This is a genomic window from Flaviflexus salsibiostraticola (assembly GCF_003952265.1).
GTDB classification, from domain to species: Bacteria; Actinomycetota; Actinomycetes; order Actinomycetales; family Actinomycetaceae; genus Flaviflexus; species Flaviflexus salsibiostraticola.
The window spans coordinates 803,338-859,689 of record NZ_CP034438.1; the positions used below are offsets into that span (position 1 = coordinate 803,338).

A 56,352-nucleotide genomic window follows, 5' to 3' on the forward strand; every position below is an offset into this window, starting at 1 on the left:
CGTCGATCGGATCGACGTAGAAGGTGACAGGGCCATCTCCCGGCCGTTCGCCCTGCTCCTCGCCGACAATCCGGCAGTCGGGCAGGGCGCTGCGGAGCGCCTCGACGGCGATCTCCTCGCTCTGCCTGTCATGCTCGGTCACCACGTCGTATTGGTCACGCTTGAGATCCCGCTCGACGTGCGTGCGGGCCACGCTCTTCAAGTAGTCTGCGACCCGATCTCCCGCACGGCGCATGGCGAGTAGAACGGTCATCGGGTCAGCGGCTTGGATGTCTGTCATGTCGCCTCCTCAGCGCCCAACCTAGCGAGAGAACCTGAATACTCGGTGGGCGCGCTTCACGCCAAGCGGAGGAACAGCTCCTCGAGCTCCTCGGGATCCTCGGTGCCATCGGGATTCATCAGGCATTCGGTCAGGGCTCGCGAGATGACGAGGTAACCCGCCCGGTCCAGAGCCTTCGACACCGCCGCGAGCTGGTGGACGGTCTCGCGGCAGGGAATATCCTGATCGAAGGCCTCGATCATTGCCCCGAGCTGACCGTGGGCGCGTCGAAGGCGATTGAGGATTTTTCGCTTCGCCTCTGCCCTACTCTCCTCACTGCTCTCCATCTGCGACATGGTTTCCTCCCCTTCACTTGACAGACAACATACCCCCGAGGGTATCCTGATCCGGACGCAGATAATACCCCCCGGAGTATTTCGGGCTAACACTGAAGGATAGAAGAATGTGCAGTGCAACCACCTGCCGCACCTGCGGGAAGACGACATGGACCGGCTGCGGCCAGCACGTGGCCCAGGTAAAGAGAACGGTCCCCGCCTCCCAGTGGTGCAACGGGAAGCACACCCAGGCTGAGATCGACGCCGCCAAAGCCGAGCGCGGAGGATTCTTCGCCCGGATGTTCAGCCGGTAGAAGGAAAAAGGAGAGAACCATGGCAACAGTGAATCTCACCGCGAACACCTTTGCGGACACCGTCGGCGGCGACGGCATGGTCTTCGTCGACTTCTGGGCAGCCTGGTGCGGCCCATGCCGCTCCTTCGCACCGACCTACGAGAAGGCCTCCGATGCCAACCCCGACATCGTCTTCGGCAAGGTCGATACGGAGGCTGAGCAGCAGCTCGCCGCCCAGTACCGGATCCAATCGATCCCGACCCTCATGGTCTTCCGGGACGGCATCCTCGTCTACGCCCAGCCGGGCGCGCTTCGCGCTCCTCAGCTCGACCAGCTCATCCAGGGCGCTCGCGATCTCGACATGGACGATGTCCGCCGGCAGCTTGCCGAAAAGCAGAGTGCCGCAGCCGACGCGTAGCCCCCCCACTATTCAACGATTCACCCTTCGAAAGGAAACCCCTATGTGTGCACGAACCACCTGCTCGAACTGCGGCAGGCCGACCTGGACCGGATGCGGTCAGCACGTCGACCAGGCCCTCCAGGGCGTCCCCGAGCACGATCGCTGCTCATGCAGGTAGACCACCTGCTCCACCGCTGAACCTCGAAAGGCATCACCATGCTCCTCGAACGCATCTACGATGAAGACCTCGCGCAGGCCAGCTACTTCGTCGGCTGCCAGGCCAAGGGCACCGCAATCGTGGTCGACCCGCGCCGCGACCTCGACGTCTACCTCAACCTTGCCAGGAAGAACGGCATGACGATCGTCGCCGTCACCGAGACCCACATCCACGCCGACTACCTCTCCGGAACCCGTGAGCTCGCCGCCGCGACAGGCGCGACCATGTACGTCTCCGACGAGGGAGGTCCCGACTGGACGTATTCCGACGCCTTCGACGCGGCGGTCCGCATGAAGGACGGCCACCGGATCACGCTGGGCAACATCACCCTCGAGGCGGTCCACACCCCCGGTCACACACCCGAACACATGTCCTTCCTCATCACCGACGGCGCGCAGTCTGACAAGCCCGGCTTCATGCTGACCGGGGACTTCGTCTTCGTCGGCGACCTCGGCCGGCCTGACCTCCTCGACGAGGCGGCCGGAGGCATCGATACCCGCTTCCAGGGGGCGAAGGACCTGTTCCGCAGCCTGCGCGACCGGTTCCTCACACTTCCTGACTACATTCAGGTCCTTCCCGCGCACGGCTCCGGCTCTGCCTGCGGCAAGGCACTCGGCGCGGTTCCGTCATCGACGATCGGCTACGAGAAGAACTTCTCCTGGTGGGGCAGATACCTGAAGAACGATGACGAGCAGGGCTTCATCGACGAACTTCTGAGCGGTCAGCCCGATGCCCACGCCTACTTCGCGCGGATGAAGACGGAGAACCGCGAGGGCCCCGCCGTTCTCGGCGACCTGCCCGAGCTCGTCGAGTACAGCGCGGAGGATCTGTCGTCCGCACTCGCCGACGACAGCGTCATCCTCATCGACACCCGGCACCACCGGGCCGTCCACGGAGGCACCGTCCCCCGGTCACTCAACGTGCCCGGTGTCGGCAAGGCGGCCAGCTACGGCGCGTGGGTCGTCGACCCGCAGCGCGAGAAGCGTCCACTCGTTGTTCTCGCAGATGATCGTGAGACTGCCGAGGAGCTGAGGGATCACCTCATCCGAGTCGGCATCGATTCCGTCCACGGTTACATCACCGCATTGGATGGTCTCGACCTCGTCACCCCGACCGTCATCTCCCCGGATGACATCGACGACTTCCCGCACGTCCTCCTGCTCGATGTGCGAAACAAGTCGGAGTTCTCCGACGGGCATGTGCCCGGCGCTGTGCAGCTCTCAGGCGGCCGCCTCATGTGGCACCTCGACGAGCTTCCCGAACCGGACGCAGGAACCGTCCTCACCTACTGCCAGAGCGGGGTGCGCAACAGCGTCGCCGCGAGCGCACTGCGCCGTGAGGGCTACGAGGTCGCGGAGATGGACGGCAGCTACGCCGCCTGGGTGTCGCGCCCCGGCAACGTGCCCGTCCTCGAGTCGGTCTGAGCCTGGAGTCTGAGTGGACCCCCTCCTCATCATCGCGTCTCTCCTCCTGGCCGGGCTGGTCGGGGTCTCACTCGGACTCCTCGGAGGCGGCGGTTCGATCCTCACCGTCCCCATCCTCACGTACGTGCTCGGCATGGAGCCGCGTGAGGCGATCGCCGCCTCCCTCTTCATCGTCGGTGCCACGAGCGCTGTCGGCATGATTGGTCACGGGCGGGCGGGCCGTGTCCGCTGGCGCATCGGGCTCCTCTTCGGAGCGGCCGGGATGGCCGGCGCCTTCACGGGCGGTCTGATCGGCGGTCGGATACCGGGCGGGATCCTCATGGTCCTCTTCGCCCTCATGATGATCGCCACCGCCGCCGCGATGTTTCGCGGCAGGCGGGACGCGAAGGCGGATGCCCCCGCTGGAGGGCCGCCCCTCGTCCGGATCCTGGTCGATGGCTTCGCCGTCGGCATCGCCACCGGCCTCGTCGGTGCGGGCGGCGGGTTCCTCATCGTTCCCGCGCTCAACCTCCTTGGCGGGCTGCCCATGGCGGTCGCGGTCGGCACCTCACTCCTCGTGATCACGATGAAGTCCTTCGCGGGGCTGGGCGGCTACCTGCTCTCGGTGTCCCTCAACTGGCCGATCGTCCTCGCCTTCACCGGGGCTGCCATCGCGGGCTCCTTCGCGGGTGTCGCCGTGGCCGGGAAGATTCCGGAGCGGGCCCTGCGCAGAGGATTCGGCGTCTTCGTCCTCATCATGGGCGTCTTCGTCCTCATCCAGGAAGTCCCCGCACTCCTCGGCTGACCGGCCTCGCGTCGGCCTCGCCCCACCCTCTGACTGACCTGCAGGAGGTCACCTATGGCGTCGTCCGCCCTCCCCCGCATCGGCACACATGTACCCGGATACCTCGTCCCCGTCATCGACGAGCGCGCCGTGCGCGCCGCAGCCGGCATCCTGCTCCTTGTCGGTGGGATCGCGTTCGGTGCCGCGCTCTCCGCCGGCTCGAGCGCCCCACTCACACCGTTCGGCATGCTCTTCATGGTCGACATGCTGGCCCGCATCGGGCTCGGCGACCGCTGGTCGCCCAGCCTTGCCCTCGGCCGTCTGGCGGTGCGCGGCCAGAGGCCCGAATGGGTCGGCGCTCCCCAGAAGGAGTTCGCGTGGATGCTGGGGTTCGGCCTCGCGTTCGTATCCTGCTCGACGATGGGGCTGGTGGCGGCGCCGCTCTGGGTCACGCTCGCGCTCTGTGCCACGTGCCTCACCCTGCTCTTCCTGGAGTCGGCATTCGGCATCTGTGTCGGCTGTGCACTCCAGCGGCACGTCGGCAGAGCCACACCCATGTACTGCCCGGGCGGTGTCTGCGAGACAGACGGCCCGGCACGCTCAACCACCGTTCTCCGGAAGGATTGACAGATGAGGCGAGTTCTCACGGCGGTGTTTGCCGCTGCCGCAGTAATATTTGGTCTCGGAGCCTGCTCCGACGACGGACAGGAGATACCAATGTCAGACAACGCCATCATTCTCGATGTGCGCACGCCGGGCGAATTCGCAGCAGGCCACCTCGATGGCGCACAGCTCATCGACTACAACGCCGGAGAGGTGCCGGCCGCGATCCCGACACTCGATCCGGATGCTGAGTACCTTGTGTACTGCCGCTCGGGAAACCGCGCGAGCCAGGCCATCGCCCTCATGGAGGCGGCGGGGTTCACCCAGGTCACCAACCTGGGCTCGCTGGAGAACGCGGCCGAGGCGACCGGCATTGAGGTCGTGCGGTAGCAGCGGTCCGTTCACGGGTCGTGACAGTGACAGCCCCGCCCGGCTTCACCCCGACGTTCCGTCAGGCCAACGTCAGCACGCTGACCAGCTCGGCGCGAGAAGCGGTGCCGGTCTTGCTGAGGAGCGCTTTCACGTGATCCCTCACCGTGTGTTCGGAGATGTGGAGCCGCCGTGCGATCTGCGCAGTCGAGGAGCCATGGAGCAGCGCGCCGACGACATCGCGCTCACGCGCGGAGAGTCCGTAGGCCAGGGCTCGTATCGGCAGGATCTCGCTCGGGATCGATTCCCCGATGATGAGAACGATCTCGGATACGTCGCCGCCCTCCGTCACCGTGCAGTCGCCACGCAGGGTCAGCCACCGGCCGGACCGCCCGACGAGCCGGGTCGATGCCGGGATGCGGCGTCTGTCCTGTGCCCGCGCTCGGGCCATCATCACGACCATGTACGCCTCACCGGGAAGCGACCATGCGCCGCCGTGATCGTTGAACGGGCACAACCACAGGTCCGAGAGAAACCGTTCCGCCTCAGGGGTCATGGCGATGGGAGCACCCATCTCGTCCGCGGTGACAATTCCCGGCCCTGTTCCCTCATGTCCCCCGACGCCGTTCCGCGCCGTGCGCCGCAGGCCCAGCGCAACGTCTGAGCGAACCGCGTCGAGAAGACGGAGATCCTCATTCGTGAAGTCCTCATCGTGCGCCTCCCTCACCAGATTCGCGACACCGAAGCATGCGGAACGTAGACGTCGTGAAAGCGCGGACTCAGATCCGGTTGCCCCTGCAGGGTCCGGTGGAGGGTCGCAGGTTTTCCGCCACTCATGTGCAGCGCTTCGAAATTGTTGACATCGGAGGTGAGCTACTCGTTCTGCATCCACGGAACAGCCATGACCTCCGGCAGGTTCTCCACCGTTGTTCCGGTGCCCAGCGCAGTCGTCTCGGGATCTGTTGCGCTCACCAGAGAGCCGGCGAAACCGAGAGCCGCCTCGAGATGGTCTCGCACCCCGGTGAGAAGCTCCGCCGTCGTGGCGGCCTCTGCGCACAGCCCGCGCACACGATCCGCGACACGGTCGGTCTTCGACATGGGCACCCCCGGTGACCTGGCCCCTGCACGCCTGTAGTCCGATACCAGTCGCGGCGGCTGAGGCGTCGGGCCTCCTCTGATTGCCTCAGATTATCGTCGCCTCACTGCGCATCGTCAATGTTCCTGCGGCCATCCCCGCAATACCCCCCTCATCTGAGGGGGTGATCCACCAGGATTTCGGTTGAACGGGAGTAGTGCCCCTTAGAGTGGATGCTCCTATTGTTGTCAAGCTGCTTTTTCCAATGTGAGTTGGTTGATGGTGGCGGTGGCGAGAGCTTCGAGTTCTCGGTCGGCGCGGGTGCCGATCTCGAGCCGTTGGAGACGCTGCCGGGGAACACCGAGGGTGTCGGCGAGAACAGTCAGCGGGATGCCGGCTTCTCGTCGTAGCTGGCGAAGCTCTTGGCCTACCGGGTTGTCGAGGCCGGGGCTCATGAGCACCTTGTAGATCTCGTTGGCGATGTGTCGTTTCAGGCAGCGCATGATGTCGCGGTCTGAGAGTCCTTCGGCGCGGCGTCTGGTGAAGTAGGCGACGGTGCGTGGTTCCCGGTGTCGCATGCGGAGGAGAACGATGCGGTGCAGGGCATTATTCGCATTCCTGTTTCCGCCGCGAGAGAGCCTGTGCCTGGTGCGCTGTCCGGAGGAAGCGGGAATCGGGGCGACGCCGGCTAGTTGTACTGACCGGACAGGTTGGTTGAGGCAGTGCGATGACACGCGCTGACTTGTGACGTGAAGAGAGGGCCTTCCGCGAGAGCCTGTCAAGTTTTTTGTGTAAGTGTGGTGGCTGGGGCTTAGAGGTAGGGCTGGATTCGGTCGGGGTAGGCGAGTGCGAGTTGGCCGAGTGCTTGTTTCCAGTTCGTGACGACGAGTCCTTCAACCAGACGTCCCTCGGCAAGTCGTTTGGATCCTCTGGGCAATCCGCGTTCTTTTGCTCGGTCACGAGCCCGTCTGTCTTCGATATTGCAGATCGCCAGCCACAGGAGCTTCACGGCTGCGTCATCGGAAGGGAAATGGCCGCGGTTCTTGGTGACTTTACGCAGCTGGTAGTTCAATGATTCGATGCTGTTAGTGGTGTAGATGACCCGGCGCAGCATCGGTGGGAAAGCCAGGAAGGGTGTGAACCGTTCCCAGGCTTCGTCGAAAACGCGCACGGAGTGGGGATTGGCCTGTCCCAGCTCGCTGGCTGCGAACTGATCCAAGGCCGCACGAGCCGCCGTGGCGTCGGGGGCCTCATAGATGGTCTTGAGAGCCGCGGCAACGGCTTTGCGTGACGTGTAGCTGACAAACCTCATCGCAGCGCGGATCAGGTGGACCACACAGGTCTGGACGGTGGCCTTGGGCCAGGTCGCCTCGATCGCCTCGGGGAAGCCGGTCAGCCCGTCACAGCACACGATCAGCACGTCGTGGAGCCCGCGGTTGGCGAGCTGGGCACAGACCCCGGCCCAGAATTTCGCTCCTTCTGTGGCTTGGATCCAGATCCCCAGCACGTGCTTGATTCCGTCCATATCCACGCCCACCGCGATGTGGGCGGCCTTGTTGCGCACATGGGCACCATCTCGGATCTTGATGATCAGCGCATCGAGATAGATCACCGGATAGAAGGCCTCCAGGGGGCGCTGCTGCCAGGCGAGCATCTCATCAAGGACCGCGTCGGTGATCTTGCTGATCGTCTCCCGGCTGAGCTCCACTCCCACAGTGGAGGCCAGGTGATGTTCGATATCGCGGATCGTCATCCCGCCCGCGTACAGGCTGATGATCATCTCATCGAGCTGATCCAGGCGCCTGGAGCCTTTAGGCACGAGCATCGGGGTGAAGGTCCCATCGCGATCACGCGGTATCGCCAACTCGATGTCCCCGACGCTGGTGGCCACCGTCTTGGAATACGAGCCGTTACGCGAATTTGGGTACAAGCCGGCGTCCGGGTCGCCCTTGTCATAGCCGATATGGTCGCTCAGCTCGGCTTGGAGGCCACGCTCCAGGCCAGCCTTGATGATCTGCTGGATCAGGCCGTCCTTGCCCTCCAGCTCAATGTGGCCAGCATCGATAGCGGCATACAGGTCATCGAGAACACCTGCCGCTTCCAAGGCCTGAACGCCCTCACGCTGGAAATGACGACGCTCCGAGCGGTCCTGCTTATCAATCATGGACATCAGTATCACTGCTTTCGTGTCGGACACCACCCCTTACACAAACAATCTGACACCTTCGTCCGCGATTGAGTGGGAGTTGCGAAACCAGCACTCCGAGGAAGGCCCTCCGTATGTCCCACGCTAATGCAGCCCTGACCCCTCGCGCCCGTTTGACCGTCGCCCGGCTCGTCGTCGACCAGCAGGTGCCGATTGCCGAGGTCGCGGCTCGGTTCCAATGCTCCTGGCCGACGGTCAAACGCTGGGCCGACCGCTACAGGTCTGGTGAGTCCATGCAGGACCGTTCCTCTCGCCCGAAGACCTCGCCCCACCAGACCCCGTTGAAGATCAGAAGACGAATCGTGAGCCTGCGGCTGCGGCTACGGGAAGGACCGGTCCAGCTGGCCGTCCGGGTCGGGCTGGCACCCTCGACCGTTCATCAGATCCTGCGCCACTGCCGACTGAACAGACTCGCTCACGTAGACCGCGCCACCGGGGAGCCGGTGCGCCGCTATGAACACCCCCACCCCGGCTCGATGATTCACGTCGATGTGAAAAAGCTCGGCAACATCCCCGACGGCGGCGGCTGGCGCTTCGTCGGTCGCCAACAGGGAGGCCGCAACCGCATAGCAACGCCGGACAAGGCCCGCAACCACCACCACAACCCGAAGATGGGCCACGCCTTCGTCCACACCGTCATCGATGACTACTCCCGCGTCGCCTACGCCGAAGTCCACAATGATGAAACCGCTCTCACTGCCGTCGGGGTGTTGGAGCGGGCCACAGCCTGGTTCAACACCCGAGGCGTCACCGTCGAAAGAGTGCTCTCCGACAACGGTCCGGCCTACCGCTCGATACTATGGCGCGAAACCTGCGCCAGGCTGAAGATCACAGCAAAACGGACCCGCCCGTACCGACCCCAGACCAACGGGAAGATCGAGCGCTTCCACCGCACCCTGGCAGACGGGTGGGGCTACGCCCGCTGCTACACCTCAGAAACCGAGCGACGAGACGCCCTACCAGGATGGCTGCATCACTATAATCATCACCGACCCCACACAGCCTGCGACAGGCTCGCCCCAATCACCCGCTTAACCAACCTCCCCGGACAGTACAGCTAGTGCCGCGAACGAGGCGCTACTGGTGAGGCGTTCGGGATTGTCGCCTGCCGCGACCAGCAGCGTTGCAGCGGTCACTGGTCCGACACCGCTGGAGGCGTAGAGGGCAGGATTCACCGCTCGGATCAGTGGCACCATTTCCCGTTCGATGATGGCGATCTCCTGGCTCAACGCCGAATGCCGGACGGCAAGACGTTTCAACACGCGGCGGGCCGTGTGTTCAGGGCTTGTCCCAGAGCCCGGCCGGGTTCGACATAGCGTGGCGACCAAGGCGATGGTGCCAAGCCTGCGGTAGTCGTCTCGGACAGTGTCAGGGGCGGTGATCAGCAGCGCATGGATCTGGTTCATCACCTGGGATCTCGCTTTGGAAGCAGACCTGCGTTCTGTCAGGAGCATGCGCAGCGCCTCGACCTGGCCGTCGCCGGCCTTGGGAATTGCCGTGTCGATACCGGCCAAGACGGTCAGCGCGGCCTGTCGCGCATCGAGTGGGTCTGATTTGCCGCGCATGCGCCTGACCCGCCGGTTCGGGCGAGCCACCTCGGCGACGTCGAACCCGGCAGCGGTAAGTATCCGCGCAATTCCTGCGCCGTAGGATCCGGTCCCCTCCACCCCAACTCGGCTGACCGTTCCCGCAGTCCGCAGAAACTCAATGATCTGCTGGTAGCCGTCGGCGGTGGCCGCAAACTGCTGGTCGCTGATCGGTCGGCCGAGCTGGTCGACGACGGCGACATGGTGCGTGTTCTTATGCGTATCGATGCCCGCCACCAGCTCGTTTGGCGCCGTATCCCATGTTGCAGCTAGAGGCTGCAGTGTCATGCTTGTCATAGACGGGTTCCCTTTCCATCGCAGTTTTCGTCGTCGCGGGTCGGGGTGGGCAGACAGCACAAAGGCGAGACGACTTCCCGGTCAAGCTCCTATCAAGTCATGTCCCTCCCGCCACCGCGGGTTGGTCCCGATGTCGATGGACAGATCCACTAAAAGACAACCCTCACGGGTGTCGGTGTAATTGAGAGTCACACCGACACCGGGAACATGTCCATCATCTCTGTGGAGCCGCATGGTGGTCGTGTGCGTCGTTGCTGACATGAGCGCGGTCACAATGGTCGACAACCACAGGAGGATGACATGAAAGCGACCAGACCCGTGACGACCCAGGCATCCGTGCTTCGCCCCGGTGAGAGCGGCTACGAGGAGCTGTGCGCCGGCTGGAACCTTGCGTGGACCCAGAGGCCCGCCGTGGTCATCGGTGTCGAGACCGAGAGCGATGTCGTGGCCGCTATCCGGCTCGCGGCGGATGAAGATCTTGCCGTCGCAGTCCAGAACACTGGACATGGCATCGCAGTTCCGGCGGATGGCGACACAGCGCTCATCGTCATCTCACACCGGGATGACGTCACCATCGATCCACGTGCTCGTACAGCGACAGTCGGCGGCGGCGCCTCGTGGCAGCCAGTCCTCACCGCGGCACAGCACCACGGGCTTTCACCGCTTCTCGGATCCGCCCCACATGTCGGCGTCGTCGGCAACACGTTGGGAGGAGGGTTCGGATGGCTGGCGCGCAGGTACGGGCTTGCCGTCGACTCGGTCCGTGCCCTCCGTGTCGCGCTGGCCGATGGTCGGATCGTCACCACGAGTCCCACTGAGGAGGCTGAGCTCTACTGGGCCATGTGCGGCTCGGGCGGCAGCTCACTCGGCGTCGTCACTGAGATCACTCTCGACCTCACCCCCGTCGCGACGGTGGTGGCCGGCAACCTCTTCTTCCCACTGGAGGACGCACATGCTCTCTTCGAGCACTACCTCGACTGGACGGCATCGGCGCCGGAGGAGCTGACGAGCGCCTTCAATATCACCGCCTTCCCACCCCTCGAGATCGTGCCCGAGCAGCTCCGCGGCCAGACGTTCGCCATTGTCCGCGGATGCTGGTGCGGCGACCCGCGTGAGGGAGACCGCCTGCTCGACCACTGGCGCTCATGGCGAACGCCGCTCATGGACACGTGGGGACCCATGGAGTTCTCACGATCGGCGGAGATCTCCATGGACCCAATTGACCCACTCCCCGCGGCGTCGAGCGGGAAGTGGCTGACGGAGATCAACACATCTGTACTCGAGGCGATGCTGGAGACGGTCACCGGTCCGATGCTCTTCGCAGAGACTCGCCACGCCGGGGCGGCCGTGTCCCGCCCGAATCCGTCAGTCAGCTTCTCCGCACGCCACGGGGAGCGGATGCTCGAATTCGTCGGTCTCATCACCGGTCCGGGTGCCGATGAGGAGATCGACCACCGCATGGAGGATGCGTGGGCTCGCCTTGGCGCCAGCCTCGCACCGCTGCCCGGCTATCTCAACTTCGCCGAGGGCCACGAGAAGGCTCAAGCCGCCCACGGCGCGTTCGACCGGCCGACGGCTCAGCGCCTCGCGGCGGTCAAGCGTCGCAACGACCCGGAGAATGTCTTCCGGCACGGCATACCGTTCGCCGAGCTCGGTCGAGACTGAGCGGCGCGACCGGCCGATCAGTGTCAGCCGGCGGAGCCGCCCATGGACGCAAGTGCCGCCTTCAGCCTGCGATCGGCGTCATCGGCCACCTCGCGGACGAGGGGACTCTCGCTGAGCTCGACCATTGTTGCCGGGTCGATCGTCTCGATCGTCGTCTGCTCGTCACCGTCTGAGCGCCTGATGACGACATTGCAGGGCAGCAGTGCGCCGATGTGGGGGTCGCCCACCAGTGCCCTGCTCGCCAAGGTCGGGTTGCAGGCTCCCAGAATGAGGTAGTCGCCGACCGCGTCGGCGGCCTCGGGTCCGAGTTTCGCGGTGAACGTCGCCCGCATATCGACCTCAGTGATAACACCGAAGCCCTGGTCCGTGAGTGCCTGGCGGGTCTGGTCCACGGCTTCCGAAAAGTCCAGATCCACAGAGATGGAATGAGTGTAGGTCATGATGTCTCCTCTCGGTCGGCAGTCGGGCCACGCATCGGAGAGCCGGCGCCGCTGCCGCCTCCAGGGTATGACACCAGTCTGGGATTGGCCCCATGTACTGAAGGGCCGCGTGGGTGGGCCGAGGCATGCAGGGCCGCGACCGTCACTCTCGCGCACCTGCCGATCAGATGTCGGGGTGCTTCTGTGCCTCCGGGTTGACCGGCTCCTCGCTCATGACAATGCTGACCATGCCGTTCGGCTCGATGAAGGCCCGCTCGACCCGGGACATGTCGCGGACACCGTGGAGTCGCAGCTGAGATTCGACTTCCGAGGCTGACATGAGCTCTCTCCGCATCGCACTCCAGTTGAGCCGGCCGTCTTCGATGATGGGCCGCGGGCGGGGCTTGAACAGGAGTCCAAGCCGTGGCCACCTGAAGGACACCGCGTCAATGACGACGCTCCAGAGAATCACCGTCACGACGAGGATGGCGCTGTCGCCGATGGTCGATGCCTCGCCGAGCAGCCCAGGGCCAGCCGCATCGACAACAAGGAGTATGACGAGAAGGTCACCAAGCCCAAGACCTCCCGCTTCCCTGCGCCCGACGATCCGCAGGAGGAATGTCAACCCCAGATAAGCTGCCGTCCCCCGGAGAAAAAGCTCGGCATATCCCATAGTCGGCGTGACGATCTCGCCCCAGTTCATCCCATTCTCCTTCGGGTGCTCCACGATAGATTTCCACATGCTCCGGGAAATGTCGCCCGATGGCGCGCCAGGGGCAGGTCCGGTCTGCGGCACCGGCGTCGGATGGCTGCGTACAGCCGAGGCCTCAGAGAACGCGCTCGAAAAGGTGGAACTGGTTGAGGTCCGTGGTGGGGTAGTCGATTGTGTGCAGTCCAAGGTCCCTGAACCCATGGCGAGCATAGAGGGACCGGGCGGGAATATTGTCGACGAGTACGTCGAGCCGCACCGCCACGCAGCCCCTTTCCTGGGCAATACGCACAGCAGAGTCGATGAGGAATCCCGCCACGCCCCGCCCCTGGAACAGCGGAGTCACTCCGAGGGCGTGGACGATGAGGGCCTGCCCCTCCCCCGCTTCGACGGACCATGCGGCCGTATCGTAACCCTCGCCCGTTTCGTGGTCGAGCACCATGACGCCGGCAACGTCGGTCCCAGACTCTGCGATGTAGAGGTTCCCCTCCTCGATCCAGTCGGTGATCATCTCCGGCGTGGGATGGCCCTCAGTGTGCCAGTGCCGATAATCGACCGTCTGCGCGAGGTGGGACTTGATCTGCTGGTACGCGCCCTGTACAGCGGCAATATCGTCCGGCTGTGCGATCCTGAGAATCACGGCTCCACCCACTCGTCAGTCACGCGAGCCCCGCTCGCTCAGCTGCCACAAAGCAGAGAGCCCGGCTATCAGCCGGACTCTCTGTGCGATCCACTGGATCTGTGGTGGACGCGGGTGGACTCAAACCGAACACCTGGCAGCGGTTCGAGCGGCTGAGTTCCGCGTGGAATCAGGCGAGACTGGGTATCAGCGATGAGCCAACGGGCGACTTCGAGGCAGAATCCGGCGTGGTCACGAAGCCAAGGGGACGAGCTAGAACACCGTTGACGGAGAGTGAAGTGGACTCTATCCGAACTGCCCGGATGAACGGCGAGAGCGTGGTGTCAATCTCGCGGCGGTTCGACGTGCACCGGATGACCGTATGGACGCACACCAAGGACTTGATGTCGTAGCCGGCTCCGGAACGCGCCCGCAACGCCTCGTGGACATGTACCCCACCGGACGCAGGTTGATGCTATCATCAAGCCATGGGTTCATCGAGGCTACGAGCGTGAGGGCAACGTGACAGGCAGCAAGTTTGGGCAGCTCGCGGATCTCGGCAACGAGTCCAGTGTCGAGCAGTTTTTCGTCTCCCGCTTGCTGAAAGACCTTGGTTACAAGGACAGTCAGATCAAGCCGAAGGCAAGTATTGATGAACTCAAGATCTCCAGAGGTCGCAAGAGTGAGAAGTGGCGACCCGACTACGCGGTAATCGTCGGCAGCAAGGTCCGCTGGATCTGCGAAGCGAAGGGCGTGGAGGAGAATCTCGATGACTGGGTTGGCCAGTCGCAGAGCTACTGCCTCGCACTCAACAGCACCCAACCGGACAATCCGGTCGAGTTTTTCATGCTCACGAACGGTGTCACTACGCGCGTGTACCGATGGGACGATTCAACTCCAATCACCGAGGCGTCATTCGGCGACTTCGTAGACGGGAATCAGGCATACTCGAGCATCCGCACCCTGCTCGCACCCGAATCATTCAAGGCCGCACCGGCGTCAGATCCGGTAGCCGAAGGTGAGCACATTCTTCGACGACGCTCGGTCTCTGATCTGAACTCCGACTTTGCTTGGGCTCACCGGCTAATCTACAAGCGGGATAATCTGAGTTACAACGCGGCCTTCATGGAGTTCGTTAAGGTCATCTTCCTCAAGCTTCACTCTGATCGAGAAGCGCACGCCGATCCGAATTTGCGAGAACTTGACGACAAGTCCATAGTGGTCCCCGCTGAGGCCGTTAAGTTCTCGTCCGCGTGGATCAAATCCCGCGAGGCCGACACGCCGAGCCCACTCGACTCGATTCTTTTCCAGAAACTGCTGAGCGACTTCGAGATCGCAATCACGAATGGGCGCAAGAAGCGCATATTCCCAAAGGGCGAGCGACTACTTCTCTCCCCTGACACGCTTCGCGTCCTTGTCGGTCGACTGGAACACGTTGACCTCATCAGCATTGACGCTGATCTCAACGGCCGCATGTTCGAGACGTTCCTCAACTCGACACTCCGAGGGAAGGCCCTCGGGCAGTATTTCACTCCTCGTAGCGTTGTGAAACTCGCGACAGGACTGGCGCAGTTGCGCGCAGATGATAAGCATATCGACCGGGTGATCGACGCGTGCTCGGGAACCGGGGGCTTCCTCATCGAAGCTCTCGCTGACATGTGGTCGAAGCTTGACGCGAATGCTTCACTATCGAACAAGCGCCGCGAAGAGCTTAGGATGCAGGTGGCCGAGCGATCACTGATCGGCGTTGATGTGGCACGCGACCCTGCGCTCGCGCGCATTGCCCGCATCAACATGTATCTGCATGGAGATGGCGGCACAAGTGTTTATCAGCTGGATTCCTTGGACAAGAAGGTCTCGCCCCATCCGACTGATGAACCGGAAATCGTTCAGGAGAAGGCAGAGTTTCGAAAGCGCCTGAAGGAGGCCTCAACCGCTTCTGGAGGCTCCGAGCCTCTCGGGTTGGCCGACGTCGCCCTCACAAACCCTCCATTCGCGAAGGAGTACACCCGCGACGAGGAGGGCGATGCGAAACTCCTAGATGACTACATGTTGTCGTATGACACGAGCGGAGGCGCAAAACGGCCGCTCAAGTCCCTCAGCTCGATGATCATGTTCCTCGAACGCTACTTCGATCTACTTGGCCCTCGTGGTCGGCTCGTGACGGTCGTAGACGATAGCATTCTCGGTGCTCCGAGACACAAGAAGGTACGTGAGTGGATTCGGAAGAACTGGATCATCCGCGCGGTCGTGTCGCTGCCTGGCGATGCGTTTCAGCGGTCCCAGGCGCGAGTCAAGACCTCGCTCATCGTGCTAGAGAAGAAGTCCTCCGAGGACGAGATCCAGCCCAACGTGTTCATGTACTACTGTTCATGGGTCGGAGTTGACGACCCATCCCGTCAGCGGATACTTCCAGTAGATGCCGAGAATCGCGAGCGGGCTCGCAAGGAGATCGAGCAGGTCAGCGCGCTGTACCGAGCGTTCCAGGCAGGCCAACCTGAGGCCGTTCCCTGGACGGTAAGTGCCGCGTCAATCACCGACCGTTTCGATGTAAAGGCCTGTTTGCCGGAGGCGGAGGCGAGAGTGCCGGATTGGGAAGCGGCCGGCTTCACAATTCAGCCACTCGGAGAACTTCTCGAACTAGCCGTAAACGAGGAGAACCATGTCGATCGTGTGATTGACACGTCAACCACGGATGACCTCGTTACCTACCTCAGAGTGCGCTACGACGGCTTCTGTGAGGCCGGTGATGAAGTGGCCACCGTTGAGATCGCAAAACAGACCCTGACTCGCGTCCGAACTGGTGACTTCGTGTTCAGTCACATCAACGCGATCCACGGTGCGGTAGCCGTGGTGCCAGAAGAGTATGACGGCCTGGTTGTCACCAACGAGTACACGGTCTGCAGACCAAGCAGCGACCTTAGTGCCAGCGTCATCTGGGCGCTTGTGCGATCGTCCGAAGCCCGCGCCGAGATGCTCCTACTTGCAACCGGAATCGGGCGGACCCGAGTTCGTTGGGACGAGCTAAAGAAGCTACGGCTGCCTGTACCAGGCGAGGAGGTGCGGAGTCGAATCGACGACGCAGTGAAGCGAGCAAACGAAGCTGAGGACGCCATGCGTCGCCTACGTGCCGAAGCGAGCCGCACGGCGTCGATCGAGATGCTCCTGGATAGCGAGCGCTCACGGTCAATAATCGCGGCGTTCAAACCACCCCGTTGAGCCGTGACTGACATCACTGAGTTCCTACGAGATGCGGCCGCATTCGCGGGCGTCACAACCGACGACATACTTGCGAAGGCGTTGCATATTGAGGATGGCGCGATCGCGCCGCTTGTAGACGGGATGGATGACACGACCAGAGCGCTCGTTGTTCGTCTGGATCGTGAACTTCGTATTCGAAATCCGGGTCTGCACTACGTGACAAGAAAAATGTTCATCGGCTATCGCAGAGAGGGCACCACGAGCACGCCCGTGGGCGAGAGGTCGCAGATCTTCGCAAGCATCATTCGCAGCCCCTCCCGTCTCGACGTGGTATTGCCGGTAGACCCGGATAGATTCGGTTCAATCCCCAACGCGAAGGACCTCCGGGGCAAAGGCCACCACGGTGTTGGTGACCTACGCGTCTCGCTCTACTCAGTCTCGGACATTGAATCGCTCTGGGTTTGATGGAGGCTCTTTTTATTTGATTCCGATCAGCACGTTGGGGGTGCTGGTAGCAGTGTAGTGGGTGTTCTCGAACTCGATCGGTGGTACGTCTCCGAGGTAGCCGTGAAGGCGTTCAGTGTTGTGCCAGTGGACCCAGCCCAGGGTGGCCAGTTCTAGATCCTCGATCGTCTTCCACGGACCCGGATGTGCCGGCCCGCGCACGAGCTCGGTCTTGTAGTATCCGTTAACCGTCTCAGCCAGAGCGTTGTCGTAGCTATCGCCAACAGTACCGATCGAGGGAACAGCGCCGATCTCCGCTAGTCTCTCGCCGTAGCGAATGGACGTAAATTGACTGCCTGCATCGCTGTGACACCGAAGCCCGGGCAGGTGAGTCCCGCGCGACCAGCGGGCCATCTCGATCGCATCGAGGACCATGGGTGTGCGCATATGCGAGGCGACTCGCCAGCCGACGATCATGCGGGAGTAGACGTCGATGATGAAGCACACATACGCGATCCCGGCCCAGGTGGCAACGAATGTCAGATCGGTGACCCACAGCTGATTCGGGCCTGTGGCGGTGAAATCACGGTCGACCAAGTCAGGATGCCGAGGGACAGTCGCATCACGGTGAGTGGTTCGGACTTTCTTGGTCCGTCGTGCCCCTTCGATCCCTGCTGCTCGCATAAGACGGGCGGTCTGATCGCGGCCGATATCGATTCCCGCACGGCGTGCAGCCTTCCACAGCTTCCGCACTCCATAGACGCTGTAGTTCGCTTCCCACAGCTCAAACAGCTGGGGAATCAGCTCCGCGTCCCGGATCGCACGAGCAGAGGGGCCACGTTTCTTCGCGGCGTAGTACGTGCTTGGAGCCACCTGCAATACCCTGCAGATGGACTCGACTCCAAGACGGCGCCCGGCCACAATATCGTCCCTATTTAAGTCGATGAAGGCCACTATTTCTTGTGTTGGCGGTCGAGTTCCGCCCCGAAGAAAGACGCTGCGCGTTTGAGGATCTCGTTGGCCCGGCGCAGCTCGCGGTTCTCCTGCTCAAGCTCGAGCAGACGGCGGGCCTCATCAGTGCTCACACCAGGGAGGTGGCCATCGTCGATATCGGCCTGACGCACCCAGGTGCGTACCGATTCTGGGCCGTATCCGAGCTGATCGGCAACTCTTTTGACCGTGCCGTTCTTCGTGCCCAGCTCTTTACGTAAGGCGCGCACCATGCGCACCGCTGCCGCCTTTTCCTCTGGTGAATACCGCCGCTGCGAGGCGCGTCCGGGATTGTTCATAACTGACATTATTCCATCCTTGTTTCCAAGCTCAGGAATCTCCATCAAACCCAGAGCGATTCACATCGAACGCTTCCTGAGTGACTTCGACTATTGGCTAAAGCCCAGTATTTAATCTCTTGATGCCGTGGAGGCTCGGGCTGGTCCGTCATGATGCTGTCTTCGCAGCGGGCAGCGATGAAGTTGGCATGTGCTATCAGAAGTCGTAGAGGCGTTTTCGTGCATCGAACGCCGCACGTCCTCCTTCGAGCAGGTCTTCCGCGTACTTTCGGACCGTCTGTCGGCGGCAGTTGAATTTGGTGCATTTCCGGCGATCGAAAACTGAGCGGTTTTAGTTTACAGTTCCTTGTTCTTGTCGGTGTCTGATCCGGTAGGAGGTTCCTTTCGTGGTCAGGACTTGGGCGTGGTGGACGAGCCGGTCGATGATGGCTGTCGCAATCGTCTCGTCGTGGAAGATCGTGGACCAGGACCCGAAAGCGAGGTTTGAGGTGATCAGGATGGATGATTGCTCGTATCGGTCCGAGATGAGCTGGAAGAACAGGTTCGCGGCTTCTGGCTCGATGGGGAGGTAGCCGAGCTCGTCGATGATGATGAGCTTGTAGCGGCGAATACGCCGCAGCTCTTTCGTCAGGTCTCCCTTGTTGTGAGCGGCAGTGAGCGACTGGATCCAGCCGGCTGCGGTGTCGAACAGGACCGGGATTCCGGCCCTGGTCGCGGCAATGCCGAGCCCGATCGATATGTGAGTCTTCCCGGTGCCTGGTGGGCCGAGAAGGATCATGTTCTCCGCGTTGTGGATCCAGGTCGAGCGTGATGCTGCTTGAACGTCTGAGCGCAGGTGGGGCTGGTGATCGAAGGTGAAGTCCTCAATCGTCTTCATGGACGGGAAGTGTGCTCGTTTCCGTCGTATCTCGGCCCCAGATGCTTCCCGGGCGGTGACCTCGGCTTCCAAAACCGCGGCTAAGTACTCCTCGAACGTCCAGCCCTGTGCCCGCCCAGTGTCAGCCAGGCGAGCGAAAGAAGCTTGAATACGTGGTGCTTTCAACGCACTCGTGTAGTACGTGACGTCTTTGATCGCCTCCATTTAGGCCACCTCGATGTCAAAGATCTGGTCATATACTGCCAGGTCCCCGCCCTGGACCGTCACTCCGTAGCCGGGCAGGCCCTGGCGCTGCTGAAAGGTCGCACGCAGCTTCCGAGCGGTCTCCACGTGGTCAGGGTCGGTCACCTGACCGCCGCTGCCCCAAAGACGCTCATGAGTCGTGATGACCTTCCCGCCCGTACTGACTTGGACCGTCGACAGGTCCATGGTGACGTCGATGCGGTGCCCGATCCACCTGGGGTCAACACTGTAGGCGTTCGCGCCGATCTCGATGTAGTAGTCACGTCCCAACCGCGTCTGCACAGTCCACCTCGCTGCGGGATCAACCGGCGGCAACGCACCCATATGCTCGAGCTCGACGGTCAGGCCCTGGCCCCGAGTTTGGTCTTTCCCTCGTGGTTTCTTCCCTCGGATCACCTCGAGCCAGCCGGCGAGTTGAGCATTGAAATCCTTGGGACTGGCGAACGTCCGCCCGGGCAGGAACGAGGTTTCCAGGTAGGAGTTGAACCGTTCGACCACGCCCTTGGTCTCCGGGTCATAGGGTTTGGCTTGGACGAGCTTCACTCCGAGGGTTCCACAGAACTCCGCGACTTCCTGCCCGAGCTTGCCGTATCGTCCGATTCCGGCCTCGTTGTCCCACAATAGGCGTCGAGGAACCCTGCCAAAGGTGCTGATCCCGTCCCACATGCCCAACAGCAGGTCCGGGCGTTGCCGGCTCGGGATCATCAAGGCAACGGGATACTTTGACCAGGCCAGGATCATCGTCAGCACAGGGAAGCGTGCCGTCTTGCCGTTCCCGATCGGGATATCAACATTGGGGAACCACAGGTCACACTGAGCCACATCCCCGATCTCCCACTCCAACCGGTCCGCAGGATCGAGACGTCGTGGCGCATACTCAGGACGGATCCGTGCCACATTCTGCCGCAAGGCCCTCTCCGAGTAAGGCCAGCCCACCCGCTCGCCGATCACCGAGGCCGGCATCGTCGGACACTCCTCCAGCAGCCACCGTATCCGGGCCTCATACTCCCCAAACTTCGTCGGTGTCCTCGTGCGGACATAACGCGGCGGCTGATCAGACTTCACCGCCCGATCCACCGTATTGCGTGAGATACCCAGCTCAGCAGCAATACGAGCCTTCGGTACACCCTCGCGGGCAAGCACCCGGATCTTTTCCCAATCGTGCATTGAAATCACACTCCACATCGTTAATCGAAGTGCTCACTTTTCAAATGCCGAAACTGCTCACTTTTCAACTGCCGCCGACACCGTCGGGTCATCGAGCGATCCGACGCCATCGGCCACTGTTCGCCCGTGCTGTCCATCGGCTTCGAGCGTTACAACCAAATCGGCGTCCCCAAGAACAGGAACATTAGCATTGTGCGTACTGACAATCAGCTGCCGGCTTCCTTTCAACGATCGCAACTTCTGGAGGGTGAGTCCCTTAGTGTGGTGTAAATTCCTGCGGGGTTGCCAGCAACGGTGATGGTGAAGATTGTTGGGAGTCATCGTGGGAGACTCAAATGTTCGACCAAGATACAAGAAAGCGACATCCCACGATGACTCACCACCAGTCTGCCCTGACGACCCTGATTTCTGAAGTCCTCACCGACCCTGATCTTGCTCACAACGATGTCTTCCGCCGCCTGCTCCAGGCCGGCCTTCAAGATCTCATCGATGCTGAAGCCACCGTCAAGATCGGCGCTGGCCCTCACGAACGCACCCCTGACCGGGTCACTCACCGTAACGGCACCCGGCCCAAGACTCTTGCCACCCCGGCGGGGGAGGTTGATCTACAGATCCCTAAGCTGCGTCAGGGCTCTTTCTTCCCGGCGCTGCTGTCCCCGCGCCGTCGGGTAGATAAAGCGCTTTATGCAGTGATCTGCCAGGCATGGATCGATGGTGTCTCCACCCGCAAGGTTGATCACCTGATCAAAGCCCTGGGCAACGACACCGGTATCTCAAAATCAACCGTCTCGCGTATCTGTGCTGACATTGACGAGGGCGTGAGCCAGTTCCTGGGCCGGCCCTTGGATCACACCTGGTTCCCCTACCTGTTCCTGGATGCGACCTATCTCGACGTGCGTGTACGTAACCGAGTCGTCTCTCAAGCACTTGTCGTAGCCACCGGCGTCAGCGGTGAGGGTAAGCGCGAGATCCTGGGGATGGCACTGGGTGATTCTGAGACCACCGATTTTTGGACTGAGTTCCTCCGCTCCCTGCGAGAGCGCGGCCTGAAAGTCGCCACAAGCGCTGATCCGCTCGGGGTGGCGGTAGTGACCTCGGATGCTCATGCGGGGTTGAAAGCCGCAGTCAAAGCGATCCTGCCTGGAGCGGCTTGGCAGCGGTGCCGGGTCCACTTCGCCCGTAACATCACCCAACGAGTCGGCTCAGCCCGATCTAAGCCTGTCAACGCCCTGGTCTCAACGATCTTTGCTCAGACCACCGCGCAGGCTGTCAGAGCTCAATACCGCACCGTCATTGACGGTCTATCTGGCTCGTTTCCCGAGGTAGCAGCCATGCTCGAACAGGCCGAAGCAGAGCTGACAGCTTTTGCTGACATGCCTCAAGAGCATTGGAAGAAGATCTGGTCCAATAATCCGATCGAGCGGTTGAATCGGGAGATCAAGCGTCGTGTTGACGTGGTCCAGATCTTCCCCGACCCTGCCAGTGTCACCCGCCTCGTCGGAGCTGTCCTTCAAGAACAGCACGAAGAATGGCTCTACGCCGAACGGCGCTACTTCTCCGAAGTCTCCATGCGAAAACTCATCCACACCCTCAACGCCCCCACCGGGCAAACCGATCACCATCCCGGCCAGGAACTCTTCCTCACCGCCTAACCCAACCCCGAAAAGTTACACCACACCAAAGGACTTGACCCTTCTGGACAACTCCGTCGTAAACGAATCGGTTGTCTAGATCGTCCTCGGGTTGGTCGATGATCAGAGGGCTCATCGACGCTCCGAGCAGGAGCAGCAGGAGGGCAGTCGCTCGTTGGCCCTTCGACAGGTCTTCAAGGCGACGCCAGGTCGCTGGCTGACCTTTGACGGCGACGTTCAGCTGCACCTCCACTGCCAATCCCACGGTCTGCTCTTCGAACTCTCGGAACAGAGGTTCACCGCACTCGACGATGGCTTTCGCTTGAGCCCCAGTAATGCCGAGCGCAGAGATGGCGTCTAAGCCTGATCGCGCAGCCGCCACGAATGCCGCGACACTGAAGTCATCTTTATCGATGGCCGAGAATACTTGACTACGTTGGGTCGAAAAGTGCTTGGAGATCACCGCTTTGATCTGGCTTCGATCCGGCGAGGCGATCGGCTTCACTATGACAGCACCCGCAGTTGCCTCGTTTGACGCTTTAATTGCCTTCTTGAGATCGGACGCAGTCTTCTTGTCGATATCGGAGAGCTGACGGAGCAACTTGGCTCGCACCTCCAGGAACTTCTTTTTTTCCTTATCGAAGACAGCCCGCTTTTCCGCTCGCTTCTTCAGCCGAATCAGATTTGACTGCAAAGTGAGGTACTCATCAGGCTTGTGCCCCTGTTCGACCAACTCACGCAGAACGGCCGCGACACCGTCGCTCTCAGTCTTGGTCCCGTCTTTCCAAGCCTGCTCGGTCGCTTCGATCTTCTTCTTCGCATCGTCAACGGCGGAACGCGCCGTTGCGGCAGTCTGCTCCAACACTTTGGCGAGCGCATCAAGCACTGGCTTGAGTTGCTGCAAAGTACCTTTACGTGGAGAGTCATCGACATCAGCGAGCTCAGCGCGAAGCTCTTCACTCAGGGCCTCAAGCCCCCATCCACTAGTGAAGTCCTCAACCTGCTGGACTCGCTCAGACGCCTCGGTGAGCACCGCCTCGTCCTTATCAAGCCGGGTCTTCTGGTCGAGCTTCGCAGCAAGGTCGGTCTTCTCGAAGGCTTCCATGCTCTCGGTAAGGCGCGGAATGTCTGCGAGTTCGTTCTCCAACGCTTCGCGATCCCGCTCGTGCTTAGCGAGATCGTCCCGGTTGTCGGCCAGGTCTTTCAGAAGCTGGTCTCGTTCGGCGGACGACGTTGGCTTTCCTGCCACTCTCGCGACCAGTTCGGCCATGAGATCTTTGTCCTGGGCCAGCTCGGCGAGTTCGTGTTGACCAAAGATCTCAAGGTTTCCGACAACATCGCGTGGCCGCTGACTTGTTTGCGTACCGCTGGAGTCACGGACTACTGCCGGGTTGTTGGTGATGCGCTCGATCGTGAAACGTGCGGGACTGGGAGTTACCACGTCCACAACAAGCGAGACTACCGTTCCAGCGCCAAGCACGTTTTTGACCATGTCTTTATGGTCATCACTTGATGCTTGACCGATAGGTGAAATCTCCAACACGTAGCGGAGACTTTCAATAGCAGTGGACTTACCAGTACCTCGACCGCCTATGAGCGCCGTGAGGTCTTCGGCAAGATAAATCTTCTGGCCGTCGAGGTAGCCGCCATCCCATGAAATCTCGCGGAGCAGGACGCGTGACGTCGATGCCGGATCGACTGTGCTAACCCGCGTCTCTGGTGTCTTCACTGCGTGGCGAAGTCCAAGCAAACTCGGACTACTCATCTTGAACCAAGTGCTCGCACCAGCAGAGGTCAGAGTCGCAGGATCGGATACATCATCCGCATGAATGGCAACGAGCGAGTGCGGCCGATCGTAGGGCCTGGTGCCCTTGAGGATCTTGACCTGATCGCCAAGCGGGGCTGCAGAGGGGGTGATGCCGATGGTGAGTAAATCTGGGTGCTTAACCATCTCGGCGAGAGTGTCGCCCTTGGCTCGACTCAGGAGCCCGGCATTTGCGACGTTGGCATGCGCCGGAACAACTAAAGCGCCTTGCTCGCACATATCCGTCAGAATGTCGCCGTAAGACTTCTTCGTAGTCCCCTTCGCCGCACCGGGCGTCAACCCACAAGCGCCGATCGCCGCAGTGATCTGCTCAATCGCTGTGCCACGTTCGAATATCACCAGCAAGTGGATGCCTTCAGAGGTGTTCGCCTCGAAGCCAGGAAGCGCGACGATGCCTGCCGCCTCCACATCGACGATGAGCTGAGACGCACTACTCGCGTTCCAGTGGTCCGTGATCGCGATTAGCTCGATCTGCTGAGCCTTTAGTTCGGCGATCAGTGCAGCGTTGTAGGCCGCCTCATCGGCGAACGTCTTGGAGGGCGAATGGTTGCCAACATACCCGTATGGGTTCACCTGCAGAGCCGCACGAACCCAGCGCGCACCACGCGACCCGTCGTCTCCAGATGATTGTGTGCCAATCACTTCAGCCACCGCCTCGCTCTGTCCCCACTGGAAGTATCCACACCAGATGGGCCTAAGAGCTGGGAGCCACCCTGTCCGGAGGCGTCCGCTTCTATCGACATGGAACTCCTCCTCGCGAGCACGGTCACATATCATCAGTGTACGAGAGACACACGTCCTCGCGCAGGAAGAACAGACCCCCACCTAGAGTCGGCGTACACGGTCGATGCTCGGGCGCTGGAAGCTGTCGGTGCGTGTGCTGAGCTGCCGGAGGTGAGCGAAGGCGGACCGCGCTGTCCGGTGTTCGGCCGCTTGTTCGCGCGTACGGACGCTCTGGACCTGTCCCAATGGCGAGGAGCCGGTCACCTCGTAGCGGTATCGATACAGCGCTATGGTGACCGCGTGCGCCTGCCACTGAATTCGCGCTCTTGGCTGGGTCGGAGGCTTGCCAAGTCGTGAGGCCCAGCTTGCTCCGACACGCTGTGCCTCATCTACGAGTCGCCTTGCGGCGGCTTCGATGAGTCTTTGCCGTTCAGTGAGTGCGGTCTGCATGTCGTCTGCGATCGGCTCGGCGGGCGTCGGGATGAGTCCGGCTACTCGTGCCCTGGTTCGTCTACCGGGCCGGAGTTTCTGGGTGGCTTGGTCGAGCATGTCGGCGAGCTGCCCGGCTGGGTCGGCCCGCCCCTCACCAGGAGTGAGCTTCGGTGCGAGCGCGGCGAGCGCAACCGCTGCGAGATGTCCGGCGTCTTCGTGCCGGGCGAGCGCTGCTTCGAGGCGTTCGTAGTAGGGGCTGGTGAACACGTCGTCAGCCACGTTCTCGGGGAACGGTGCGACGTCGAGCAGCGCGGCCCAGCGGTCGGTCTGTGCTTCGCGGGCGAGCACGTCGTACTCGGCCAGCAGCGTGGACAAGGAGGCGTGACGCTCTACCTCGAGCTTCAGGGTTTCGGTGGCGGACAGGTCGGCATCGGTTCGGGCGAGTACCTTGGCGATCCGGTCTGTCAGGGCCAGCGGCTCGGGCTGGTCGAGATGCGGCTCGACCTCGTGCGAGTCGGGCACGATGACGTAGGCGTGGTTGCGGTGCTTGCCTCGGGTCATGGCTACGTAGAACAACTCCCGTGATGATGCTTCGGGGTCAACGAGTGCGTGCGCGGTGTCGACGCTGGCTCCTTGGGTACGGTGAACCGTGGAGGCGTAGCCGAGTTCGAGTTCCTCACGGACATACTTCGCGGGCAACACGAGTGCCTTGCCCTGAGGTTGATCGCCGCGCCCCAACCGGCGCACAGCGAGAGAACTGAATCGTCCTGGGTTTGGTGGAGATTCCTGAGCTTGGAAACAAGGATGGAAGAATGTCACGTATGAACAATTCCGGGCGCCCTTCTCAGCGGCGGTATTCACCAGAGGAAAAGGCGGCAGCGGTGCGCATGGTGCGCGCCTTACGCACCGAGCTGGGCACGAAGAACGGCACGGTCAAAAGGGTCGCCGATCAGCTCGGCTACGGACCAGAGTCGGTCCGCACCTGGGTGCGTCAAGCCGATATCGATGACGGGCAGGCCCCCGGTGTGAGCACCGATGAGGCCCGCCGCTTAGCCCAACTGGAGCAGGAGAACCGTGAACTGCGCCGGGCCAATGAGATCCTTAAGCGCGCAGCGGTGGATTCAACCGGTCAGCGCAACAGTGCTTCAAGCCTATCGGCTGGGGTATCAAAACTGAGTGTCTTACGCGGTCGTGAGTTCAACCGTGCCGCCACTTTGTTGAGGTCGTCCTGGGTGAGATCTTTCATGCTCACGCCTTTGGGGAAGTACTGACGGAGCAGACGGTTCGTGTTCTCGTTCGTCCCACGCTGCCAGGGGCTGCGAGGGTCTGCGAAATACACGTCAAGCCCGGTGCTGCTCGTAACGGTCTTGTGGTCCGCGAGTTCCATTCCACGATCCCAGGTGAGTGAGCGGCGCAGCTGCTCGGGCAGGAGATTCATCTCTCGTGAAAGGCCCGCAGTCACCGACGCCATATCGCGCCCATCTACGTGAACGAGCACAGTGAACCTCGTCGCGCGCTCGACGACAGTTGCGATCTGAGAAACGCCCCGGCCGAGGAGAAGGTCTCCTTCCCAGTGCCCAGGAATCGCACGATCCTCAGCTTCGGCGGGTCGCTCCGAGATCGATACGGCATCCTTGATCTGTGACCGCCACTGACCGGTCACCGTGTTGTGGATACTGCGCCGGATCGGGCGGCCTGATCGCAGATGCTTCTGCAGTTCCTTTGCTAGTACCCCGCGGGATTGAACATACAGAGACTGATAGATCGTCTCGTGTGACACCAGCATCCTGCTTCCCGCTGGGTAGCGCTTTTTCAGAGTCCCGGCAATCTGTTCTGGTGACCAGTCTTCCCGCAGACGTGCCGCGACGTACCTGCGAAGCACGGGGTTCTTCGCGAGTTTGCATTTCTTTGGTCGTTTGGCACGCCGCCAAGCACGATCGTCAGCGTCAACCCCGCGATACCTTGCCGCCCCTCGATTCTTTGCGATCTCACGACTGATGGTCGATGCTGAACGGCCGAGTCGTCGTCCAATCGATCGGAGCGACTCACCAGCTGCAAGCCCCCTGGAAATCTCTTCGCGCTCATGAAGAGTTAGTGTGCCGGAGCGACGTCTTTGAGGCGGCTGATAGATCCCGCCATAGGGTAACAGGATCGAGAAGATTGAGCCTGGAGGGGAGCCCACGGTTCGACCGATCTCGCTGATTGATGCCCCTGTCTTCCACATGTCCCACACTTGCTGCCGTCGATCCGACGGGAGTCCTGGTCTACCGATCTTTGCCACATCACACCTCTGAGTACATTATCGATGGTGTTGCGCTGACCGGTTGAATCCACCCAACGAAAAACCCGGATCCCAGCAACACGAAATGTCCTATACGCCCCAAGGAGCTATAGGTCAGAAAGTGTGTCTCTGATCCTGGTTTATCGTTGAGGGCATGGGAGAAGGTCTGACATTTAATACTTCTGGAGTATTAAATCCATGCCTTCTCCCACCTACCGGCGTACGTGTGATATCTGCTCTGCTTCACTGAAGAAGAATGGCTACACCACAGCAGGTGCCCAACGGTTCCGATGCACTCGCTGCGGCAGCTCCACCACCCTGACCAAGCCGGCCCTGACCGACCGGCACGTGCTGCGCTGGTTCGTGTCCTGGCTCCTCGATAGCTTCGACCCGGCAACAGTCGGGATCTCACCGCGCACGTTCCGGCGCAAGATCGCACACCTATGGCAGATCCAGCCGCGCCCAATCCTCACCGGAGAAGTCCATGACGTCCTCATTCTCGACGGGACATGGATCGGGAACATGGTCTGCCTCATCGCCTCCAGCCCCACCCATGTCGTCGCCTGGCACTGGGCCACTCAAGAGAACGCCCACTCCTGGCAGGTACTGATGGATACCCTGCCCCCACCACGCATCGTCGTCATTGACGGCGGCTCCGGCATCGCCAAAGCCCTGCGCGCCAGCTGGCCCACCACACACATCCAACGCTGCCTGTTCCACGTCTTCCTCAACGTCAAACGACAGACCACGTTCCGGCCCGTGTTCGGGCCCTCCAAAGACGCCCTGTCTCTGACCAGAGCCCTCATGCAAGTCACCACCCGCGACGAAGCCATCGCCTGGCAGAAAGAACTCGCCCGCGTCCACGCCCACCACAAGCCCACGCTCAACGAAAGAACCATCAGCCGGGACAGATACGGCCACCCCACAACGGACTACACCCACCTGCGATCACGGCGAGCATTCGCAGTGCTGACCACACGGGCACGGGCCGGTGACCTGTTCACCCACCTCAACCCAGAGCTCCACGCAGTGACCGGCACAATACCGCGCACCACAAACCGGCTCGAGGGCGGAATCAACTCACCCCTCAAGGCGCTGATCGCCACACATCGAGGAATGCCACCAGCTCACCAACGCGCCCTGACCGACTGGTACCTGTACTACCGCACCGAAGCCCCCGAGGACCCCGCCACAACAGCCGCTCGCTACCACGACCACCACGCCCACATCCGCGCCGACGCGGCACACCAACAGAACCAGCCCCGCCAATACGACACCGCCCTGGACTGGACAGAACTACGCTAGATGTACTGTCCGGGGAGGTTGGTTAAGCGGGTGATTGGGGCGAGCCTGTCGCAGGCTGTGTGGGGTCGGTGATGATTATAGTGATGCAGCCATCCTGGTAGGGCGTCTCGTCGCTCGGTTTCTGAGGTGTAGCAGCGGGCGTAGCCCCACCCGTCTGCCAGGGTGCGGTGGAAGCGCTCGATCTTCCCGTTGGTCTGGGGTCGGTACGGGCGGGTCCGTTTTGCTGTGATCTTCAGCCTGGCGCAGGTTTCGCGCCATAATATCGAGCGGTAGGCCGGACCGTTGTCGGAGAGCACTCTTTCGACGGTGACGCCTCGGGTGTTGAACCAGGCTGTGGCCCGCTCCAACACCCCGACGGCAGTGAGAGCGGTTTCATCATTGTGGACTTCGGCGTAGGCGACGCGAGAGTAGTCATCGATGACGGTGTGGACGAAGGCGTGGCCCATCTTCGGGTTGTGGTGGTGGTTGCGGGCCTTGTCCGGCGTTGCTATGCGGTTGCGGCCTCCCTGTTGGCGACCGACGAAGCGCCAGCCGCCGCCGTCGGGGATGTTGCCGAGCTTTTTCACATCGACGTGAATCATCGAGCCGGGGTGGGGGTGTTCATAGCGGCGCACCGGCTCCCCGGTGGCGCGGTCTACGTGAGCGAGTCTGTTCAGTCGGCAGTGGCGCAGGATCTGATGAACGGTCGAGGGTGCCAGCCCGACCCGGACGGCCAGCTGGACCGGTCCTTCCCGTAGCCGCAGCCGCAGGCTCACGATTCGTCTTCTGATCTTCAACGGGGTCTGGTGGGGCGAGGTCTTCGGGCGAGAGGAACGGTCCTGCATGGACTCACCAGACCTGTAGCGGTCGGCCCAGCGTTTGACCGTCGGCCAGGAGCATTGGAACCGAGCCGCGACCTCGGCAATCGGCACCTGCTGGTCGACGACGAGCCGGGCGACGGTCAAACGGGCGCGAGGGGTCAGGGCTGCATTAGCGTGGGACATACGGAGGGCCTTCCTCGGAGTGCTGGTTTCGCAACTCCCACTCAATCGCGGAAGGCCCTCTCTTCACGTCACAAGTCAGCGCGTGTCATCGCACTGCCTCAACCAACCTGTCCGGTCAGTACAGCTAGACACGCCCAACCCAGACACACTTTTTGGCCTATAACTCTCACCGACGGCATCGAGATCAGCGAAGACGAAAGGGCGACGATCCGACTCGCTGAGCCCTTCGCCGCCCTCACACCAGAGCCGACATCGACTGATGTCAGGAGTTCTAGTACGTCTTCAATTGTGGAGCTAAGGGGATTCGAACCCCTGACCTCTTCCATGCCATGGAAGCGCGCTACCAACTGCGCCATAGCCCCGAGTGCTTGATAAGTCTAAGCCGAGACACCCCCTCATTGCCAAATCCGTCGGGGTGGTGACCGCCACAGGGGGAGATCCTAAACAGAGTTCGCTGACGGTCAGTTGAGGTTGTAGGCCATGAGCCGCCATGCCGGCGTGCGATTGGCCTGCGGGGCGAGGACCGCCCAGTGGCAGTTATCCATGCCCGCCAGCGGCTGGGACAGAGACGGATTGGTCCCGAGCAGCGACATGATGCCGTTCGAGATCGCACCGCCGTGGGAGACGATGACGAGCACCGCGTCGTCATGATCGGCGAGCCTGCCACTCCAGTCGGCGATCGATTCGACGACGCGGCGGCCGCAGGCCTCGCGCGTTTCGACGTCACCACCGGGCTCCTGGCCGGCACGCCACTTGGTGAGCCCCTCGCGGTCGACCTCGGCGATCTCGTCGGCGGTCAGCCCTTCCCACGAGCCGAAGCTGCGCTCCTGCACCCGCGGATCGACAACAATCTCCAGGTCGGTCCGTCTCGCGAGCCGGGCCGCCGTGTCGTAGGCGCGGCTCAGATCTGAGGAGACGATATGGGTTGGGCCCAGGTCGGCGATCTTCTTCGCGGCCGCCTTCGCCTGGGCGATCCCCGTGTCGTTGAGCGGATAGTCGCTGGAGCCCTGAAGGCGTCTCTGCCTGTTGAGATCGGTCTGCCCGTGCCGCCACAGAATGATCCGAGAGATCAACGCTGACCTTCCAGGTCGGCGACATCAATCGACGGGCAGTCGGCCCAGAGCTTCTCCAGCGCATAGTATTCGCGGTCCTCGTCCTGCTGGACGTGGACGATGAGGTCGCCGTAGTCGACGAGGACCCAGTGGGCCTCGCCCTCGTAGCCCTCCCTGCGAAGCCTCCTCACCCCAACCTTGTGCAGCGCTTCGTCGACTGCGTCGACGATGGCGCGCACCTGCCGGCCTGTCTCGCCAGAGGCGACGACGAAGACATCGGTGAGGACGAGCCGCTCGGACACATCGATTGCCACGACGGATGTCGCGACCTTCTCGAAGGCGGCCGAGGCGGCGGTACGGGCAAGGGCGACGGAATCGGGGGTGGCTGTCACAGCGCTCCAGGGTAGAGGTAATCGGTGAGGTGGGGCGCGGAGGCGGAGTCGCCACCCGCGAAGATCAGGGAGCCGAGGAAGATGCCGACGCCGAAGCCGACAATGATGAGGATGAGGAACAGAAGGATGGTCTTCCACCGGCTCGGCTCCGGCTCGTCGACATCATCATCGACCAGCCCGTCCTGGACGGGCGGCTTCGACTTGAGCCGGGCCCGGAGTGCACCTGCGTAATCCTCGTCGCCTGCCTCGCCGTCCTGCGGGACAGCCGGTTCGGCGAGCTCTGCCCTTTCGGCGCTCTCGGTCGGCTGCTCAACGCCGACAACTGCGCGGGACTCGGTATCGTTCGAGGTGGAGAATCGGTCGAAGACGCTCGTCCGCTCAGGGCTCGCCTGTGACGGGCTGCCGTCGTCCGGCTGGCCCGAGGCAGGGCTCTCTGCCCCAACTGGCGCGGGAGCCTCAGTCTCGGCAGTCTCGCCCAATTCGGCCTCACGGTCGGCGCCGGGCCGCGATGACTGCGCTTCCTCGTAGGTCGGCTCATCATCGGGGCGGTCAATCGTCGCGCGAGCAGGACCCGCAGGTGCGTTGTCAGACGCCTCGGCCGTGTCGGGCTCGTTGGCGAGCGCAGCCCGCTCTCGCTCTTCTGCCTCGCGCTTGGCCTTGAGAAGCCCGGCTTTCCGCATCTCGCGCCGCGACATCCGTTCGCTCATCGGTTCTCCTTCGCTTGAATGATTCTCATCCTATCGTCCCTGCCGCTGACGTGCCGCCCTTCCCGGCTGGGACACGCGAGGGATGCGGCTGGGCGAGTAGAGTCCGTACTTGCGGATGTATTGGACCACGCCGTCCGGAACGAGATACCAGATGGGAACACCGATCCGCTCCCGCTCGCGAACGTCGGTTGACGAGATTGCCATGGCCGGGACCTCGACGACGGTGACACGCTCGGCCGGAAGCCCGTTCGACGCGATCGTATGGCCCGGCCTGCTCACACCCACAAAATGGGCGAGCTCCCACAGGTCGGAGGCATCCTTCCAATCAAGGATCTGGGGCAGGACGTCCGCGCCGGTGATGAAGAAGAACTCATCGTCTGGATAGATCTCCCGAAGGTCGCGCAGCGTGTCGATCGTGTACGTGAGGCCCGGCCTGTCGATGTCCACTCGTGACACGGAGAAGCGGGCGTTCGACGCTGTGGCGATGACCGTCATGAGATAGCGATATTCGGCCGGCGATACCTCGCGCTCCTGCTTGTACGGCGGCTCGCCGGTCGGAACGAAGATGACCTCATCGAGCCCGAAGCGATGCTGGACCTCGGATGCGGCAACGAGGTGGCCGTGGTGGATCGGGTCAAAGGTGCCGCCCATCACACCGATTCGGCGATGCAGCTGATCGTTCGGATGCGGAGCCTCGATCCATGCGAGGTCGTGCTCCGCGGTGACCGGGAAGCCGCTAGCGGACATGCCCCGACCCTTCAACGACACACGTCGTCGTCGTGAGCTCAGCGAGGCCCATGGGCCCGCGTGCGTGAAGCTTCTGGGTTGAAATGCCGATCTCGGCGCCCAGTCCGAGCTCGCCCCCATCGGTGAAGCGCGTCGAGGCATTGACCATGACCGCCGCTGAGTCGATTGCGGCGACGAACCTGTTGGCGTCTGCGACGGAGTCGGTGACGATTGCCTCCGTGTGCCCGGACGAGTGGCGATCGATGTGGGCGATCGCCTCATCAACCGACGAGACGACAGCGACTGCCATATCGAGCGACAGGTACTCCGTGTCCCAATCCTCGGCTGTCGCATCCTTGATCAGCTCGAGGCTGACGCCCGCCTGCTCGGCGAGCGATCGAGCCGCCTCATCGACGTGGAGCGTCACTCCCCTGTCGGCCAGAGCGGCGAGAACTGCACCCCCGTGTTCGAAACCCTCATGCAGCAGGAGCGTCTCTGCCGCATTGCAGACACCGGGGCGGTGCGTCTTTGCATTGACGGCGATGGCCACGGCCCTGTCCCTGTCGGCATCCGCGTTGATGAAGACATGGCAGTTGCCGACGCCGGTCTCGATGACGGGCACGGTCGAATTCGCGACGACCGATTGGATGAGGCCGGCTCCGCCGCGCGGAATGAGGAGATCGATGTAGCCCCGCGCGGCCATGAGCTCCGTCGCGCCCTCGCGGCCCCACTCGTCCACGGATGCGATGGCGTCGGACGGAATGCCGACAGAGTCGATCGCCTCCCGCATGAGCGCGACGAGAACGACGTTCGTCTGCTCGGCGGCGGAGCCGCCGCGCAGCAGGACGGCGCTTCCCGCCTTGAGCGCGAGACAGGCCGCATCGACCGTCACGTTCGGACGGGCCTCGTAGATCATTCCGACTACGCCCATCGGCACGCGCACGTTCCGCACGGTGAGCCCATTGGGAAGTGTCCTGCCTGCAACCACCTCGCCGACAGGGTCCGGCAGGGCGATGAGCTGGCGCACGGCATCGGCGATCCCAGCGATCCGCGATTCGTCGAGGGTGAGCCGATCGATGAGCGCATCGGTCAAACCGACCTCGATACCACGGGCGATGTCCTGCCCGTTCGCCTCGGTGATCTCTTTCGATCGCTCCTCCAGGAGCACGGCGATTGCCTCCAGCGCGGCATTCTTCTCGGTCGTCGAAGCGCTCCTGAGCACGCGTGCCGCGCCGCGCGCCTTCGTCGCCAGCTCCCGTACAGCGTCTCGTGTGTTCGTCATGAGAGTAAGCGTATAGGGAATTATTCACGGGTCCAGTCCGTTACAGCCGACGTATCACCATTCATGGGAAGCAGACGACAAGAGGAAGCTGGACATGGCGACAGTAGAGATCACGAAAGACAACTTCAACGAGACCATCAAGGAGGGCACAGTCTTCCTCGATTTCTGGGCAGAGTGGTGCGGCCCGTGCCGCCAGTTCGCGCCCACCTTCGAGGCGGCCTCGGAGAAGCACGAGACCGTGACCTTCGGCAAGGTCGACACGGAGGATCAGGTCGAGCTCGCTCAGGCGTTCCAGATCATGTCGATCCCGACGCTCATGGTCTTCCGGGATGGCATCAAGCTCTTCGAGCAGGCCGGAGCCGTTCCCGCCTCGGCTCTCGAGGACCTCATTGCCCAGGCCGAGAAGCTCGACATGGACGCGGTCCGCGCGCAGATCGCGGAGCAGCAGACCACCGAATCCTGATCACAGACATGAAGGAGCGGGCCCCGTTCGGGGCCCGCTCCTTCATGTCGGGCATCGATCGACGCGATCTCCGCTGTCGCGTCAGCTCGCCTGCTGACGGCAGGCCTGCGGTTGACGAGAACTGCTGAGCGATGCAGAGATTGTCGACACTCCCCTACTCTGCAGATTCAGCGGTGCGCCGCGCCTGGAGAAGTGGCAGCACTCCGCAGACCGTCGAGGCGAGATCGGTCGGAAGCGAGCCGGGCAGAATCGTGAACGCGTCGGCCGCACCGAGCGCGAGCCAGGACTCGATATGGTCGGCCACGTCGTGCACGGTACCGAGGACTCTCGCCGAGCCCTCTGCGTAGCGGTCGGCGCCGATGGCAGTGATGAGGTTCGCCCGCTCCTCCGCGTCCATCGCGCATGCGGAGACGATCATGAACAGATCTGAGGTCACCTGGAGATCGCGGCCCTCCTCGAGGGCAGCCGACCGCAGCGAGTAGCGGATCTCGCGGGCCGTATGCGGATCGGCTTCACGCAGGCGGACGCTGTCGACGACCGCTCCGAGGGCGCCGAGGTCGATTCGCGAAGCGGTGTCGCCGGTCAGGGCCACCGTGACGGGGTTACCGTTCCTCCGCGCCCTGTCGATCAGGGAGAGAGCCGAGTCGAGGTCGCCGTCGGCGACATGGATCTCAAGACCGACCTCCGTATCCTTGACGGCGGCGAGAGCCTCCTCGCAGCCGCTCGCTGCGGTCACCGCCGCATAGATCGGGCCCGTGATCCTCGAGGTGAGCTTGACGGCAGCGCGCACTGGATCAAGCCGGCAGTCGCGAATGTGGAGATCGGAGCGGAGCAGGAAGCTCGAGCCGAGGGTGACAGCGGCGAGACCATCGGAGATGGCGGCGCTCGTCATCGAGGCGAGTCGGTGCAGGTTGCAGGATTCGACGGGGAAATCCTCCCCGAACTCGGAGGAGGCGTCAAAGACCTCCGCTCCGAGGGTCGACAGGTCAATGCTGATCGACGGGATCTTGTAGCCAACGCGGGATTGTCGTGATGAGGGCAGCTGGATTGTCATCGAATGTTCCTTGGGTATAGCAGAGCCGCTCCGTGAGGAGCTGAATGAAGGTGCATAGAGCGATGCGGGAGATTCTCCCGGGCGGATCCAGTTGGCCGGATCAGGCCATGGACTTATGCCACATACGCATTCGACGAAGATGGAACGGAGCCGATACTCGCTGCCCGGCCGTCTGGATGTTATTCGTCAATGCCATGTTATTTTCCTTCGTGCTATCCACCGCGGACGGTGCGTCGCTTGCCGATTGAGGCCTGGTCGTCACCCGGGGCACCCCTCGCACGTGAGGGGTTGTCGACCAGCTAGCCGGGGCTTGTTGCTGGTTCTCTGGACCGCCGCCAGGATAACACGGGCACTGGTCCAGATGTCAAGATGCTGTTGACCAGCAATTGAGATACCTTCCAGTAGGGCGCCTGTTTGCGACTGAAACCGCTGCGGTACGCACTGTCGGGCCAGACCTAATCCACCAGATAACGGACAAACCCACCCGCTATCGGGGTGGGTCTGTCTTCTGCAAATCAGTGCAAGTGAACTACATCACATAGTCGCGCTTAGGACACCTGCTTCTTGAGTGGGCCCGAGAACATGAGCGCATGCATGTACAGGATCGCGGCGGGAAGGATGATGAGGTTACCGAAGACGAGTAAACCGAGCACATCGATCGACAGGTACAGGATAAGCGGCTGAACGAGCAGCAGGCCGAGAGCGGCGAGGGTGCGTGGGAGGTGGCGGATCGCGAGAAGCGCCGCGCCGCGCACCACGCGTCCGAGTGGACCCATCTGCTCGCTCAGCAGCGGGAAGATCCATACCGCGAAGCCGGCCAGAAGGACGATGCCCGTGAGGACGACGACGATGACTGCATTGCCTGCCACGCCGAGGTTCATGCGGCTGATCGCCCAGATCTCCCAGGCCGACACGGTGAAGAGGGTGAGGAGTACGAGCCAGACGAGAGTCGACCGCCAGAACGTCGACCGGAATCCGGACCAGAACGCTCTCGCCGGCGACGAACCTTCTTCTCTTGCCTGCTGCAGCAGCGCCCTGTGGGCTCCCGTGACGGCGGCACCCGCCGTGACGATCGGAATGCTGAAGGCGATGAGCAGCAGGTTGACGATGACGGTGTCGGCGACAGTGACGAGCCCGTTGTAGAGCTTCGAGTCGGGTGCGAGCCACCCTCCCATATCAGCCCTTGACCGAACCGGCGACGACACCTTCGATGATGTGCTTCTGCGAGAACAGGTAGAAGATGACGATCGGGATGATGGCGAGAACGAGCATGGCCATCATCGCCCCCATGTCCCTATTGCCATTGGAGCCGACAAGCATCTGAACCACGACAGGGATCGTCTTGTACCGCGTCGAGAGTCCGATGACGAGATAGGGCAGGAGGTAATCGTTCCAGATCCACATCGCGTTGAGGATCGCGACGGTGACGGTCGTCGGCTTGAGGATCGGCAGGACGACGCGGAAGTAGTTCTGAAGCGGTCCGCACCCGTCGATGTAGGCGGCCTCTTCGATCTCGAGCGGTATGGATTTGACGAAGCCCGCGAAGATGAAGACCGACAGTCCGGCGCCGAACCCAAGGTAGAGGACGACCATGCCGGCCGGGTTGTTGAAGTGGAGCATGTCCGCAATCTTCACAGTCGGGAACATGACCATCTGGAACGGGATGACCATGGAGAAGACGAACATGTAGTACAGGAGCGAGGTCCACCAAGTTTTGACACGGGTGATGAAGTAGGCGGTCATCGCCGTCAGGAAGACGATCGTGGCGACCGAGGAGACGGTGATGACGAAGGACCAGAGGATCGCCTCGAAAAAGCCGGTCCGTGCCAGCCCCGTCGTGTAATTCTGCAGCCCAGCCCACATCTCCCCGAGCGGAAGGGCGAACGGGTCGGAGCTGATCGAGAACCGCTGCTTGAAGGAGTTGAGGACGATGAAGACGATCGGCCCGAGGAAGACGATGAGGAGCAGCGTGAGGACCACGTAGTAGAACGAGTGCCGCGCCTTCGACCCGCTCTCCTGGACGTTCTCGTCCGGTGTGAGTGTCGGATCTCCGATCGATCCGACCGGCTGTGCGATGGTGCTCATGCTTCGACCTCTCTGCTCCGGGTGGCCCGTAGCTGCAGGAACGCGATGACGACGACGACGATGACGAAGACAACTGCCTTGGCCTGGCCGACGCCCTCCTGGCCCATGCGGGCGAACATCGTGTTGACGATGTTGAGGGCGACCATCTCCGTCTTGGCCTGCGGCGCGCCGTTGGTCAGCGCCAAGTTCTGGTCGAACAACTTGAACGAGTTCGACAGCGTGAGGAAAACGCAGATCGTGATGGTCGGCATGATGACGGGAATGGTCACGTGCCTGAGCGTCTGCCAGCGGGTTGCGCCATCGATCTCGGCCGCCTCCGTCAGCTCAGGTGGGACAGCCTGGAGTCCGGCGATATAAATGATCATCATGTAGCCGACCTGCTGCCAATTGATGAGGAGGATGAGTCCGACGAAGCCGTACTCCCATCGAGAGATGATCGTCGTTCCGTAGTTGGCGAGGACGGCGTTGATCATCGACTGCCATGTATAGCCGAGGACGATTCCGCCGATGAGATTCGGCATGAAGAAGACGGATCGGAAGAAGTTCGTGCCTCGAAGCTTCTGCGTGAGAAGCCTGGCGATCGCGAAGGCGAATACGTTGACGGAGATGATCGCGACGATGACGATGAGGAGGGTGAACTGGAAGGAGTTCGTGAATCCCTGGCTCTCGTCGAAGACCCGGCCATAGTTCTCGAGGCCGACCCATTCGGCATCGGTGATCGTTGTGAAGCTCGCGAACGAGAGATAGATGCCGATGAGGAAGGGCAGGAGGAAGGCGATCGTGAACGCGATTCCTGTCGGCGCTACGAATATGGGGACGTATTTCTTAAGTGTTCTCTGCATCGCTTTCGTCTCCGCTGGTGCTGTCGCGACTGTTCAGACGGTGGTGTGCCGGGGCGGGCGGCGCCCGCCCCGGCACTCGAGGGGTCATCAGCCCAGGTTGGCCTTTTCGCGGGCCCAGGAGTTGACGAAGGTGTCGACGACCTCGTCCCACTCGACATTGCCGGAGGCGTACTGAGCCAGAGCCTGGCCGAAGTCCTCCTTGAATGCCTGCGAGGGGAACGTGGTGAACACCCACGGGATGGGTTCACGGTCGGGATCCGTCATGTAGGCGTTGATCTCGACTGCGAGCGGGTCGCTCGGAGTGCTGTCGCCGAAGGACTTGAACGGCGCGATGAAGCCGAGGTCCTCCGTCACGTACTGCATGCCCTCCTCCGAGCTGAAGAGCCAGTTGACGAAGTCGATCGTGGCCTGCTGGTCAGCCTCAGAAGCGCGGGCGTTGACCGCCATGAAGGCCTCGGTGCCGATGTTGATGCCCTTCGACTCCTCCCCCTCGACTCCGGTGTAGATCGGCATGAACTTGATGTCCTCTTCGGCCACCACGTTGCCTTCGATGTCCTTGATCTGGCTCCAGGCCCAGTTGCCGTTCTGGACCATGGCGACCTTGCCCGTCGCGAACTCCTGCATGGAGTCCGTGACGGTCTTGGACGGGGTGAGCGCGGGCTCGACGGTCGAATTCTCGAGGTAGAGGTCGAAGATGTTCTTGTAGTTCTCAGCGTGGGTGAAGCCGATCTCCTCCATGTCCGTCACACCCGCCTCCTCGTACTCCCAGTAGACGGGAATGTTGGCGAGGTGAGTCTGCCAGCGCCACTCCTCGCCCGTTGCGAGCGAGGTTGCCGCGAAGACACCCTCGATCCCGAGCTCGTCTGCGCGGGCCTGCATGTCCTCGACGACCGCCTTGAAGGAATCGAAGTCGCTGATGTCGTCCATCGACGACGCCTTCGCCCCGTCCATCGCGAAGTAGTCCTCGAAGATGGCCTGGTTGTAGATGAGGCCATAGCCCTCAACTGCGAGCGGCACACCGTAGATCTTGCCGTCCTCGCCCTTGAGTGCGAGGCCCGGATCGTTGAGGTCCTGCGCGAACTCAGTGTCGTCGAGCTCGAGCGCGTAGGACTGCCAGTTCTTGAGGCCCATGGGGCCGTTGATCTGGAAGAGCGTCGGAGCCTCAGACTTCGTCACCTCAGACTTGAGGGTCTGCTCGTAGGTTCCGGAGGCTGCGGTCACAACCTTGACCGGCACGCCGGTCTCCTCCGTGTAGGCGGAGGCGATCTCGTTGTAGGTCTCCTCAGATTCGGGCTTCCAGTTGAGGAAGTAGACCGAGCCGTCTGCGGCGTCGCCGGACCCGCCCTCGTCATCGTTCCCGCACGCGGCAAGGCCGCCGAGAGCGAAGGCACCGGCGGTGACCAGTGCAAGCGCCCGCTTTGCGTTTCTCATGTGTGTCCTCCCTTGGACATCAAAAGGAACCAACGGCACCATTGCCGTCAGCATGTCTGCCGGACGCCCTCCAACGCTTCTGTCAAGGATGTCCAGAACATGATTGCCATCATAATGGCACACGAAAGGCCACCGCTCCAAGCCGTTGGGCCCACGCCGCTTCGGACCTTTCTGCAGGGCCGACCTGGGAGAATACCCCGCGAGAATTCCCTGCCATCGTGCGACTTCAGCCGTGCGGGGCGATGGCTTCAGCGCCCGGGCGAGCCGACTGTGGTGAATCTCATTCGTCTGGGGCGGCAGTGCCCCGGAGGCCCCGCCTAATGGCGCAGGAGAACCATGTCATCGACATGGACGGCAGGGCGACCCGCGCCGGACTGTCCGGCCGATTCCCGCAGCCGCTCCGAATCCCAGCCGGCCAGGCCTCGAGCCACGAGATCGCCGCCCGGGCCGATGATGTCGATAGGATCCCCCGGGTCGAACGTGCCGACGACGTCGGTGATGCCGACGGCGAGCAGCGACTTCCCGCCGGACTCGAGCGCGGCAACCGCACCCGCGTCGAGACGCACCTGACCGTGGGACTTCGCCGCGTGGGCGATCCACAGTGCTCGCGCATTCGATTTCTGTCCCGTTGCCGCGAACCACGTGCCGACCGACTCGCCATCGAGTGCGGGACGCAGATTCTCGGCCGAGGTGACGAGTGTCGGAATGCCGAAGGCGGTCGCCATGCGTGCGGCCGTCACCTTCGTCGCCATGCCCCCGGTCCCGAACATGCTTCCCCGCCCGGTGATCGAGTAGTTCTCCAGCTCCGACATGTTGCCGACGAACCGGATGGGCCGTGAGCCGGGCTCCGTTGGGGGCCCCGAGTAGAGCCCGTCGACATCCGTGAGAAGGATGAGGACGTCGGCGTTGATGAGGTGGGCGATGATCGCGGCGAGCCTGTCGTTGTCGCCGAGCCTGAGCTCGGTCGTCGCCACGGCATCGTTCTCGTTGACGATCGGGACGATCCCCATCGTAAACAGCTTCTCGAGTGCGAGACGGGCGTTGCGGTAATGGGTTCGCCTGATCACATCATCGGCCGTGAGAAGAACCTGGCCGATCCCGATCCCGCGCTGCGCGAAGCGCTCACCGTAGGCGCTCATGAGGTGGGGCTGGCCGACCATGGCAGCCGCCTGAAGGCCGGACATATCCGTCGGCCTTGTCGCGATGCCGAGGTGTCCGACACCGGCTGCGACGGCGCCGGACGAGATGAGGGCGAACTGCTGGCCCCGGTCATAGGCGTCGGATAGTGTCTCCGACAGCGATTCGAGGGCCGGCCAGTTGAGCGTTCCATCCACCTTCGTCAGCGACGACGAGCCGATCTTGACGACGAACCGGGGTGCGCTCGGGACGAGCGCCCGGTTGGCGAGCGCCCGGTTCATGCGTCGGGGTCCGTCCAGACCCCGGAATCCCGCTCCATCCAGAGCTCCTGCCGGGCGGCTTCCTTCGCGTCCATGCGCTCGTGGAACGATTCGCGCTTATCGCGCCGCGTGGGACGGTCAGCCTGCTCGAAACGGAGATCCGTGCCTCGAGGGCCGAGAAGCTCAGCACCTGTCGACATTGTCGGTTCCCAGTCGAAGACGACGCCACCCTCGACGGGGCCGATGACGACCGCGTCACCCGCAAGCGCCCCCGCCTTCGCAAGGGCCTCCTCGATGCCGAGCTTCGCGAGCCTATCCGAGAGGTATCCGACCGCCTCATCGTTGGCGAAGTCGGTCTGGCGGACCCAGCGCTCGGGCTTGTCGCCGACCACCTGGAACAGGGGGCCGTCCGATCCGCCGAGCCTATGAATGGAGAACTCCTGGACAGAGCCCCGCGGCCTCGGTCGCAGCATGATCGGGGCGGGCTCCTCCTCCGGCATCTCCGCCCGAGCCTTCTCGACGAGAGCGGCCAGGGCGAAGGAGAGCTCCCTCAACCCGTCTCGGGACACCGCGGAGACGATGTGGACCGGATACTTCTGTCGAAGGTCTTCCGCCACGAACTCGGCGAGCTCACGAGCCTCGGGAACGTCGGCCTTGTTGAGGACGATGAGGCGGGGCCGCTCCATGAGCGGCTGGTGACCGAAGGTTGGCGGGATCTGGCGCGAGTAGATCTCGAGCTCGTTCTCAATGATGTCAAGGTCAGACTCGGGATCGCGTCCGGGTTCGAGTGTCGCACAGTCGAGGACGTGGACGATGACCGCGCAGCGCTCGATATGGCGGAGGAACTCGAGGCCGAGGCCACGTCCTTCGGAGGCTCCCGGGATGAGGCCGGGCACGTCCGCGATCGTGTAGCGGACACCCTCAGCATCGACGACGCCGAGGTTCGGCACGAGCGTGGTGAACGGGTAGTCCGCGATCTTGGGCCGCGCGGCGGACATGGCGGCGATAAGGGAGGACTTGCCTGCCGACGGGAAGCCGACGAGAGCGACATCGGCGACAGACTTGAGCTCGAGGACCACGGAAACCTGCTCGCCCGCGTCACCCAGCAGAGCGAATCCCGGGGCCTTCCGCTTCGGCGAGGCGAGGGCCGCGTTGCCGAGACCTCCCTGGCCGCCCTTGGCCAGAACGAATCTGGCGCCGGGACCGACCAGGTCGGCAAGGACATCGCCGTCGAGGGTCTTGACGACCGTGCCGGACGGAACGCCGAGGACGAGGTCGTCACCGCTCTTGCCGACCCGCAGATCGCCCTCACCGGGCTTGCCGGAGTCGGCACTCTTGTGTGGCGAGCGATGGTAGCTGAGAAGAGTCGTCACCTGAGGGTCGACTGCAAGAATGACGTCGCCGCCCCTGCCACCGTTGGCCCCGTCGGGGCCGCCGAGCGGCTTGAACTTCTCGCGGCGCACCGATGCGCACCCGTTGCCGCCGTTGCCCGCCTGAGCGTGCAGAACGACCCTATCGACGAATGTCGACATCGTGACCTCCTGATATGGCAGGAGGGGCGGGCGGCACCAGGCCGTCCACCCCTCACTGAAGTTTTGTTCAGGCAGAAACCGGAACGATGTCGACAACCTTGCGGTCGCGACGAGTTGCGAACTCCACGGTGCCCGCGGAGAGCGCGAAAAGCGTGTCGTCCTTGCCGCGGCCGACGTTGTTGCCGGGGTGGAACTTGGTGCCGCGCTGACGGACGAGGATCTCGCCCGCGCTGACGAGCTGGCCGCCGAAGCGCTTCACGCCGAGGCGCTGTGCATTCGAGTCGCGGCCGTTACGGGTTGAGGAAGCACCCTTCTTGGTTGCCATGGTTCAGCTCCTATGATTCTCTAGGCGATCGACGTGATCTTGACACGGGTGAGCTGCTGGCGGTGGCCCATGCGCTTACGGTATCCGGTCTTGTTCTTGTACTTGATGATGTCGATCTTCGGGCCCCGCTCGGCGCGGATGATCTCGCCGGTCACGGTCGCGGAGATCCCGTCCGCAAACGTAGTGACCTTATCGCCATCGACAAGCAGAATCGGCTCGAGCTCGACCTTGTCACCGGCCTCGCCCTCGATCCTGTTCATGACGACAATGGAGCCGACGGACACCTTTTCCTGGCGGCCGCCAGCTTTGACAATCGCGTAAGCCACGTTGTTGCTCATCTCTGGTTGACGTATGCGGACAAAAAGTCTCGTGCCCAGGTCGGGCACCGACGTCCTATCGTACGCGATCGGGGCCGGGCGAACCAAGCCCCAGACCGCGCATGACAGGCATAGACGCTGTGGTTTTCAGCACTACTTGACCGGGAAGGTCATGATGCCGGGGGCCGTGCTGGCCTTCGGGATGATCGTGCCGGACGAAACCGCCCTGCGGGTCTTCCGGGCATCATCCTCCGGCTTGACCTCGACCGGCTTCGGCTGCTGGACGGGCGCACGCTTCGGCTCGGCCTTCTTCACCGGCGTCTCCGACTTCGGTGCGACGATGATGGCGCTGCCCGAGGTCTTTGTGACGATGGTGCCTGAGGACGCGACGCGCCGCGACTTCCGCTCCTGCACCGGAGCAGGGGCAGGTTCCACCCTCTCCACCTTCGCGGCGGAAGGCTCTGCGGACGTGCCCGGCGTGATCCTGCCGCTCACCCTGCCGGACTGAACAGCCTTCTTCGTCGGCGCCTCGACCTCAGCCGCCGCCTCAGCCTTCTTGGTCGGAGCCGCGCCCTCAGTCGCAGAGCCGGCCTTCTTGGTCGGAGCCGCGTCCTCGGTCGCAGAGCCGGCCTTCTTCTGTGCGGACTGGCGGCCGTCGCCTCGACGGTTCTGCCTCGACCCCCGCTTGGGAGCGGGCTTCTCCTCGATCTCCTCATCGCGATGATGCTGCGCAGCGGCGGCGATCGACGCGAGGGCCGACTTGACCTCCTCGCGCTTCGAGTCGTCCTCGTCGGGTTCGGGAGCGGGCGCTGCCGCCTGGCGTGCGGGCTTCGTCTGCTTGGGAGCGGAATCGCCCTTCTCGACCGGATGGGAGTGGATGAGGTATCCGCGGCCGCTGCAGTGCTCACAGGTCGAGGAGAACGCCTCTGTGAGGCCCTGACCGACTCGCTTGCGGGTCATCTGCACGAGGCCGAGCGAGGTGACCTCGGCGACCTGATGACGGGTGCGATCCCGTCCCAGGCACTCGATCAGCCTGCGCAGCACGAGGTCGCGATTCGACTCGAGGACCATGTCGATGAAGTCGATGACGATGATGCCGCCGATGTCGCGAAGGCGCAGCTGTCGGACGATCTCCTCGGCGGCCTCGAGGTTGTTCTTCGTCACCGTCTCCTCGAGCGTGCCGCCCGAACCTGTGAACCGGCCCGTGTTGACGTCGACGACGGTCATGGCCTCGGTGCGGTCAATGACAAGTGAGCCGCCGGAGGGCAGGTAGACCTTGCGGTCCATCGCCTTCGCCAGCTGCTCGTCGACACGTGCCTCCGAGAAGATGTCCTTGTTCTGGACCCACTTGTGGACCCGGTCGTCGAGCTCGGGGGAGAGCTCGTGGACGTACTCGGAGATCGTCTTGTACGTGTTCGTCCCCTGGATGTGGAGGGATTCGAAGTCCTCGTTGAACACGTCGCGGACGACGCGGACTGCGAGCTCGGGCTCGCCCTTGAGGAGAACGGGAGCGCTCTTGGCAGACGTGACCTTGGCCTGGATCTCGTCCCACTTCTTGGTGAGGCGCTCGACGTCCTTGCGCAGCTGATCCTCTGTCGCGCCCTCGGCGGCCGTGCGGACGATGACGCCGTGCTCGGCGGGGACGATCTCCTTGAGGAGCTTCTTCAGCCGCTGGCGCTCACGATCCGGAAGCTTGCGGGAGATGCCGGTCATGGCGCCCGATGGCACGAGGACAAGGTGGCGTCCGGCGAGGGTGATCTGCGCGGTGAGGCGCGCACCCTTGTGGCCGATCGGATCCTTCGTGACCTGGACGAGGACCGTCTCTCCCGACTTCAGGGCAGATTCGATCCGGCGCGGCTTACCCTCGAGACCGGCGGCCTCCCAGTTGACCTCACCCGCGTAGAGAACAGCATTGCGGCCCTTGCCGATATCGACGAAGGCGGCCTCCATCGACGGCAGAACGTTCTGCACCCGTCCGAGGTAGACGTTGCCGACCATCGACACCTGGGTGTGGCGGGCGACGTAGTGCTCAACAAGAATGTCATCCTCGAGGACGGCGATCTGATTGAGCCCATCCTGCTCACGCACCAGCATCGTGCGGGCGACGGCCTCGCGGCGTGCGAGGAACTCGGACTCGGTGATCGACTGCCTGCGACGGCCGGCTTCGCGGCCATCCCTGCGTCGCTGACGCTTCGCCTCGAGGCGGGTGGAGCCCTTGAGCGCCGTCACCTCCTCGGAGGAGGTTGAGCGGCGGCGGCGGCGACGACGGGTGACCGTCCCAGATGAGGACTCATCATCCTCAGAGTCCTCGGCCTGCGAAACGGTCTGCTCATCGTCTCCCGAACGCTCGGCCCTGCGCGGCTGCGACTGTCTCGACCGGGTCCGGGTCGGGGTCTCGTCGTCGCCGCCCTGCTCCGTCTTCGGGCTCTCATCGGGCTGATCAGTCTGATCGGCAGCCTTGCCGCGCCCACGAGAGCCTCGCCTGCGCGGCTTGCGCTCCTCATCGTCCTCGCGTCGATCGTCGGTGCGGCGATCGTCATCGCGCCGATCATCATCGCGGTTATCGACGTCGCGGCGGCTGTCGCGATCCTCCTGCTTCTTGACCGGGCGCCGAACGACCCTCGTCGGGTCGGGCTCCTGGAAGAGAAGGTAGGTGGCGGGCATCGCCACCCTGGTCGGTTCTGACGCGTTATCGGCCTGTTCTTCGGCCATTGGGACTCCTGTCCGGAAAGACGGCACGGAAGCCTTCCCACGTAATCGCCGATGTAACGGCGGAAGCCTGTGACATCACCCGCTCGGCAGCACACCCGGACGGCGGCGCTCAGCACGTGGTGACGGCGGCCCCGCGCTCCGTGCTCGCGCGGCCTCTCACGATTCTCTCACACTTTGGCAGAACGAGTGCTCCCCGAGTTCCAGCACACGCTCGGACGATGGCAGTTCGCCCGCCCCGCGACCATGCGCCCGCCCCATTCGGCGGCGCGGCGGGAGTGGCACCAGAAGCCGTCGGTGGCCGGATTCCGGGAATGAGCCGTCGGCGAATAATGAGGTTAATTTTTTGGACACTGTGACTGAAAGAGGGACCTTGGTCCCAGGTCTCCCAGTCGGCTCCCAGCGAAAATTAGGACCAAATCTCTACCACTTTAGAAGGGGACCGTAGATGGAGGCTCTCGACCTCGCGCGATGGCAGTTCGGCATCACGACCGTCTATCATTTCATTCTCGTCCCGCTGACGATCGGGCTGGCTCCCCTCGTGGCGATCATGCAGACGAAGTGGCTGCGGTCGGGCGAGGAGAAGTGGATGAGACTGGCCGAGTTCTTCGGCAAGATCCTCATCATCAACTTCGCCCTCGGCGTCGCCACGGGCATCGTTCAGGAATTCCAGTTCGGCATGAACTGGTCCGAGTACTCCCGCTTCGTCGGGGACATCTTCGGCGCTCCCCTGGCCTTTGAGGCGCTGCTCGCGTTCTTCCTCGAGTCGACCTTCCTCGGCCTCTGGGTCTTCGGCCGCGGCCGAATGAGCGCGAAGCTCAATACCCTGTGCATCTGGCTCGTCGCCATTGGCGTCAACCTGTCCGCCTACTTCATCCTCGCCGCGAACTCGTTCATGCAGCACCCGGTCGGCGCGATCTACAACGAGGAGACGGGCCGCGCCGAGCTGGACGGCGTCGGCGGGTTCCTCGAGGTCCTCACGAACGTCAAGGCGCTGGCGGCGATCTCCCACGTCATCACAGCCTCCTTCATGGTCGCCGGCACGGTCGTGGCCGGCATCGCCGTGTGGTGGATGGTCCGCTCGACGCGGCGCAGCATCGAGGGTCAGCCGGAGATGTGGCGCTCGGCCGCCCGCTTCGGCGCCGTCACCATCCTCATCTCGGCCGGGCTCGTCGGTCTGAGCGGCCACTGGCAGGGTCAGCTCGTCTACGCCCAGCAGCCGATGAAGATGGCATCCGCGGAGGCCCAATGCCACACGGAGGAGGGCGCACCACTGTCGCTCATCGCCATCGGCGACTTCACCAACGACTGCGAGAATGTCCTCCGCATCCTCGACATCCCCTTCGTCACGTCCTTCATGGCAACGAACCACTTCACCGGCCCTGAGTCCGAGGTCGCCGGAGTGGCAGAGGTGCAGGAGTTCTACCAGGAGCAGTTCGCGGAGCTGCACGGCGAGGACTACGACTACCGCCCCAATCTCTTCGTCACCTACTACTCGTTCCGCGGCATGATCGGCTTCATGGCCTTCCCCGTCATTCTCGCGCTCGCCACGCTGTGGAAGACGCGGGAGAACAGGATGTGGGTGTCCGACCGCTGGGCGACGTTCGCGATCCTCACCATCCCGACGCCGTTCATCGCCTCCAACTTCGGGTGGATCTTCACGGAGATGGGCCGCCAGCCATGGGTTGTCGCGCCCAACCTCGAGAACCTCGACCAGCCGACTGCGACCGGCGTCGACAGGGTCATGCTGTTGACCGACTGGGGTGTGTCCCAGGTGACGAGCCCGGGCATGGTCCTCGGCACGCTCATCGGATTCACGGTCCTCTATCTCATGCTCGGCATCGTCTGGTTCCTCCTCGTCCGCCGTTACACGTATGAGGGAATCAATCTCACCGGCGGCGAGGCTCCACAGCCCGACGATGAGAACCAGCCCCTGAGCTTCGTCTACTAAGGAGAGATGACATGGAATTCCTCCCCTACGTCTGGTTCGTCCTCATCGGTGTCCTCTGGACCGGATACCTCACGCTCGAAGGTTTCGATTTCGGCGTCGGCATGCTGTTCACCCGACTGTCCCGCAACCCGAAGGAGCGGCGCGTCTCGCTCAACACCATCGGCCCGCACTGGGATGGCAACGAGGTCTGGCTTCTGACCGCCGGAGGTGCCACCTTCGCAGCGTTCCCCGAGTGGTACGCGACGATGTTCTCAGGCATGTACCTCGCGCTCTTCCTCATCCTCGTCCTCCTCATCGTGCGGATCACCGCCCTCGAGTGGCGCGGCAAGATCAACGACGAGCGCTGGCGCCGGCGCTGGGACGGCATCCACACGACCTCGGCCTGGGGCGTGTCCATCCTGTGGGGCGTCGCCTTCGCCAACCTCGTCCAGGGCATGGAGATCGAGGTTCTGCGGATCACCGACGCCGCGACCCAGACCTTCGAGACGGTGTCGGCGAACGAGATCGAGTCGGCGACGGTCGCTGAGGCGGCCTCGTTCACCCACCACCTGACCGGCGGATTCTTCTCGCTCCTCACTCCTTTCACGATCGTCGGCGGCCTCGTCACGCTCTCACTCTTCCTCTCGCACGGCGCGATCTTCCTCGCGCTCAAGACAGCGGGCGAGCTGCAGGTGCGCGCCGAGAAGTACGCCGCACGCCTGTCCCTCGTCTCCCTCGTCATCACCGGTGCGTGGGCGCTGTGGGCACAGCTCGTCTACGCGACGAGCATGTGGTCCTGGATTCCCCTGATCATCGCCGCGCTCTGCCTCGTCGGTGCGGCCGTCTTCGCACAGCGGGGCGACGAGCTGCGCGCGTTCATCGCGAACTTCGTCGGCATCGCCGCCGCGGTCGCGTTCATCTTCACCGCAATGTTCCCGTACGTCATGCGGTCGTCGATCAACGAGGCCTACTCACTGTCGATCGAGCAGGCAACGGCGACCGGCCCGACGCAGATCATCATGCTCGTGGCGGCGCTCATCTTCGTCCCCATCGTCATCGGCTACTCGGCCTGGTCCTACAAGGTGTTCGCCAAGCGGATCTCCGTCGACGACATCCCCGACACGGCGGCCGGCCTCAGCAGGGTAATGGACGACAATAGGCGCTGACCATCCAGGAGGGCGCGGTCATATCGGCCGCGCCCTCGTCGAATCTAAGTGAGTTCCGTGAAGCCTCTGGACCCCAGACTCCTCTCGCACGCCGCCCCCGCCCGACGGTATGTCCTCCTCGTGACCGTGACAGGGATCCTCTCAGCGGCTCTCATCATCGCCCAGTGCTTCCTCATCTCCTACGCGATCTCCCCCATCATCGACGGAAGCGCCGACGCGGCGGATTCGCTCCCCTTCGTCGGATCGCTCGCCCTCGTATTCCTCGGACGAATGGCGGTCACGTGGGTCCAGGAGTCATTCGGCCATCGTGCCGCCCTGGCGACGATCTCCGAGCTGCGCGGCAGCGTCCTACGCCGTGCGGGCGAACTCGGCCCCCGCTGGCTGGCGACACGTGCCTCCTCCATCGTGACGTTCACGACCCGGGGACTGGAGGATCTGGAGCCGTACTTCGTCAAGTACCTCCCCCAACTGCTCCTGACGGCGACCGTCACCCCGGCCTCGCTCGTCGTCGTCCTCCTGCTCGACTGGCCCTCGGCCCTCATCATCGTCTTCTGTATCCCCGTCATCCCCGTCTTCATGATCCTCATCGGGAAAATGACGGAGTCGACGTCGAAGAGGAAGCTGGCCGCGATGGAGAGCCTGGGCGACCAGGTCCTCGACCTCATCGCCGGGCTTCCGACCCTCAAGGCCCTCGGCCGCGAGCGGGGCCCGGTCACGCGTGTCGATTCCCTCGGGACGAGCTACACGTCGACGACGATGGCGGCGCTGCGGGTGGCCTTCCTCTCGGGCTCCGTGCTCGAATTCCTGGCGACTCTGTCAACGGCCCTCGTCGCGGTCGAGGTCGGCTTTCGCATGGTCTACGGTCACCTCGATCTGACGACAGGGCTCATCATCATCATGCTCACGCCCGAGCTGTTCAAGCCGCTGCGCGAGGTGGGATCCCAGTTCCATGCGTCGACAGACGGCCTCGCTGCAGCCCAGGAGGCGATCGATATCATCGAGACACCGATACCCGAGAAGGGCACCCTGCCAAGCCCTGATCTCAGCCGCACCGATATCAGCATTGATCACCTCTCCGTGGCGGCCGAGGGGCGCGGCATCGTCGCCCCCGCCGGTCTCAGCGGCGTCATCCGACACGGTCAGATCACCGCTCTCGCGGGGCCATCGGGTTCCGGGAAGTCGACGACCGTGGCGGTCCTGCTCGGCCTGCTCGAGCCGACGGACGGGTCCGTGACCGCGGACGGCATTCCGGTCGGCGACATCGATCCGGAATCGTGGCGCTCCCAGATCACGTGGGTTCCCCAGCGTCCCGTGCTCGTGCCCGGCACCGTGGCTGACAACGTCGGAGGCATCGACGACGTCGCGGCGCGCCTGTCCGGCTTCGACGAGGTGATCGATGAGCTTCCGCACGGCTGGCAGACGAAGATCGGCCAGGGTGGCGTGGGGCTGTCGCTCGGTCAGCGCCAGCGGCTCGCTCTCACCCGCGCGCTGCGGGAGCGCCGCCCGCTCCTCGTGCTCGACGAGCCGACAGCGCACCTGGACGCAGCGTCAGAGAGCACTGTCGTCGCCGCTGTCCGCGCCGCGAAGGCGAACGGACAGACCGTCCTCATCATCGCCCACCGGCAGACTCTCCTCGAGATCGCCGATGAGGTCATCACCGTGAGTGCAGTGGAGGTGGACGGATGATCCTCGCCAAGAAGGAGCGGGTGGCACTGCGCCGCTGCCTGGCCGCGCTCGAGCTCAGCAGAGGCCGGTTCGCCCTGTCCGTCCTCTTCGGGTCGATGGGGCTCGGCAGTGCGATCGCCCTGTCGGCGGTATCGGCGTGGCTCATCGCCCGCGCGTCGCAGATGCCGCCGGTCCTCGAGCTGTCGATCGCGGCCACGTCGGTGCGCATGTTCGGCATCGGCAAGGCTGTCTTCCGGTACCTCGAGCGACTCGCCTCCCACCGGGTGGCGCTTGCCGGCATGGGCAGATTGCGGACCAATATCTATGCCGCACTTGCCGAGTCCTCGGCCTCGCGCGTGGCCGGCATCCGGCGCGGAGACCTGCTCGCGCGGACCGGTGCGGACGTCGACACGATCGGCGACACGGTCGTCAAAGCGATCCTCCCCGCCTGCGTCGCCTTCGTCAGTGCCTTCGTCTCGGTCGGGATCGTCTGGTTCCTCTCCCCCGCCATCGCTATCGCCCTCGTCATCTGCCTCCTCATCTCCGGCGTGCTCGGACCGTTCGTCTCGGGATTGGGCGCCCGGCGCGCAGAACAGCGCCGGATCGACGACGAGGCGGAGCTCTCCGCACTCTCGCTCGCCCTTCTCGAGGGTGCGGGCGAGCTTCGCATCTCAGGACGCCTGGGGGAGATGGAGGTGGCCGTGCGACGCACCGAATCACGCATCCACGCCCACCGTGACCGCGCCGCGAAGCCCCTTGCGTGGGCGGCCGCGATCGACACGATGGCTCTCGCCCTCGCGGTGCTCGCAGCGATCATCATCGGCATCGGCCAGCTCGACGCCGGACTGCTCAACGGGATCGAGCTCGCCGTCTGCGTCCTCGTTCCACTCGCCGCATTCGAGGGCACGGCGGCACTCGGTCCGGCAGCCCTTCAACTCGTCCAGTCCGGGCAGGCTGCCGTGCGAATCGTCGATCTCATCGGAGAGAAGGGGACGGAGGAGAAGCGACACGAGACCGGCCTCGAGCCTGTCATCGAGGCACGCGACCTCGTCGTCGGGTGGCCGGGTGGACCGGATGTGGCAGGGCCGTTCACCCTCACAGTGCAACCGGCCTCGAAGATTGCGATCGTCGGAGCGTCTGGCATCGGCAAGTCGACCCTGCTCACCACGCTCGCCGGTCTCATCGAGCCGCACGGCGGCAGTGCCACACTCGGCGGAGCGGACCTCTCGACCCTCGACCGGGAGTCGATCTCACGGGCCCTCATCCTCATCGCCGAGGACTCCCACATCTTCCAGACCACCGTCATGGAGAATCTGCGAGTCGTGCGCAGGGATCTGACGGAGGATGAGGCGCGCGACGCGCTCGACCGAGCGGGGCTGGGCGACTGGCTCGCCCGCCTCCCCGACGGTCTGGGGACGATGCTGGGCCAGAATGCCACGACCATCTCCGGGGGCGAGCGTCGCCGACTTCTCCTCGCGCGCGCCCACGCCTCCCACGCCCCGATCATCGCCCTCGATGAGCCCGGCGAACACCTGGATCCCGAGACCGCCGACCGCCTCCTCGGCGAGCTCTACGCCTCCGATCTCGGCATCATCGTCGTCACCCACCGACTCACCGGACTCGAGCAGACCGACGTCATCGTCCACCTCGGCGATGATGGAGTGGAGATCGGCGCCTATGATGAACTCATGGAACATAGTCCCAGCTTCAGATGGGCGGTGCAGGAGGCGCGATGACAGATCCGATCGGGTACCACATCCCGACCGCACCCGACAGCGTCTCCGGCCTGTTCGACTCTGCGCTCGCCCTCACCTCCCGTCTTGACCTCACCGAGGCTCTTCAAGAATTCGTTGAAACGGCGCGCCGGCTGACGAGCGCGAAGTATGCCGCACTCGGCATCCTCGGCTCGCGCGGCGAGACCGTGGCCTTCCACTTCTCGGGGATGGAGGTCAGCGAGGCCGAGCGGCTCCCCCACCCGCCGCATGGGAGCGGGGTGTTCGCCGAGATCCCTGTCAATGCCCCCCTCATCATCAACGACCTCGCATCCCACCCTGCGTTCCAGGGCTGGCCCGAGCAGCACCCGCGCATGAAGAACTTCCTTGGTGTGCCGGTGCGCATCCAGGAACAGGTCTACGGCAGGCTCTACCTCGCCGACAAGAAGGGCGGTTTCGATGATGACGACGCCGCAAACATGGTGATGCTCGCGAACGCCGCCGCCATCGCCGTCCAGAACTCCCGCCTCTACGCCGAGTCCGAGGACCGTGCGGCGTGGATCGCCGTCTCTCAGGCGATCACGACTGCTCTTCTTGAGGGAACCGACGAGGAGGAGGCGCTCGAGCTCATCGCGAAGAAGATGAGGGTCGTCTCCAAGTCATGCACCGCCCTCATCGTCCTGCCGTCAGTCGGCGACGCCTGGGTCTGCGAGATCGCGGACGGCTATGAGGCCGAGAACATGATCGGGCTCGAATTCCCGCCCGAGGGCCGCGCCCAGACCGTCATCCGCGAAGGAAGCGGGGTCGTCGTCGATTCGATGACGAGGACGCGGACTATGAGGATTCCGGCTCTGCGCGGGTACGGCCCCGCGCTGTATGCGCCGATGATGGTTCAGGGTGTCGGCGCCGGTGTCATCATCCTCCTGCGCTCGCGCAGCCAGCCCGAGTTCGACTTGGCTGACCTTGCGATGGCGGAGTCCGTCTCCAAGCAGGCCGCCCTCGCCCTCGAGCTCGCCTCGGCACGGCATGCGCAGGACGTCGCGGCCCAGATCGATGAGCGGGCCAAGATCGGCCGTGACCTGCATGATCTCGCCATCCAGCAGCTGTTCGCAACCGGTATGCAGATCACCGCGATCCGGGAGGACCTCGAGTCAAAGAACGGCCCGCCGGATGTCATCGGTCTGCTCAACCAGGCAATCGAATCCGTCGACGAGTCCGTCAAAGAGATCCGCCACATCGTCCACCGGCTCCGGGAGCCGGATGCGAACGTTGTCGTCGTCGAGCGGCTGCGTCGCGAGGCCTCACTTGCGCGCACGTCACTCGGCTTCGCGCCATCCTTCGTCATCACCCTCCACGGGCAGGCCATTCCCTCCGACGCCGATAATGAGACTGTCGCCGAGATCGACAACCTCATCGGCGCTGACATCGCCGATGACATCGTCGCCGTCGTCCGCGAGGGTCTGTCGAACGCGGCGCGCCACGCGAAGGCATCCTCCGTCGGTGTGACGGTCAGCGTCGATGAGAAAGAGGTCCGCATCATCGTCTCCGATGACGGAGTCGGTCTCTCCCCCTCGCGCGCTCGACGCTCGGGGCTCGCGAACCTGGCGGCACGCGCCCGCCGCCACGGCGGCGGATTCGAGCTCGCCCGTGGCGAGCAGCACGGGTCGGTTGTTCAATGGTGGGCTCCGCTCGGCTGAGCTCGACTGAGCTCGGATAGACCAATCCCCGGGGCAGTGCCCCGGGGATGAGCGGTCAAGTCAATCAGTTCTGGGCGCGCCATCCGGCTGCGCGCTGACCTGCCACCCAGGCGGCGACCTGGGTGCGGCGCTGAAGACCCATCTTCGACAGGAGCGACGTGATGTGGTTCTTCACGGTCTTCTCGGCGACGCCGAGGCGCTCACCGATCTCACGGTTCGACAGCCCGTCACCGATGAGGTCGAGCACCTTGCGCTCGGAGGGGGTGAGATCCGCAGTCGGGTCATCGTGGTCCGCGCGGCGACGCGTGAGAGTCCGCTCGTCGAGAAGGACACGACCGGCGGCGACCGCCTTGATCACCTCAGTGATCTCGGCGCCCCGAACGGACTTGAGCAGGTACGCCTTCGCGCCGGCCTGAAGGGCCTCATCAAGCGCATCATCATCGTCGAACGACGTGAGGACGATCGGGCGCACCGAGGGTGCTTCGACGGCAAGCCGGTTGATGATGTCGATCCCGGTGCCGTCGGGCAGGCGAAGATCGACGAGGGCGACATCGGGGCGCACAATCCTGGCGCGGTTGACAGCCTCCTCGACGGAGCCTGCTTCGGCGACGACGGACAGACCGTCGGCGCGCTCGACCACCTCTGAGATCCCGCGACGAACCACTTCGTGGTCGTCGATGATCATCACGTTGATATCTTCCTTGACTTCGCTCATGAGTCGATTCTATCCCAGAGCCATATCCCCGACGATACGGTTTCATTGGTGGAATTGTCCCAGTTTCTGCGGCTCGTCACTGGCCGGTCAGGATCGCGTGTGGCTCGTGGCTCATCGACCGATGAACGGCTGGCAGATTGGGCAGAACGTCGACGACCGATTCATGAACTGGATACGCGTCATTGTCGCCCCGCACCTGCCGCATCCCGGACCTTCGCCTGCACCGCCGGTAGCGGTTTCCTGCGGCAGAAACGACATCTGCGCCCTGGCAATGATTTAGACTGTTTACTGTCTCTTAGTGGCAGTCGGAGCTTTTTGACTCCTCCACAAGAGTTGAGTTGCAGAATCAATGTCGAACCTGCACTCCTATGAAAGGTGCGTCAATGAAGATTCGCAAGATCGTCGGCCTGATGGCCGCATCGTTCATCGCGTTCACTATGTCTGCCTGCTCTGATGATTCTACTCCCGAGGACACCACATCCGTTGAGTCGTCCGCATCAGAGACTGAGGCTCCCGAGGAGACCGAGACATCCGAGCAGCCTGAAGCCTCTGGGCAGACGGCGGACGAGGCATGTCTCGCGATGATTGGACCTATGTCCGAGGCGAATAATGCCATGCTCGAGTCCGCACAGAGTTCGGCCTCAGATCCGCAGACGGCCGTGAACATGTGGAGCGACCTCGCCAACGGCTTCGAAGAGATCGCCACTGACACGGTGAACCCTGAGGTCAAGGCCGCAGCGACAACTGCTCAGGCCGATATTGCCTCCGTTCGCGACGCAATCCAGAAGGTCTTCGTGGATGAGGACATGGGTGCCATGGGCGAGTACACCACCGCCCTTGAAGAGATGAGCGAGTCATATACCGCGCTGATGGAGCTCTGCCAGTAGCCGTGTGACGTCTAGAGCCTCCGGCTCCCGTCTCGGCGGCCGGAGGCTCTCGCGTCCCGTCTTCGCATCGGCACGCCTCCCACGGGCAGTCGGCTGCTCGTCACAATCGCGACGAGGATCCACCACTGAATGGCTGGCAGATCGGGCAGAACGTCGACGACCGATTCATGAACTGGATACGCGTCATTGTCGCCCCGCACCTGCCACACGGCTTGCCGCCCTGCCCATAGGCCTGGAGGGATCGGGAGAAGTAGCCGGATGCGCCGTTGACGTTGACGTAGAGCGCATCGAACGTCGTGCCGCCCTGTTCGAGCGCCTCCCGGAGAACGTCCTTCGAGTGATGCCAGAGCGCCTCGATACGCTGGTAGGACAGCCCGTTGGTCTTTCGTCTGGGGTTGATCTTCGCCCGGTAGAGCGCCTCATCACAGTAGATGTTGCCCATGCCGGAGGCGAGCGTTTGATCAAGCATGGCCCGTTTGATCTCGGTGCGCCTCCTCCTCGTCCGCCGCGCGATGTCACCGACCTCGACCCATGGATCAAGGACATCTCGCGCAATGTGGGCGACCGGCACCGGGATGAAGGGGGACTCAGTACCCTGACCCGCTGGACGGCCGTCGGAGACCTCG

General features: G+C 63.2%; 55 protein-coding genes, 1 tRNA gene, 1 pseudogene, 1 riboswitch and 1 other annotated feature (2 of these 59 cut by a window edge). Of the genes and pseudogenes, 20 read left to right on the forward strand and 37 right to left on the reverse strand.

Going from position 1 to position 56,352, the window contains the following annotated elements; all coding sequences use genetic code 11:
* A protein-coding gene (locus EJO69_RS03805) for an inositol monophosphatase family protein (RefSeq protein WP_126039432.1) crosses the window boundary here: on the reverse strand, nt 1–280 show its start. The gene continues 617 nt to the left of window position 1, outside the view; only the first 280 of its 897 coding nucleotides appear in the window; the start codon lies at nt 278–280; its stop codon lies beyond the left edge, outside the window.
* Nucleotides 281–336: 56 nt separating this feature from the next.
* Nucleotides 337–615 carry a metal-sensitive transcriptional regulator gene (locus EJO69_RS03810; RefSeq protein WP_245993760.1) on the reverse strand — a complete coding sequence of 93 codons (279 nt, stop codon included), beginning with the start codon at nt 613–615 and terminating at the stop codon, nt 337–339.
* Nucleotides 616–722: 107 nt separating this feature from the next.
* Between EJO69_RS03810 and EJO69_RS03815 the strand changes: the two genes are divergently transcribed.
* The 6 genes from EJO69_RS03815 to EJO69_RS03840 all read left to right on the forward strand — a co-directional run bounded on the left by EJO69_RS03815 (nt 723) and on the right by EJO69_RS03840 (nt 4,684).
* Complete coding sequence (locus EJO69_RS03815; protein ID WP_126039435.1) at nt 723–908, forward strand: hypothetical protein; 186 nt, start codon at nt 723–725, stop codon at nt 906–908.
* Between the two features lie 19 nt (nt 909–927).
* Entirely contained in the window at nt 928–1,305 is a 378-nt protein-coding gene (trxA, locus tag EJO69_RS03820) for a thioredoxin (protein WP_126039438.1), read from the forward strand.
* Nucleotides 1,306–1,503: 198 nt separating this feature from the next.
* The gene (locus EJO69_RS03825) at nt 1,504–2,928 is read left to right on the forward strand and encodes an MBL fold metallo-hydrolase (RefSeq protein ID WP_126039440.1); all 1,425 of its coding nucleotides are present in this window, start codon (nt 1,504–1,506) and stop codon (nt 2,926–2,928) included.
* A 13-nt stretch (nt 2,929–2,941) separates the two neighbouring features.
* Complete coding sequence (locus tag EJO69_RS03830; RefSeq protein WP_126039443.1) at nt 2,942–3,712, forward strand: sulfite exporter TauE/SafE family protein; 771 nt, start codon at nt 2,942–2,944, stop codon at nt 3,710–3,712.
* A 54-nt stretch (nt 3,713–3,766) separates the two neighbouring features.
* Nucleotides 3,767–4,318, forward strand: coding sequence for a DUF4395 domain-containing protein (locus EJO69_RS03835; RefSeq protein WP_126039445.1), 552 nt, complete (start codon nt 3,767–3,769; stop codon nt 4,316–4,318).
* Nucleotides 4,319–4,408: 90 nt separating this feature from the next.
* Nucleotides 4,409–4,684, forward strand: coding sequence for a rhodanese-like domain-containing protein (locus EJO69_RS03840; RefSeq protein ID WP_211331487.1), 276 nt, complete (start codon nt 4,409–4,411; stop codon nt 4,682–4,684).
* Between the two features lie 61 nt (nt 4,685–4,745).
* On the opposite strand, the gene EJO69_RS03845 is transcribed toward EJO69_RS03840, so the two are convergent.
* The 4 genes from EJO69_RS03845 to EJO69_RS03860 form a co-directional block, all read right to left on the reverse strand.
* Complete coding sequence (locus EJO69_RS03845; protein ID WP_126039450.1) at nt 4,746–5,390, reverse strand: response regulator transcription factor; 645 nt, start codon at nt 5,388–5,390, stop codon at nt 4,746–4,748.
* Between the two features lie 146 nt (nt 5,391–5,536).
* On the reverse strand, nt 5,537–5,761 hold the full coding sequence (locus EJO69_RS03850) for a hypothetical protein (protein WP_126039453.1): 225 nt from the start codon (nt 5,759–5,761) through the stop codon (nt 5,537–5,539).
* Between the two features lie 225 nt (nt 5,762–5,986).
* The gene (locus EJO69_RS03855; RefSeq protein ID WP_164519862.1) at nt 5,987–6,472 is read right to left on the reverse strand and encodes a transposase; all 486 of its coding nucleotides are present in this window, start codon (nt 6,470–6,472) and stop codon (nt 5,987–5,989) included.
* Nucleotides 6,473–6,549: 77 nt separating this feature from the next.
* Nucleotides 6,550–7,908 (reverse strand): IS256 family transposase, encoded by a 1,359-nt coding sequence (locus EJO69_RS03860; protein ID WP_425454737.1) that lies wholly within the window; start codon nt 7,906–7,908, stop codon nt 6,550–6,552.
* Nucleotides 7,909–8,018: 110 nt separating this feature from the next.
* Here EJO69_RS03860 and EJO69_RS03865 point away from each other — a divergent pair, with 110 nt between their 5' ends.
* On the forward strand, nt 8,019–9,005 hold the full coding sequence (locus tag EJO69_RS03865; protein WP_126037620.1) for an IS481 family transposase: 987 nt from the start codon (nt 8,019–8,021) through the stop codon (nt 9,003–9,005).
* Here EJO69_RS03865 and EJO69_RS03870 read toward each other — a convergent pair.
* Complete coding sequence (locus EJO69_RS03870; protein ID WP_126039460.1) at nt 8,976–9,827, reverse strand: IS110 family RNA-guided transposase; 852 nt, start codon at nt 9,825–9,827, stop codon at nt 8,976–8,978. The genes EJO69_RS03865 and EJO69_RS03870 overlap by 30 nt on opposite strands.
* Nucleotides 9,828–10,127: 300 nt before the next feature.
* Here EJO69_RS03870 and EJO69_RS03875 point away from each other — a divergent pair, with 300 nt between their 5' ends.
* The gene (locus tag EJO69_RS03875) at nt 10,128–11,492 is read left to right on the forward strand and encodes an FAD-binding oxidoreductase (protein ID WP_126039463.1); all 1,365 of its coding nucleotides are present in this window, start codon (nt 10,128–10,130) and stop codon (nt 11,490–11,492) included.
* A gap of 23 nt (nt 11,493–11,515) precedes the next feature.
* Here the strand turns inward: EJO69_RS03875 and EJO69_RS03880 are convergent, their stop codons facing one another.
* The 3 genes from EJO69_RS03880 to EJO69_RS03890 form a co-directional block, all read right to left on the reverse strand.
* Complete coding sequence (locus EJO69_RS03880; protein WP_126039466.1) at nt 11,516–11,932, reverse strand: DUF302 domain-containing protein; 417 nt, start codon at nt 11,930–11,932, stop codon at nt 11,516–11,518.
* Between the two features lie 163 nt (nt 11,933–12,095).
* Complete coding sequence (locus tag EJO69_RS03885) at nt 12,096–12,614, reverse strand: DUF421 domain-containing protein (RefSeq protein ID WP_126039468.1); 519 nt, start codon at nt 12,612–12,614, stop codon at nt 12,096–12,098.
* A 124-nt stretch (nt 12,615–12,738) separates the two neighbouring features.
* Nucleotides 12,739–13,260 (reverse strand): GNAT family N-acetyltransferase, encoded by a 522-nt coding sequence (locus tag EJO69_RS03890; protein WP_126039471.1) that lies wholly within the window; start codon nt 13,258–13,260, stop codon nt 12,739–12,741.
* A 501-nt stretch (nt 13,261–13,761) separates the two neighbouring features.
* On the opposite strand from EJO69_RS03890, the gene EJO69_RS03895 reads away from it, so the two are divergent.
* Together EJO69_RS03895 and EJO69_RS03900 are read left to right on the forward strand one after the other, a co-directional pair.
* Nucleotides 13,762–16,458: an N-6 DNA methylase gene (locus EJO69_RS03895; protein WP_126039474.1), complete on the forward strand. Its 2,697-nt coding sequence runs from the start codon at nt 13,762–13,764 to the stop codon at nt 16,456–16,458.
* Nucleotides 16,459–16,461: 3 nt separating this feature from the next.
* Nucleotides 16,462–16,905, forward strand: coding sequence for a hypothetical protein (locus EJO69_RS03900; RefSeq protein ID WP_126039477.1), 444 nt, complete (start codon nt 16,462–16,464; stop codon nt 16,903–16,905).
* A 12-nt stretch (nt 16,906–16,917) separates the two neighbouring features.
* Here the strand turns inward: EJO69_RS03900 and EJO69_RS03905 are convergent.
* From EJO69_RS03905 to EJO69_RS12285, 4 genes are all read right to left on the reverse strand, one after another.
* Nucleotides 16,918–18,182, reverse strand: a protein-coding gene (locus tag EJO69_RS03905; RefSeq protein ID WP_126042319.1) for an IS3 family transposase whose coding sequence is annotated in 2 segments (ribosomal slippage) — nt 16,918–17,879 and nt 17,879–18,182 — 1,266 coding nt in all. Because the reading frame shifts where the segments join, the coding sequence is not laid out codon by codon here.
* Nucleotides 17,749–17,883, reverse strand: a sequence feature (AL1L pseudoknot). Its footprint overlaps the gene before it by 135 nt.
* 322 nt (nt 18,183–18,504) lie before the next feature.
* The gene (istB, locus tag EJO69_RS03910) at nt 18,505–19,254 is read right to left on the reverse strand and encodes an IS21-like element helper ATPase IstB (RefSeq protein WP_126038216.1); all 750 of its coding nucleotides are present in this window, start codon (nt 19,252–19,254) and stop codon (nt 18,505–18,507) included.
* A complete protein-coding gene (gene istA / locus EJO69_RS03915) occupies nt 19,255–20,460 on the reverse strand; it encodes an IS21 family transposase (RefSeq protein ID WP_126038218.1) in 1,206 nt (401 codons plus the stop codon).
* A gap of 57 nt (nt 20,461–20,517) precedes the next feature.
* On the reverse strand, nt 20,518–20,781 hold the full coding sequence (locus EJO69_RS12285; protein WP_164519863.1) for a hypothetical protein: 264 nt from the start codon (nt 20,779–20,781) through the stop codon (nt 20,518–20,520).
* A 50-nt stretch (nt 20,782–20,831) separates the two neighbouring features.
* Here EJO69_RS12285 and EJO69_RS03920 point away from each other — a divergent pair, with 50 nt between their 5' ends.
* Nucleotides 20,832–22,112 (forward strand): IS256 family transposase, encoded by a 1,281-nt coding sequence (locus EJO69_RS03920; protein ID WP_126042320.1) that lies wholly within the window; start codon nt 20,832–20,834, stop codon nt 22,110–22,112.
* Here EJO69_RS03920 and EJO69_RS03925 read toward each other — a convergent pair.
* Both EJO69_RS03925 and EJO69_RS03930 read right to left on the reverse strand, forming a co-directional pair.
* On the reverse strand, nt 22,102–24,567 hold the full coding sequence (locus tag EJO69_RS03925) for a hypothetical protein (protein WP_211331488.1): 2,466 nt from the start codon (nt 24,565–24,567) through the stop codon (nt 22,102–22,104). The genes EJO69_RS03920 and EJO69_RS03925 overlap by 11 nt on opposite strands.
* A gap of 174 nt (nt 24,568–24,741) precedes the next feature.
* A complete protein-coding gene (locus tag EJO69_RS03930) occupies nt 24,742–25,632 on the reverse strand; it encodes a hypothetical protein (RefSeq protein ID WP_211331489.1) in 891 nt (296 codons plus the stop codon).
* A gap of 251 nt (nt 25,633–25,883) precedes the next feature.
* Between EJO69_RS03930 and EJO69_RS03935 the strand changes: the two are divergent.
* A pseudogene (locus tag EJO69_RS03935) lies at nt 25,884–26,186 on the forward strand (transposase); the annotation flags it as partial.
* Nucleotides 26,187–26,200: 14 nt separating this feature from the next.
* Here EJO69_RS03935 and EJO69_RS03940 read toward each other — a convergent pair.
* A complete protein-coding gene (locus EJO69_RS03940) occupies nt 26,201–27,295 on the reverse strand; it encodes an IS30 family transposase (RefSeq protein ID WP_126039480.1) in 1,095 nt (364 codons plus the stop codon).
* Nucleotides 27,296–27,550: 255 nt separating this feature from the next.
* Here EJO69_RS03940 and EJO69_RS03945 point away from each other — a divergent pair, with 255 nt between their 5' ends.
* A complete protein-coding gene (locus EJO69_RS03945; protein WP_126039482.1) occupies nt 27,551–28,657 on the forward strand; it encodes an IS1249 family transposase in 1,107 nt (368 codons plus the stop codon).
* Here the strand turns inward: EJO69_RS03945 and EJO69_RS03950 are convergent.
* The 7 genes from EJO69_RS03950 to EJO69_RS03980 all read right to left on the reverse strand — a co-directional run bounded on the left by EJO69_RS03950 (nt 28,654) and on the right by EJO69_RS03980 (nt 33,799).
* The gene (locus EJO69_RS03950) at nt 28,654–29,640 is read right to left on the reverse strand and encodes an IS481 family transposase (protein WP_126039484.1); all 987 of its coding nucleotides are present in this window, start codon (nt 29,638–29,640) and stop codon (nt 28,654–28,656) included. The genes EJO69_RS03945 and EJO69_RS03950 overlap by 4 nt on opposite strands.
* Before the next feature lie 289 nt (nt 29,641–29,929).
* Nucleotides 29,930–30,002 (reverse strand) — tRNA-Ala (locus EJO69_RS03955).
* Nucleotides 30,003–30,101: 99 nt separating this feature from the next.
* Nucleotides 30,102–30,713 (reverse strand): histidine phosphatase family protein, encoded by a 612-nt coding sequence (locus EJO69_RS03960; protein WP_126039487.1) that lies wholly within the window; start codon nt 30,711–30,713, stop codon nt 30,102–30,104.
* Nucleotides 30,710–31,084 (reverse strand): ribosome silencing factor, encoded by a 375-nt coding sequence (gene rsfS / locus EJO69_RS03965; protein ID WP_126039490.1) that lies wholly within the window; start codon nt 31,082–31,084, stop codon nt 30,710–30,712. Before rsfS ends, EJO69_RS03960 begins: the two co-directional genes overlap by 4 nt.
* On the reverse strand, nt 31,081–31,791 hold the full coding sequence (locus EJO69_RS03970) for a hypothetical protein (protein WP_126039493.1): 711 nt from the start codon (nt 31,789–31,791) through the stop codon (nt 31,081–31,083). The genes rsfS and EJO69_RS03970 overlap by 4 nt, the downstream gene beginning before the upstream one ends.
* A 30-nt stretch (nt 31,792–31,821) precedes the next feature.
* Nucleotides 31,822–32,538, reverse strand: coding sequence for a nicotinate-nucleotide adenylyltransferase (gene nadD, locus EJO69_RS03975; RefSeq protein WP_126039495.1), 717 nt, complete (start codon nt 32,536–32,538; stop codon nt 31,822–31,824).
* Entirely contained in the window at nt 32,528–33,799 is a 1,272-nt protein-coding gene (locus tag EJO69_RS03980; RefSeq protein ID WP_126039497.1) for a glutamate-5-semialdehyde dehydrogenase, read from the reverse strand. The genes nadD and EJO69_RS03980 overlap by 11 nt, the downstream gene beginning before the upstream one ends.
* 94 nt (nt 33,800–33,893) lie before the next feature.
* Here EJO69_RS03980 and trxA (EJO69_RS03985) point away from each other — a divergent pair, with 94 nt between their 5' ends.
* The gene (gene trxA, locus EJO69_RS03985; protein ID WP_126039500.1) at nt 33,894–34,262 is read left to right on the forward strand and encodes a thioredoxin; all 369 of its coding nucleotides are present in this window, start codon (nt 33,894–33,896) and stop codon (nt 34,260–34,262) included.
* A gap of 154 nt (nt 34,263–34,416) precedes the next feature.
* Here the strand turns inward: trxA (EJO69_RS03985) and EJO69_RS03990 are convergent, their stop codons facing one another.
* From EJO69_RS03990 to EJO69_RS04035, 10 genes are all read right to left on the reverse strand, one after another.
* Nucleotides 34,417–35,316: an LLM class oxidoreductase gene (locus tag EJO69_RS03990; protein ID WP_126039502.1), complete on the reverse strand. Its 900-nt coding sequence runs from the start codon at nt 35,314–35,316 to the stop codon at nt 34,417–34,419.
* Between the two features lie 228 nt (nt 35,317–35,544).
* Nucleotides 35,545–35,647: riboswitch (SAM riboswitch) on the reverse strand.
* 217 nt (nt 35,648–35,864) lie between these two features.
* A complete protein-coding gene (locus EJO69_RS03995) occupies nt 35,865–36,491 on the reverse strand; it encodes a MusI family membrane protein (RefSeq protein ID WP_126039505.1) in 627 nt (208 codons plus the stop codon).
* Between the two features lies 1 nt (nt 36,492).
* The gene (locus EJO69_RS04000; RefSeq protein ID WP_126039508.1) at nt 36,493–37,401 is read right to left on the reverse strand and encodes a carbohydrate ABC transporter permease; all 909 of its coding nucleotides are present in this window, start codon (nt 37,399–37,401) and stop codon (nt 36,493–36,495) included.
* Entirely contained in the window at nt 37,398–38,243 is an 846-nt protein-coding gene (locus EJO69_RS04005; RefSeq protein ID WP_126039511.1) for a carbohydrate ABC transporter permease, read from the reverse strand. The genes EJO69_RS04000 and EJO69_RS04005 overlap by 4 nt, the downstream gene beginning before the upstream one ends.
* Nucleotides 38,244–38,330: 87 nt before the next feature.
* Entirely contained in the window at nt 38,331–39,674 is a 1,344-nt protein-coding gene (locus tag EJO69_RS04010) for an ABC transporter substrate-binding protein (RefSeq protein ID WP_126039514.1), read from the reverse strand.
* 317 nt (nt 39,675–39,991) lie between these two features.
* On the reverse strand, nt 39,992–41,092 hold the full coding sequence (gene proB, locus EJO69_RS04015) for a glutamate 5-kinase (RefSeq protein WP_126039517.1): 1,101 nt from the start codon (nt 41,090–41,092) through the stop codon (nt 39,992–39,994).
* Nucleotides 41,089–42,603 carry a GTPase ObgE gene (gene obgE, locus EJO69_RS04020; protein WP_126039519.1) on the reverse strand — a complete coding sequence of 505 codons (1,515 nt, stop codon included), beginning with the start codon at nt 42,601–42,603 and terminating at the stop codon, nt 41,089–41,091. The genes proB and obgE overlap by 4 nt, the downstream gene beginning before the upstream one ends.
* 67 nt (nt 42,604–42,670) lie before the next feature.
* Nucleotides 42,671–42,928 (reverse strand): 50S ribosomal protein L27, encoded by a 258-nt coding sequence (gene rpmA, locus EJO69_RS04025; RefSeq protein WP_126039522.1) that lies wholly within the window; start codon nt 42,926–42,928, stop codon nt 42,671–42,673.
* A gap of 20 nt (nt 42,929–42,948) precedes the next feature.
* Complete coding sequence (gene rplU / locus EJO69_RS04030; RefSeq protein WP_126039525.1) at nt 42,949–43,266, reverse strand: 50S ribosomal protein L21; 318 nt, start codon at nt 43,264–43,266, stop codon at nt 42,949–42,951.
* A 132-nt stretch (nt 43,267–43,398) separates the two neighbouring features.
* A complete protein-coding gene (locus tag EJO69_RS04035; protein ID WP_164519864.1) occupies nt 43,399–45,957 on the reverse strand; it encodes an Rne/Rng family ribonuclease in 2,559 nt (852 codons plus the stop codon).
* A 445-nt stretch (nt 45,958–46,402) separates the two neighbouring features.
* On the opposite strand from EJO69_RS04035, the gene EJO69_RS04040 reads away from it, so the two are divergent.
* The 5 genes from EJO69_RS04040 to EJO69_RS04060 are packed head-to-tail and all read left to right on the forward strand — an operon-like array spanning nt 46,403 to nt 54,124.
* Entirely contained in the window at nt 46,403–47,905 is a 1,503-nt protein-coding gene (locus tag EJO69_RS04040; protein WP_126039527.1) for a cytochrome ubiquinol oxidase subunit I, read from the forward strand.
* Between the two features lie 11 nt (nt 47,906–47,916).
* Entirely contained in the window at nt 47,917–49,050 is a 1,134-nt protein-coding gene (gene cydB, locus EJO69_RS04045; RefSeq protein ID WP_126039531.1) for a cytochrome d ubiquinol oxidase subunit II, read from the forward strand.
* Nucleotides 49,051–49,107: 57 nt separating this feature from the next.
* On the forward strand, nt 49,108–50,736 hold the full coding sequence (cydD, locus tag EJO69_RS04050; RefSeq protein WP_164519865.1) for a thiol reductant ABC exporter subunit CydD: 1,629 nt from the start codon (nt 49,108–49,110) through the stop codon (nt 50,734–50,736).
* Nucleotides 50,733–52,451, forward strand: a complete 1,719-nt coding sequence (gene cydC, locus EJO69_RS04055; protein WP_126039537.1) for a thiol reductant ABC exporter subunit CydC — start codon at nt 50,733–50,735, stop codon at nt 52,449–52,451. Before cydD ends, cydC begins: the two co-directional genes overlap by 4 nt.
* Nucleotides 52,448–54,124: a GAF domain-containing sensor histidine kinase gene (locus EJO69_RS04060; RefSeq protein ID WP_126039540.1), complete on the forward strand. Its 1,677-nt coding sequence runs from the start codon at nt 52,448–52,450 to the stop codon at nt 54,122–54,124. The genes cydC and EJO69_RS04060 overlap by 4 nt, the downstream gene beginning before the upstream one ends.
* Before the next feature lie 64 nt (nt 54,125–54,188).
* Here the strand turns inward: EJO69_RS04060 and EJO69_RS04065 are convergent, their stop codons facing one another.
* Nucleotides 54,189–54,809 (reverse strand): response regulator, encoded by a 621-nt coding sequence (locus tag EJO69_RS04065; RefSeq protein WP_126042324.1) that lies wholly within the window; start codon nt 54,807–54,809, stop codon nt 54,189–54,191.
* A 141-nt stretch (nt 54,810–54,950) separates the two neighbouring features.
* Nucleotides 54,951–55,097 carry a zinc finger domain-containing protein gene (locus tag EJO69_RS12750; RefSeq protein ID WP_126039543.1) on the reverse strand — a complete coding sequence of 49 codons (147 nt, stop codon included), beginning with the start codon at nt 55,095–55,097 and terminating at the stop codon, nt 54,951–54,953.
* Nucleotides 55,098–55,222: 125 nt separating this feature from the next.
* On the opposite strand from EJO69_RS12750, the gene EJO69_RS04075 reads away from it, so the two are divergent.
* Nucleotides 55,223–55,726 (forward strand): hypothetical protein, encoded by a 504-nt coding sequence (locus EJO69_RS04075; RefSeq protein ID WP_126039545.1) that lies wholly within the window; start codon nt 55,223–55,225, stop codon nt 55,724–55,726.
* Between the two features lie 100 nt (nt 55,727–55,826).
* Here the strand turns inward: EJO69_RS04075 and mutM are convergent, their stop codons facing one another.
* Nucleotides 55,827–56,352: the 3' portion of a bifunctional DNA-formamidopyrimidine glycosylase/DNA-(apurinic or apyrimidinic site) lyase gene (mutM, locus tag EJO69_RS04080; protein ID WP_126039548.1), read on the reverse strand. 374 nt of this gene lie beyond the right edge of the window; 526 of the gene's 900 nt are visible here — the last part of the coding sequence; its start codon lies off the right edge, out of view — the gene reads right to left on this strand; it ends in the stop codon at nt 55,827–55,829.

Bases quoted from the DNA above. Each gene is read 5' to 3' on its own strand.
- EJO69_RS03810 (WP_245993760.1), bottom strand. From the start codon at position 615: ATGTCGCAGATGGAGAGCAGTGAGGAGAGTAGGGCAGAGGCGAAGCGA.
- EJO69_RS03815 (WP_126039435.1), top strand. From the start codon at position 723: ATGTGCAGTGCAACCACCTGCCGCACCTGCGGGAAGACGACATGGACC.
- trxA (WP_126039438.1), top strand. From the start codon at position 928: ATGGCAACAGTGAATCTCACCGCGAACACCTTTGCGGACACCGTCGGC.
- EJO69_RS03825 (WP_126039440.1), top strand. From the start codon at position 1,504: ATGCTCCTCGAACGCATCTACGATGAAGACCTCGCGCAGGCCAGCTAC.
- EJO69_RS03835 (WP_126039445.1), top strand. From the start codon at position 3,767: ATGGCGTCGTCCGCCCTCCCCCGCATCGGCACACATGTACCCGGATAC.
- EJO69_RS03840 (WP_211331487.1), top strand. From the start codon at position 4,409: ATGTCAGACAACGCCATCATTCTCGATGTGCGCACGCCGGGCGAATTC.
- EJO69_RS03850 (WP_126039453.1), bottom strand. From the start codon at position 5,761: ATGTCGAAGACCGACCGTGTCGCGGATCGTGTGCGCGGGCTGTGCGCA.
- EJO69_RS03860 (WP_425454737.1), bottom strand. From the start codon at position 7,908: ATGTCCATGATTGATAAGCAGGACCGCTCGGAGCGTCGTCATTTCCAG.
- EJO69_RS03865 (WP_126037620.1), top strand. From the start codon at position 8,019: ATGTCCCACGCTAATGCAGCCCTGACCCCTCGCGCCCGTTTGACCGTC.
- EJO69_RS03870 (WP_126039460.1), bottom strand. From the start codon at position 9,827: ATGACAAGCATGACACTGCAGCCTCTAGCTGCAACATGGGATACGGCG.
- EJO69_RS03875 (WP_126039463.1), top strand. From the start codon at position 10,128: ATGAAAGCGACCAGACCCGTGACGACCCAGGCATCCGTGCTTCGCCCC.
- EJO69_RS03880 (WP_126039466.1), bottom strand. From the start codon at position 11,932: ATGACCTACACTCATTCCATCTCTGTGGATCTGGACTTTTCGGAAGCC.
- EJO69_RS03885 (WP_126039468.1), bottom strand. From the start codon at position 12,614: ATGAACTGGGGCGAGATCGTCACGCCGACTATGGGATATGCCGAGCTT.
- istB (WP_126038216.1), bottom strand. From the start codon at position 19,254: ATGGAGGCGATCAAAGACGTCACGTACTACACGAGTGCGTTGAAAGCA.
- istA (WP_126038218.1), bottom strand. From the start codon at position 20,460: ATGCACGATTGGGAAAAGATCCGGGTGCTTGCCCGCGAGGGTGTACCG.
- EJO69_RS12285 (WP_164519863.1), bottom strand. From the start codon at position 20,781: ATGACTCCCAACAATCTTCACCATCACCGTTGCTGGCAACCCCGCAGG.
- EJO69_RS03920 (WP_126042320.1), top strand. From the start codon at position 20,832: ATGACTCACCACCAGTCTGCCCTGACGACCCTGATTTCTGAAGTCCTC.
- EJO69_RS03930 (WP_211331489.1), bottom strand. From the start codon at position 25,632: ATGACCCGAGGCAAGCACCGCAACCACGCCTACGTCATCGTGCCCGAC.
- EJO69_RS03940 (WP_126039480.1), bottom strand. From the start codon at position 27,295: ATGTGGAAGACAGGGGCATCAATCAGCGAGATCGGTCGAACCGTGGGC.
- EJO69_RS03945 (WP_126039482.1), top strand. From the start codon at position 27,551: ATGCCTTCTCCCACCTACCGGCGTACGTGTGATATCTGCTCTGCTTCA.
- EJO69_RS03950 (WP_126039484.1), bottom strand. From the start codon at position 29,640: ATGTCCCACGCTAATGCAGCCCTGACCCCTCGCGCCCGTTTGACCGTC.
- EJO69_RS03970 (WP_126039493.1), bottom strand. From the start codon at position 31,791: ATGAGCGAACGGATGTCGCGGCGCGAGATGCGGAAAGCCGGGCTTCTC.
- nadD (WP_126039495.1), bottom strand. From the start codon at position 32,538: ATGTCCGCTAGCGGCTTCCCGGTCACCGCGGAGCACGACCTCGCATGG.
- EJO69_RS03980 (WP_126039497.1), bottom strand. From the start codon at position 33,799: ATGACGAACACACGAGACGCTGTACGGGAGCTGGCGACGAAGGCGCGC.
- trxA (WP_126039500.1), top strand. From the start codon at position 33,894: ATGGCGACAGTAGAGATCACGAAAGACAACTTCAACGAGACCATCAAG.
- EJO69_RS03990 (WP_126039502.1), bottom strand. From the start codon at position 35,316: ATGACAATCCAGCTGCCCTCATCACGACAATCCCGCGTTGGCTACAAG.
- EJO69_RS03995 (WP_126039505.1), bottom strand. From the start codon at position 36,491: ATGGGAGGGTGGCTCGCACCCGACTCGAAGCTCTACAACGGGCTCGTC.
- EJO69_RS04000 (WP_126039508.1), bottom strand. From the start codon at position 37,401: ATGAGCACCATCGCACAGCCGGTCGGATCGATCGGAGATCCGACACTC.
- EJO69_RS04005 (WP_126039511.1), bottom strand. From the start codon at position 38,243: ATGCAGAGAACACTTAAGAAATACGTCCCCATATTCGTAGCGCCGACA.
- EJO69_RS04010 (WP_126039514.1), bottom strand. From the start codon at position 39,674: ATGAGAAACGCAAAGCGGGCGCTTGCACTGGTCACCGCCGGTGCCTTC.
- proB (WP_126039517.1), bottom strand. From the start codon at position 41,092: ATGAACCGGGCGCTCGCCAACCGGGCGCTCGTCCCGAGCGCACCCCGG.
- obgE (WP_126039519.1), bottom strand. From the start codon at position 42,603: ATGTCGACATTCGTCGATAGGGTCGTTCTGCACGCTCAGGCGGGCAAC.
- rpmA (WP_126039522.1), bottom strand. From the start codon at position 42,928: ATGGCAACCAAGAAGGGTGCTTCCTCAACCCGTAACGGCCGCGACTCG.
- rplU (WP_126039525.1), bottom strand. From the start codon at position 43,266: ATGAGCAACAACGTGGCTTACGCGATTGTCAAAGCTGGCGGCCGCCAG.
- EJO69_RS04035 (WP_164519864.1), bottom strand. From the start codon at position 45,957: ATGGCCGAAGAACAGGCCGATAACGCGTCAGAACCGACCAGGGTGGCG.
- EJO69_RS04040 (WP_126039527.1), top strand. From the start codon at position 46,403: ATGGAGGCTCTCGACCTCGCGCGATGGCAGTTCGGCATCACGACCGTC.
- cydB (WP_126039531.1), top strand. From the start codon at position 47,917: ATGGAATTCCTCCCCTACGTCTGGTTCGTCCTCATCGGTGTCCTCTGG.
- cydC (WP_126039537.1), top strand. From the start codon at position 50,733: ATGATCCTCGCCAAGAAGGAGCGGGTGGCACTGCGCCGCTGCCTGGCC.
- EJO69_RS04060 (WP_126039540.1), top strand. From the start codon at position 52,448: ATGACAGATCCGATCGGGTACCACATCCCGACCGCACCCGACAGCGTC.
- EJO69_RS04065 (WP_126042324.1), bottom strand. From the start codon at position 54,809: ATGATCATCGACGACCACGAAGTGGTTCGTCGCGGGATCTCAGAGGTG.
- EJO69_RS12750 (WP_126039543.1), bottom strand. From the start codon at position 55,097: ATGTCGTTTCTGCCGCAGGAAACCGCTACCGGCGGTGCAGGCGAAGGT.
- EJO69_RS04075 (WP_126039545.1), top strand. From the start codon at position 55,223: ATGAAGATTCGCAAGATCGTCGGCCTGATGGCCGCATCGTTCATCGCG.